53 protein-coding genes and 2 pseudogenes (2 of these 55 cut by a window edge) are annotated in these 56,601 nt (G+C 65.2%); 31 read left to right on the top strand and 24 right to left on the bottom strand.

Annotated features, from left to right (window positions below):
- Positions 1 to 1,179 carry the 5' portion of a hypothetical protein gene (locus HBNXHr_RS00495; protein WP_275882732.1) on the bottom strand. Its footprint begins 747 nt before the window's first position, so the window shows 1,179 of its 1,926 coding nt (coding positions 1-1,179); it begins with the start codon at positions 1,177 to 1,179; the stop codon falls past the left edge of the window.
- Between the two features lie 100 nt (positions 1,180 to 1,279).
- Here HBNXHr_RS00495 and HBNXHr_RS00500 point away from each other — a divergent pair, with 100 nt between their 5' ends.
- Together HBNXHr_RS00500 and HBNXHr_RS00505 are read left to right on the top strand one after the other, a co-directional pair.
- Entirely contained in the window at positions 1,280 to 1,627 is a 348-nt protein-coding gene (locus tag HBNXHr_RS00500; protein ID WP_275738495.1) for a hypothetical protein, read from the top strand.
- 94 nt (positions 1,628 to 1,721) lie between these two features.
- A complete protein-coding gene (locus HBNXHr_RS00505; RefSeq protein WP_275882733.1) occupies positions 1,722 to 2,396 on the top strand; it encodes a hypothetical protein in 675 nt (224 codons plus the stop codon).
- A 28-nt stretch (positions 2,397 to 2,424) separates the two neighbouring features.
- On the opposite strand, the gene ilvA is transcribed toward HBNXHr_RS00505, so the two are convergent.
- Positions 2,425 to 3,636 (bottom strand): threonine ammonia-lyase, encoded by a 1,212-nt coding sequence (gene ilvA / locus HBNXHr_RS00510; RefSeq protein WP_275882734.1) that lies wholly within the window; start codon positions 3,634 to 3,636, stop codon positions 2,425 to 2,427.
- 888 nt (positions 3,637 to 4,524) lie between these two features.
- Between ilvA and HBNXHr_RS00515 the strand changes: the two genes are divergently transcribed.
- Positions 4,525 to 5,385: an aldo/keto reductase gene (locus HBNXHr_RS00515; RefSeq protein ID WP_275882735.1), complete on the top strand. Its 861-nt coding sequence runs from the start codon at positions 4,525 to 4,527 to the stop codon at positions 5,383 to 5,385.
- Between the two features lie 6 nt (positions 5,386 to 5,391).
- Here the strand turns inward: HBNXHr_RS00515 and citZ are convergent, their stop codons facing one another.
- Complete coding sequence (gene citZ / locus HBNXHr_RS00520) at positions 5,392 to 6,531, bottom strand: citrate synthase (RefSeq protein WP_275882736.1); 1,140 nt, start codon at positions 6,529 to 6,531, stop codon at positions 5,392 to 5,394.
- A 243-nt stretch (positions 6,532 to 6,774) separates the two neighbouring features.
- Between citZ and HBNXHr_RS00525 the strand changes: the two genes are divergently transcribed.
- Positions 6,775 to 7,263 (top strand): hypothetical protein, encoded by a 489-nt coding sequence (locus HBNXHr_RS00525; RefSeq protein ID WP_275882737.1) that lies wholly within the window; start codon positions 6,775 to 6,777, stop codon positions 7,261 to 7,263.
- Positions 7,264 to 7,380: 117 nt separating this feature from the next.
- Positions 7,381 to 8,598, top strand: a complete 1,218-nt coding sequence (locus HBNXHr_RS00530) for a potassium channel family protein (RefSeq protein ID WP_275882738.1) — start codon at positions 7,381 to 7,383, stop codon at positions 8,596 to 8,598.
- 2 nt (positions 8,599 to 8,600) lie between these two features.
- On the opposite strand, the gene HBNXHr_RS00535 is transcribed toward HBNXHr_RS00530, so the two are convergent.
- Positions 8,601 to 8,882: a hypothetical protein gene (locus HBNXHr_RS00535; protein ID WP_275882739.1), complete on the bottom strand. Its 282-nt coding sequence runs from the start codon at positions 8,880 to 8,882 to the stop codon at positions 8,601 to 8,603.
- 201 nt (positions 8,883 to 9,083) lie between these two features.
- On the opposite strand from HBNXHr_RS00535, the gene HBNXHr_RS00540 reads away from it, so the two are divergent.
- A complete protein-coding gene (locus HBNXHr_RS00540) occupies positions 9,084 to 9,452 on the top strand; it encodes a hypothetical protein (protein WP_275882740.1) in 369 nt (122 codons plus the stop codon).
- Between the two features lie 26 nt (positions 9,453 to 9,478).
- Here HBNXHr_RS00540 and hisG read toward each other — a convergent pair whose 3' ends face one another.
- A complete protein-coding gene (gene hisG, locus HBNXHr_RS00545; protein WP_275882741.1) occupies positions 9,479 to 10,327 on the bottom strand; it encodes an ATP phosphoribosyltransferase in 849 nt (282 codons plus the stop codon).
- A gap of 133 nt (positions 10,328 to 10,460) precedes the next feature.
- Here hisG and HBNXHr_RS00550 point away from each other — a divergent pair, with 133 nt between their 5' ends.
- The 6 genes from HBNXHr_RS00550 (at position 10,461) to HBNXHr_RS00575 (ending at position 16,859) form a co-directional block, all read left to right on the top strand.
- Complete coding sequence (locus HBNXHr_RS00550; protein WP_275882742.1) at positions 10,461 to 12,086, top strand: ATP-binding protein; 1,626 nt, start codon at positions 10,461 to 10,463, stop codon at positions 12,084 to 12,086.
- An 84-nt stretch (positions 12,087 to 12,170) separates the two neighbouring features.
- Positions 12,171 to 12,329: a ribbon-helix-helix protein, CopG family gene (locus HBNXHr_RS00555; RefSeq protein WP_275738515.1), complete on the top strand. Its 159-nt coding sequence runs from the start codon at positions 12,171 to 12,173 to the stop codon at positions 12,327 to 12,329.
- A 69-nt stretch (positions 12,330 to 12,398) separates the two neighbouring features.
- Positions 12,399 to 13,688 (top strand): amidohydrolase, encoded by a 1,290-nt coding sequence (locus HBNXHr_RS00560; RefSeq protein ID WP_275882743.1) that lies wholly within the window; start codon positions 12,399 to 12,401, stop codon positions 13,686 to 13,688.
- A 184-nt stretch (positions 13,689 to 13,872) separates the two neighbouring features.
- The gene (locus HBNXHr_RS00565) at positions 13,873 to 14,829 is read left to right on the top strand and encodes a surface glycoprotein (RefSeq protein ID WP_275882744.1); all 957 of its coding nucleotides are present in this window, start codon (positions 13,873 to 13,875) and stop codon (positions 14,827 to 14,829) included.
- A gap of 157 nt (positions 14,830 to 14,986) precedes the next feature.
- Positions 14,987 to 16,264, top strand: coding sequence for an adenosylhomocysteinase (locus tag HBNXHr_RS00570; protein WP_275882745.1), 1,278 nt, complete (start codon positions 14,987 to 14,989; stop codon positions 16,262 to 16,264).
- Positions 16,265 to 16,451: 187 nt separating this feature from the next.
- Complete coding sequence (locus tag HBNXHr_RS00575; RefSeq protein WP_275882746.1) at positions 16,452 to 16,859, top strand: hypothetical protein; 408 nt, start codon at positions 16,452 to 16,454, stop codon at positions 16,857 to 16,859.
- A gap of 21 nt (positions 16,860 to 16,880) precedes the next feature.
- On the opposite strand, the gene rdgB is transcribed toward HBNXHr_RS00575, so the two are convergent.
- Together rdgB and HBNXHr_RS00585 are read right to left on the bottom strand one after the other, a co-directional pair.
- Entirely contained in the window at positions 16,881 to 17,450 is a 570-nt protein-coding gene (gene rdgB / locus HBNXHr_RS00580) for an RdgB/HAM1 family non-canonical purine NTP pyrophosphatase (protein WP_275882747.1), read from the bottom strand.
- Positions 17,451 to 17,528: 78 nt separating this feature from the next.
- Positions 17,529 to 17,813 carry a DUF5808 domain-containing protein gene (locus tag HBNXHr_RS00585; RefSeq protein ID WP_275738528.1) on the bottom strand — a complete coding sequence of 95 codons (285 nt, stop codon included), beginning with the start codon at positions 17,811 to 17,813 and terminating at the stop codon, positions 17,529 to 17,531.
- 103 nt (positions 17,814 to 17,916) lie between these two features.
- Here HBNXHr_RS00585 and HBNXHr_RS00590 point away from each other — a divergent pair, with 103 nt between their 5' ends.
- Positions 17,917 to 19,164 carry a CBS domain-containing protein gene (locus HBNXHr_RS00590; RefSeq protein WP_275882748.1) on the top strand — a complete coding sequence of 416 codons (1,248 nt, stop codon included), beginning with the start codon at positions 17,917 to 17,919 and terminating at the stop codon, positions 19,162 to 19,164.
- 28 nt (positions 19,165 to 19,192) lie between these two features.
- On the opposite strand, the gene HBNXHr_RS00595 is transcribed toward HBNXHr_RS00590, so the two are convergent.
- Positions 19,193 to 19,696, bottom strand: a complete 504-nt coding sequence (locus HBNXHr_RS00595) for a 2'-5' RNA ligase family protein (protein WP_275738532.1) — start codon at positions 19,694 to 19,696, stop codon at positions 19,193 to 19,195.
- Positions 19,697 to 19,738: 42 nt separating this feature from the next.
- On the bottom strand, positions 19,739 to 19,918 hold the full coding sequence (locus HBNXHr_RS00600; RefSeq protein WP_015789255.1) for a hypothetical protein: 180 nt from the start codon (positions 19,916 to 19,918) through the stop codon (positions 19,739 to 19,741).
- 335 nt (positions 19,919 to 20,253) lie between these two features.
- Between HBNXHr_RS00600 and HBNXHr_RS00605 the strand changes: the two genes are divergently transcribed.
- The 8 genes from HBNXHr_RS00605 to argF all read left to right on the top strand — a co-directional run bounded on the left by HBNXHr_RS00605 (position 20,254) and on the right by argF (position 28,924).
- The gene (locus HBNXHr_RS00605) at positions 20,254 to 21,468 is read left to right on the top strand and encodes an argininosuccinate synthase (RefSeq protein WP_275882749.1); all 1,215 of its coding nucleotides are present in this window, start codon (positions 20,254 to 20,256) and stop codon (positions 21,466 to 21,468) included.
- A gap of 3 nt (positions 21,469 to 21,471) precedes the next feature.
- The gene (argH, locus tag HBNXHr_RS00610; protein ID WP_275882750.1) at positions 21,472 to 22,968 is read left to right on the top strand and encodes an argininosuccinate lyase; all 1,497 of its coding nucleotides are present in this window, start codon (positions 21,472 to 21,474) and stop codon (positions 22,966 to 22,968) included.
- 99 nt (positions 22,969 to 23,067) lie between these two features.
- A complete protein-coding gene (lysX, locus tag HBNXHr_RS00615; protein ID WP_275882751.1) occupies positions 23,068 to 23,946 on the top strand; it encodes a lysine biosynthesis protein LysX in 879 nt (292 codons plus the stop codon).
- Positions 23,946 to 24,998, top strand: a complete 1,053-nt coding sequence (gene argC / locus HBNXHr_RS00620; RefSeq protein WP_275738540.1) for an N-acetyl-gamma-glutamyl-phosphate reductase — start codon at positions 23,946 to 23,948, stop codon at positions 24,996 to 24,998. The genes lysX and argC overlap by 1 nt, the downstream gene beginning before the upstream one ends.
- Positions 24,995 to 25,837 (top strand): acetylglutamate/acetylaminoadipate kinase, encoded by an 843-nt coding sequence (locus HBNXHr_RS00625; RefSeq protein ID WP_275882752.1) that lies wholly within the window; start codon positions 24,995 to 24,997, stop codon positions 25,835 to 25,837. Before argC ends, HBNXHr_RS00625 begins: the two co-directional genes overlap by 4 nt.
- On the top strand, positions 25,834 to 26,961 hold the full coding sequence (locus tag HBNXHr_RS00630) for an aspartate aminotransferase family protein (RefSeq protein WP_275882753.1): 1,128 nt from the start codon (positions 25,834 to 25,836) through the stop codon (positions 26,959 to 26,961). Before HBNXHr_RS00625 ends, HBNXHr_RS00630 begins: the two co-directional genes overlap by 4 nt.
- Entirely contained in the window at positions 26,961 to 28,037 is a 1,077-nt protein-coding gene (locus HBNXHr_RS00635) for a [LysW]-lysine hydrolase (protein ID WP_275882754.1), read from the top strand. The genes HBNXHr_RS00630 and HBNXHr_RS00635 overlap by 1 nt, the downstream gene beginning before the upstream one ends.
- Entirely contained in the window at positions 28,034 to 28,924 is an 891-nt protein-coding gene (gene argF / locus HBNXHr_RS00640) for an ornithine carbamoyltransferase (protein WP_275882755.1), read from the top strand. Before HBNXHr_RS00635 ends, argF begins: the two co-directional genes overlap by 4 nt.
- 241 nt (positions 28,925 to 29,165) lie before the next feature.
- Here argF and HBNXHr_RS00645 read toward each other — a convergent pair whose 3' ends face one another.
- Together HBNXHr_RS00645 and HBNXHr_RS00650 are read right to left on the bottom strand one after the other, a co-directional pair.
- Complete coding sequence (locus tag HBNXHr_RS00645; RefSeq protein ID WP_275882756.1) at positions 29,166 to 29,606, bottom strand: PIN domain-containing protein; 441 nt, start codon at positions 29,604 to 29,606, stop codon at positions 29,166 to 29,168.
- A complete protein-coding gene (locus HBNXHr_RS00650; protein ID WP_015789244.1) occupies positions 29,606 to 29,851 on the bottom strand; it encodes an AbrB/MazE/SpoVT family DNA-binding domain-containing protein in 246 nt (81 codons plus the stop codon). Before HBNXHr_RS00650 ends, HBNXHr_RS00645 begins: the two co-directional genes overlap by 1 nt.
- Positions 29,852 to 29,912: 61 nt before the next feature.
- Here HBNXHr_RS00650 and HBNXHr_RS00655 point away from each other — a divergent pair.
- Together HBNXHr_RS00655 and thrC are read left to right on the top strand one after the other, a co-directional pair.
- Positions 29,913 to 30,041 (top strand): annotated as a pseudogene (locus HBNXHr_RS00655) (ornithine carbamoyltransferase); the annotation flags it as partial.
- Positions 30,042 to 30,203: 162 nt separating this feature from the next.
- Positions 30,204 to 31,475: a threonine synthase gene (thrC, locus tag HBNXHr_RS00660; protein ID WP_275882757.1), complete on the top strand. Its 1,272-nt coding sequence runs from the start codon at positions 30,204 to 30,206 to the stop codon at positions 31,473 to 31,475.
- 434 nt (positions 31,476 to 31,909) lie between these two features.
- Here the strand turns inward: thrC and HBNXHr_RS00665 are convergent, their stop codons facing one another.
- The gene (locus HBNXHr_RS00665; RefSeq protein ID WP_275882758.1) at positions 31,910 to 33,496 is read right to left on the bottom strand and encodes an NAD(P)-dependent oxidoreductase; all 1,587 of its coding nucleotides are present in this window, start codon (positions 33,494 to 33,496) and stop codon (positions 31,910 to 31,912) included.
- A gap of 162 nt (positions 33,497 to 33,658) precedes the next feature.
- The gene (locus HBNXHr_RS00670; protein ID WP_275738558.1) at positions 33,659 to 33,829 is read right to left on the bottom strand and encodes a hypothetical protein; all 171 of its coding nucleotides are present in this window, start codon (positions 33,827 to 33,829) and stop codon (positions 33,659 to 33,661) included.
- A 162-nt stretch (positions 33,830 to 33,991) separates the two neighbouring features.
- Between HBNXHr_RS00670 and HBNXHr_RS00675 the strand changes: the two genes are divergently transcribed.
- The 4 genes from HBNXHr_RS00675 (at position 33,992) to HBNXHr_RS00690 (ending at position 39,847) form a co-directional block, all read left to right on the top strand.
- Positions 33,992 to 34,843 carry a CBS domain-containing protein gene (locus HBNXHr_RS00675; RefSeq protein ID WP_275738560.1) on the top strand — a complete coding sequence of 284 codons (852 nt, stop codon included), beginning with the start codon at positions 33,992 to 33,994 and terminating at the stop codon, positions 34,841 to 34,843.
- Entirely contained in the window at positions 34,840 to 36,600 is a 1,761-nt protein-coding gene (gene glyS, locus HBNXHr_RS00680) for a glycine--tRNA ligase (protein WP_275882759.1), read from the top strand. The genes HBNXHr_RS00675 and glyS overlap by 4 nt, the downstream gene beginning before the upstream one ends.
- Before the next feature lie 4 nt (positions 36,601 to 36,604).
- A complete protein-coding gene (locus HBNXHr_RS00685) occupies positions 36,605 to 37,252 on the top strand; it encodes a dolichol kinase (protein ID WP_275882760.1) in 648 nt (215 codons plus the stop codon).
- A gap of 87 nt (positions 37,253 to 37,339) precedes the next feature.
- Positions 37,340 to 39,847 (top strand): DEAD/DEAH box helicase, encoded by a 2,508-nt coding sequence (locus HBNXHr_RS00690; protein ID WP_275882761.1) that lies wholly within the window; start codon positions 37,340 to 37,342, stop codon positions 39,845 to 39,847.
- Between the two features lie 18 nt (positions 39,848 to 39,865).
- On the opposite strand, the gene HBNXHr_RS00695 is transcribed toward HBNXHr_RS00690, so the two are convergent.
- A complete protein-coding gene (locus HBNXHr_RS00695; protein ID WP_275738570.1) occupies positions 39,866 to 40,063 on the bottom strand; it encodes a DUF5800 family protein in 198 nt (65 codons plus the stop codon).
- Between the two features lie 121 nt (positions 40,064 to 40,184).
- On the opposite strand from HBNXHr_RS00695, the gene HBNXHr_RS00700 reads away from it, so the two are divergent.
- Positions 40,185 to 41,210, top strand: coding sequence for a polymer-forming cytoskeletal protein (locus HBNXHr_RS00700; RefSeq protein WP_275882762.1), 1,026 nt, complete (start codon positions 40,185 to 40,187; stop codon positions 41,208 to 41,210).
- 99 nt (positions 41,211 to 41,309) lie between these two features.
- Here HBNXHr_RS00700 and HBNXHr_RS00705 read toward each other — a convergent pair whose 3' ends face one another.
- The 8 genes and pseudogenes from HBNXHr_RS00705 to HBNXHr_RS00740 form a co-directional block, all read right to left on the bottom strand.
- Positions 41,310 to 42,794, bottom strand: a complete 1,485-nt coding sequence (locus HBNXHr_RS00705; RefSeq protein WP_275882763.1) for a methyl-accepting chemotaxis protein — start codon at positions 42,792 to 42,794, stop codon at positions 41,310 to 41,312.
- A 146-nt stretch (positions 42,795 to 42,940) separates the two neighbouring features.
- Positions 42,941 to 43,897 carry a thiamine pyrophosphate-dependent enzyme gene (locus tag HBNXHr_RS00710; protein WP_275738580.1) on the bottom strand — a complete coding sequence of 319 codons (957 nt, stop codon included), beginning with the start codon at positions 43,895 to 43,897 and terminating at the stop codon, positions 42,941 to 42,943.
- Positions 43,897 to 45,126 (bottom strand): pyruvate ferredoxin oxidoreductase, encoded by a 1,230-nt coding sequence (locus tag HBNXHr_RS00715; RefSeq protein ID WP_275882764.1) that lies wholly within the window; start codon positions 45,124 to 45,126, stop codon positions 43,897 to 43,899. The genes HBNXHr_RS00710 and HBNXHr_RS00715 overlap by 1 nt, the downstream gene beginning before the upstream one ends.
- Positions 45,127 to 45,128: 2 nt before the next feature.
- Positions 45,129 to 45,422 (bottom strand): 4Fe-4S binding protein, encoded by a 294-nt coding sequence (locus tag HBNXHr_RS00720; RefSeq protein WP_275738584.1) that lies wholly within the window; start codon positions 45,420 to 45,422, stop codon positions 45,129 to 45,131.
- Positions 45,419 to 45,958, bottom strand: coding sequence for a pyruvate ferredoxin oxidoreductase subunit gamma (locus tag HBNXHr_RS00725; protein ID WP_275738585.1), 540 nt, complete (start codon positions 45,956 to 45,958; stop codon positions 45,419 to 45,421). Before HBNXHr_RS00725 ends, HBNXHr_RS00720 begins: the two co-directional genes overlap by 4 nt.
- Before the next feature lie 286 nt (positions 45,959 to 46,244).
- The gene (locus tag HBNXHr_RS00730) at positions 46,245 to 46,919 is read right to left on the bottom strand and encodes an HAD family hydrolase (protein WP_275882765.1); all 675 of its coding nucleotides are present in this window, start codon (positions 46,917 to 46,919) and stop codon (positions 46,245 to 46,247) included.
- A 654-nt stretch (positions 46,920 to 47,573) separates the two neighbouring features.
- The gene (locus HBNXHr_RS00735) at positions 47,574 to 48,527 is read right to left on the bottom strand and encodes an endo-1,4-beta-xylanase (protein WP_275882766.1); all 954 of its coding nucleotides are present in this window, start codon (positions 48,525 to 48,527) and stop codon (positions 47,574 to 47,576) included.
- Positions 48,528 to 48,624: 97 nt separating this feature from the next.
- Positions 48,625 to 48,771, bottom strand: a pseudogene (locus HBNXHr_RS00740) (YbhB/YbcL family Raf kinase inhibitor-like protein); the annotation flags it as partial.
- A gap of 453 nt (positions 48,772 to 49,224) precedes the next feature.
- On the opposite strand from HBNXHr_RS00740, the gene pyk reads away from it, so the two are divergent.
- A complete protein-coding gene (gene pyk, locus HBNXHr_RS00745) occupies positions 49,225 to 50,973 on the top strand; it encodes a pyruvate kinase (RefSeq protein WP_275882767.1) in 1,749 nt (582 codons plus the stop codon).
- A gap of 181 nt (positions 50,974 to 51,154) precedes the next feature.
- On the top strand, positions 51,155 to 52,129 hold the full coding sequence (locus tag HBNXHr_RS00750) for an ROK family protein (RefSeq protein ID WP_275882768.1): 975 nt from the start codon (positions 51,155 to 51,157) through the stop codon (positions 52,127 to 52,129).
- Between the two features lie 16 nt (positions 52,130 to 52,145).
- On the opposite strand, the gene HBNXHr_RS00755 is transcribed toward HBNXHr_RS00750, so the two are convergent.
- Together HBNXHr_RS00755 and glpK are read right to left on the bottom strand one after the other, a co-directional pair.
- On the bottom strand, positions 52,146 to 53,210 hold the full coding sequence (locus tag HBNXHr_RS00755) for a hypothetical protein (protein WP_275882769.1): 1,065 nt from the start codon (positions 53,208 to 53,210) through the stop codon (positions 52,146 to 52,148).
- A gap of 3 nt (positions 53,211 to 53,213) precedes the next feature.
- Positions 53,214 to 54,746, bottom strand: coding sequence for a glycerol kinase GlpK (gene glpK, locus HBNXHr_RS00760; RefSeq protein ID WP_275882770.1), 1,533 nt, complete (start codon positions 54,744 to 54,746; stop codon positions 53,214 to 53,216).
- Between the two features lie 206 nt (positions 54,747 to 54,952).
- Between glpK and glpA the strand changes: the two genes are divergently transcribed.
- On the top strand, positions 54,953 to 56,601 hold the 5' portion of the coding sequence (glpA, locus tag HBNXHr_RS00765) for an anaerobic glycerol-3-phosphate dehydrogenase subunit GlpA (protein ID WP_275882771.1). 109 nt of this gene lie beyond the right edge of the window; 1,649 of the gene's 1,758 nt are visible here — the first part of the coding sequence; it begins with the start codon at positions 54,953 to 54,955; the stop codon falls past the right edge of the window.

Here is a 56,601-nt window from a genome sequence, read left to right on the forward strand (position 1 = left end):
CTCCGCGTATTCCCGTCGTTGCTGTTCGGCGATAGAGACTCCAAGCGCGCTCGCACTCTCGTTCGATCGATCGAGAACTGTCGATCTGTTTAACGGTTGGAGTCGGCTCACTGTCTCGGTGTGTATCCGCTGTCGCCACTCGTAACTCGTCCATTCCAGGTTCATGCTGGCGATCGATAGCAGTTCGTCCGTCTCGGAAACCCCCTCGATCGACTGCGTCACGTCCGGCGTCGGATGCACGTCAGTGACTCGAACGACCGCTCCGGCCCCGCTTACGACGAGCACCAGCAGGGCGACGACGGCCACCCGTCGACCCGTCACCACTTGAGCGAAGCGGCCGGTCGGTTCCCCCTCGGCTTGCAGTGCTGGTTCGGCCACCGCCGTATGAAAGCGCCGCGTCGCGTCAACTCGAAGCGTCTGAGCGACGGCCCCCAGACTGACCGCCAGAACCGCGAAGACGACTGTGCCCGGTTGGCCGAGTGCTGACAGCGCGCGTTCTCCGGCAGGCAGCACCGAGACGGCACCACCCCAGACCGCGATCGGGAGGAGTGCCACGACCGTCGCGAGCAACAACCACTGTGTCGCCCAGTGACGGATGGTTGCCCGCGGTCGGCGTCGAAATACTCCCAGAGACGCCACAAGCGCCCCGATCGGTCCTCGACCAGAATATATCGACAGCGACGGTACAGCCTGCAGCGGCGCGCTGGCGACGACCAGCGAAAGGAGCGCGACGCCACCGATCTGCCGGAGGAACTCCGCTGTAATCGGTGGTTGACTCACCGGCCCGCTCGCGTACGTCATCCAGCGGACGAGTGCGTGTCCCGTTCCGATAGTCCCGCCCACGGTGAGGAGCAGGCCAACCGCGATGGCGATCGTGGCGAGGGTAGCCAGTCCCGCAGTGAGATACGCCCGCACCAGCATCCGTCCACGCCACAGAGGCCAGTCACCCGCAGGCTCCCTTCTTTTCCCCTGATCTCGAGAGACACTCACTGCGATGTAATCCGTCAGCGGCAGCAGGCTCATCACGATCCCACCAACTACCGACAATAGAACGACATCACTGGTGAGAACGACCGACAGCATCAGCGTCCCAAGAACCACACCGGTCGGAAGGCCGGCGACGAGTTCCCGGGTGGACACTTCGGCAGCCGACGCATTGGTTTGGCCGTCCTTGGTCATCGATAGTGTGTGCCAACTGGAAACGGGTATGTCATAAATCCATGCTTGGAGGGGTATCGCACCGAACCTGTTTTGCCTCACCGCGACCTACCCTCGCGCAGTGACGGCAGTCGACGAGTGGCGAGCCGCGCTGAGTGAGGCGGGAGAACTCTCGCCCGACATCGTCGACCGCATCACCACCGTCCACGGTTCCCGTGGCGTTCGCGCCATCGAGGCCGTCGCCGAGGACCGCGTCAAGGAGTACGAGGACTTCACGGTGGTGGTCGGCCACAGCGACGAGTACGTCATCGAGGGTGAGGCCTGTACCTGCGAGGACGCCTCGTACAACCTCGATCCCGACGATCCAACTGCCCTGTGCTGGCACGTCCTCGCCGTCCTGATCGCCCGCGAGATCGACGCGGTCGACCACCACGACATGTTCTACAGCGAGGTCCGGGACTTCCTGTGATCGCCGGTCCAGGACGCGGTCCGGATCGTTGGTCGATCAAACCCGCGTTTGACGCTCGGGAAGACACTTTTCCGTCGCATTCGTTATGTCTGACATGGATCGACGTACCTTCCTCGCAACGACCGGCTCGCTCGCGACGCTCGCCGTGGCTGGCTGTCTCGACGGCGATGAGACCGATGGCGGATCGCCGACTGACCCGGGTACCGGATCGCCGACGGATACACCGACCGACACGCCGACGGACACCCCGACGGAGAGTCCGACCGACACACCGACTGACACCCCCCAAACTTTGCAAAACACCAGCTTCGAGTCCGGCCTGGAGGGGTGGACGGTCGGGAAAGACCTGCCGGAGGACCCAAACAACTCCGGGGGGCCAGTCGACTCGGACGCTCGGACGACGACGGAGGTGGCGGCCGACGGCGAACGGGCCCTCGCCATCGAGATCGACGGCAGTGCCGACGACGGGACGGTCTGGGTCCAACAGGAAGTAGACCTCACCGACGTCGAGACCCTCTCGGTCGCCGGCTACAGCGATCAGGAGTCGTTCAACGAGATTCTCCAGGTCGCCACCTATGCGGGGCCGATCCCCGAAGACGGACTCGGCGAGGCGGACTTTGACCGGTCCAACCAGCTGGCCGATCACGAGGGCTGGAAGACCTACGAGTATCCCGTCGAGCACGACGGCGAGGGATTGATCGCGGTCGGCCTCAATATCGTCTGGGAGACGACGGCTGTCGGCGTCCTCGACGACGTCCGCCTCGAGTGATTCGGGCACGTCGCGGTGGTCGCCACGATCAGACGAGCACCTCGACCTCGTAGCCACTGTCTTCGAGCGCATCGAGCAACGATTCGACGTGGTCCGGCCCCCGGGTCTCGATATCCAGGTCCACGACGGTGTCGTCCATCGCGATGTCCCGCGAGGCGCGATCGTGCTCGATTGCGTAGATATTACCCCGTTGTTGAGAGATCACTTCGACGAGCTCTTCAAGTGCACCCGGGCGATCCTCGAGGACGGTCCTGATCCGGAGATACCGGCCGGTCTCGATCAGCCCGCGCATGATGACGGTCGTCAGGACGTTGAGGTCGATGTTTCCACCCGAAAGCACCGGGACGATCGTCTCATCCTTATCGTACTCGAAGGCCCCTTCGAGCAACGCAGCGACCGGCACCGCGCCGCCCCCCTCGACGAGTGTCTTGGTCCGCTCGAGCAGCGTCGTCACCGCGACGGCGATCGCCGAATCCGGAACGGTGACGACCTCGTCGACCCGCTCGCGAATGACCTCGAACGGTAACTCGCCGACCTTCCGCGTGGCGATGCCGTCGGCGATCGTCTCGACGCCATCGCGCTCGACGATCTCGCCCGCTTGGAGTGATTGGGGCAGGCTCGCCGCGCCCTCGGCCTGGACGCCGATCACGCGGACGTCGTCGTTCCAGCCCTTGAGAGCCGTGGCGACGCCGGCGACGAGGCCACCGCCACCGACCGCGACGACCACCGTGTCCACGTCCGGACAGTCTGCGGCGATCTCCAGGCCGAGGGTGCCCTGGCCGGCCATCACCATCTCGTCGTCGAAGGCAGGGACGTAGGTCCGTCCCTCCGCCTCGGCGATCTCGTGGGCGCGTTCGGCCGCCGCGTCGTAGTCTCTCCCGTGGAGGACGACGCGACCGCCGTAGCTCCGGGTGGCCTTGACTTTCGCGACGGGGGCGCGTTCAGGCATGACGATGGTGGCGTCGACGCCCATGCGGTCGGCCGCGAGCGCGACCCCCTGGGCGTGGTTGCCCGCACTCGCCGCCACGACGCCGGCGTCCTGCTCGTCCGCCGACAGTGTCGCGATCCGGTTGGTCGCCCCGCGGATCTTGAACGACCCCGTCCGCTGGACAGTCTCGTACTTCGGCCGGACGTCCGCGCCCGTCATCGCCGAGAGGGAGTACGACCGCTCCAGGGGCGTGTGCCTGGCCGTCTCGGCGACGCGATCGCGAGCGGCCAGGACGTCCTCGCGCGTGAGCATGTCGGCACTTCCGGCCGGATAGTGGTAACTCTGGGGATGGCGCTCCGGTGGACGGCGGTGCTTAGTGTAGCAGGAATCGCTTGCAACAGCCAGAAAGCCCCGAGTGGCTCCGGTCGAGGGTAGCGAGGGACCGTAGTGAAACAGAGAACGATTGAATTGAATTGGGAAATTGAAAGCCCCGGCTGGCTCCAGTCGAGGGGCTCTCACGGCTCCCGTGGGTCGCCGCTCGAGTATACGTGCCCTCGCTCTGCTCGGCCACGCGCTCGCTGCGGTCCTCGGCTTCCCGCCTGCGGTCTCTGCTCACGGCGGCGAAGCCGCCGTATGCTCGCGGGCCGCAGGCCCGCTCGCACTGTCCGTGGGAGCTTGCTCCCACGCTATTCGCATGGTCCGAGGGACCCGCGATCCCTCGCTACTTGCGTCGCCCGTCTTCCCGGAGCCAGCCGCTCCTTTCAGTCCCACCCGAACCGCCTGACTAAGCGGCCGAAACGGGCGGGAATGGAAGGGGACGCCCGCTCGGGGACGGCGGACGAAGAAAGCACCGCAGCGAACGCAGTGAGTGAGGAGCACAGCGAGTCCCCCGAGCCGAGCGGGCGTGGGCTTCCCACTTTCAAGTATTCAGCTCTTGTAGGAAGTACTAAGCTCTCTCGTGATCTGCTCGCGGGCCGCAGGCCCGCTCGCAGGTTCGTTGGACGTAGTCCAACGCTCATCTCGGAAATCGGAGATTCCGGTGACAGCGAGGGAGCTCGCGACCGAGCGAAGCGCGCAGCCGGCGCACCGAGCCGACCGCCTCGGGGCTTTCTGGCTGTTGCAAGCGATCCCGGTTACACAAAACACCACGCGGCGGCCGGCGATCACCCTTTTGGGCGTGGCGCTCCACGTACGGGTGTGATGACTGACGAACTCCAAAACGAGAGCGACACGTTCGATATCGGCGACGAGACAGTCCATCGACTCGGGTTCGGCGCGATGCGACTCACCGGCGAGGACATCATCGGTTCGCCCGAGGACGAGGAGACGGCGAAGGACGTGATCCGCCGTGCAATCGATCTCGGCGTCGACTTCATCGACACCGCCGACTCCTACGGCCCGGGCGTCAGCGAGCGCCTGCTCGGTGAGGCCCTGACCGCCGAGGACGACGTCGTGGTTGCCTCGAAGGCCGGCCTGCTCCGGCATCGCGACGGCGAGTGGACGCCCCACGGCGACCCGGAGTACCTCCACAACCAGGTGCTCGCCAGCCGCGATCGGCTGCGAACCGACAGCATCGACCTCTATCAGTTCCACCGTCCGGACCCCGACGGCGACTTCGCCGAGTCGGTGCAGGCGTTCGCCGAAATGAAAGACGCCGGCCAGATCGACCACGTCGGCCTCTCGAACGTCTCCGTTGAGCAACTCGAAACGGCGATGGACATCGTCGACATCGCGACGGTGCAGAACCGCTACAACGTCGGCAACCGCGAAGACGAGGCCGTCCTCGAGGCGTGTGAATCCCACGATGTCGGTTTCATCCCCTGGGGACCGATGTACACAGTCGACGACGAGGGGGTCGCCGAGGTACTCGACGAGGTCGGAGCGCGACACGACGCGACCCGGCGACAGATCGCGCTCGCGTGGCTGCTGGATCATTCGGACGTGATGCTGCCGATTCCCGGGACCTCGAGTGTCGAGCACCTCGAAGCGAACGTCGCCGCGACCCACATCGACCTGACCGACGAGGACCGGGCCGCCCTGGACGGGATCGATCCGCAGTAAGCGAACTTACCGCTTGTCGATTCGAACGAACTCCCGATCGTCGGGACCGACGTAGCGGGCCCGTGGACGGATGAGACGGTTGTCCTCCTGGTATTCCAGCACGTGGGCGACCCACCCGCCGACGCGGGACATCGCGAAGATAGGCGTATAGAGGTCGATCGGGATGCCCATCTGGTAGTACATCGAGGCGGAGTAGAAGTCGACGTTGGGCGCGATACCGGTCTCCTTGGCCATGAACTCCTCGATGGCCCGGGAGTACGAATACCACTTGAACTCGTCGGCGGCCTTGCCCAGGGCCTTGGACTTCGCGCCGAGGATCTTCGCCCGGGGGTCCTTGACGTCGTAGACGCGGTGGCCGAACCCGGGGATGCGCTCGCCGTTCTCGATCGCTTCCCGGGCCCACTCGACGGCCGTGAGGTCGTGCTCGTCGATCTCCAGCAGCGTCCGCATCACGTTCTGGTTTGCGCCGCCGTGGAGATCCCCCTTCAGCGCGCCGATGGCGCTGGTGACCGAACTGTGCAGATCCGACAGCGTCGAGGCCGTCACCATCGCGGCGAACGTCGAGGCGTTGATGCCGTGGTCGGCGTGGACGACGAGTGCCATGTCGAAAACATCCGCGAGGGTGTCCTCGGGTTCCTCGCCGTTGAGCATGTACAGGAAGTTCGCGGCGTGGCTCAGGTCCGTCCGCGGCTCGATCGGTTCCTCGCCGTCCCGGACGCGCTTGTAGGCGGCGACGATCGTCGGCATCTTCGCGGTGATCCGCCGTCCTTTCCGCTGTGCGATCTCGCTCTCCCCGGCTTCGCCCGTCGAATCGTCCGGATCGTAGGCCGACAGCATCGAGACGGCGGTCCGGAGGGCGGCCATCGGGTCCTCCTCGGCGGCGGCGAGTTCCCGCACGGTCGTGAGCACTTCCTCTCGGACCGCACGCTCCTCGGCCATTTGCTCGCTGAAGGGGTCCAGTTCGGCCTTTGTCGGCAGGTGACCCTCCCAGAGCAGGTACAGTACCTCTTCGAAGGAGGTGTTCCGGGCGAGGTCCTCGATCGTGTACCCCCGGTAGACGAGTCGGCCTGCCGCCCCGTCGATGTCGCTCAGCGACGATTCGGCGACCAGCACTCCCTCCAGTCCCTTTCTGAGCTCCTCGGGCATACAATACAGTGCCCACCTTCAAGGAAAAGCATTACCGTTTTCAGGTTACGTTTTCCCGTACCTTCCGGACTGACACGAGCGACGTCGATATGTTTGGATTTCGCGGTGGCTTTTCGACGATTGCTCAGATTTGGCGGCCGACTGGCTGGTCGGAGCCGGATTGGCTCGCCGGGTAGCAGATATCCCTTCCGTTATGACAGATCAAACATCATTTAACCTTCGGCGTCAATACAGGCCTATTCCATGGACGAATCACCGCTCTCTCGGCGGCAGTGGCTCGCTGCTCTCGGTGCCGGCGGGGTATCGCTTCTTGGGTGGTTTGTATTTTCCGGAGATTCATCATCGACTACAGGCGCGCCTAGCCTTCGGTCGGTCTGGTTCAATAACGAGGATCGGGAGCCCCATCAGGTTGCTGTCATGGTGCGGGTGGGTGAGGAAATCATTCACTGGGAGACCCATACCATCGAAGATACGGCAACGACGTCAATTCCGAACCCACGCGTCGGGACGCCGGAACCGTTCGCGGTCGGTGTCCGTCTCGAAAACGGCGCGACAGACTGGGCAGACAGCAGTGACGTCGAATGGGTCGCCGTGGACGGGGTTACTCCTGACCACGAGTGCATCCAGGTCTTCGCTCGGATCAGCCGGGATGGCGAAGACATCGAATTGGTACGAATGGAAGAACCCCCTGAGCGGTGCTTCGATCGAACGGACGAGGACACCGACGGATAACGTCCAACCGAGTACACAAACTCGATTTACGGAGGGACTCACTGCCGGTCTTCCACAGTCATCGTTGCGGTCCCCGGGCGGCAATACTTTTGGCCTGCGGTGTCGAACCGACAACACATGGCATCGGGTGAGGACGTCACGTACGAACCGGTCAGCGTCAAGGATGTGCTGGCCGAGATGAAAGACACCGCCGAGTTGCTGATCGACCTCTCCTATTCGGCGGTGTTGCTCGGCAGCGACGAGATCGCCGAGGAAGTCCTCGCCCTCGAAGAGCGCATGGACGTCCTCCACCTCCAGGCGCGGATGAGCCTCCTCATGGCGGCCCGCAACCCCGAGGACGCCGAGGCGCTGGCCCCGGTGCTGGGCGTCGTCGGGGCGGCGGAGAAGATCAGCGACGCGGCTGGCGACATCGCGAAGGTCGTCCTGGAAGACATCGGCCTGCCGGCGGCGATGCGGGCGACCCTCCCCGAGGCCGTCGAGACCCTCGTCCGGGCGACGGTGGCGGCCGACTCGACGTACGCCGACCGGACGCTCGGGGATCTCAACCTCGAAACCGCGACGGGCGTCCGCATCATCGCGATCCGTCGGTCTGGGGAGTGGCTGATGAACCCGACCGCCGAGACGACGCTTCAATCGGGTGACGTGCTGCTGGCAAGGGGGCCCGAGGAGGGCATCGCCGAAGTCTACGCGGCGACCACCGGCGGGACCTACGAGCCCCCCGCGCCGCCCGAGAGCGACATCGAGGATCTGGAGCGGGCGGTCGACTCGATCGTGCTGATGAAGAACATGAGCGAACTCGCCGTCGACCTGGCCTACGGCGCGGTGCTGTTCGACAGCGAGGCCGTCGCCGAGGAGGTCCTCGAACTGGAGGCCGAGGTCGACGCCCTCCAGTCCCGTTTCGAGGCCTGGACGCTCCAGGCTGCCGGCCGGGTCGACGATCCCATCGCCCTCCGTGGGCTGGTCCACCTTGCGCGCTCGACGGAGGTCATCTCCGACGCCGCCTTAGAGATCAGCGAGGGGGTGCTCCGAGGACTCGGCACCCATCCCGTCGTCGAGGCGGCCATCGAGGCGAGCGACGAGGTGATCGTCCGGGAGACTGTCGCCGCCGGGAGCGACCTCGACGGCGCGACGCTGGGCGATCTTGAGGTCAAGACCCGGACGGGGATGCGCGTGATCGCCGTCCGCCGGCCGGCGACCCATCCGACCGGCAAGCACTCCACGGACTGGGAACTCTCGCCGGGACCGGCAACGACGATCGAAGCCGGCGACGTGCTGATCGCCAAGGGAACACGGAGCGGCGCGGAGCGGTTGGGCGAACTGGCTGGCGGCGAGTGAGGCTACTGTTCTGTCTCGCCCGGGGCCGGGTTATCGCTCTCGCGGGCAAGTCTGTAGGCTTCGATGCCGACCAGAACCGTCGTCACGACGGCCCCGGTCGTGAGCGCGAGCACGGCCAGCAGTGAGAGGTACAGCACCTGCCCGAGCGCCGATGCGCGACCGAAGACGAACACGGCGTAGGCGGCGATGGCGAAGACAACGCCCGTCGCGATCCCGCGTTTTGCGTGCGTACGGACGCGAAGGGCTGCCACGAGGCGTGCTTTCCCGTTCGATGCGTCTGACACGGCCGTCGGTAGTCGGCCCGGGGCCAAAGACTTCGGGTTTCCGGCGGCGTTCGATCCGGCCCCGAATCCTCTCCGGTCGGCTTGGACTGACCCCGGTATGGAACAGATCGTGGACGTTCGGACGCAACTCGATTCCGCAGAAGACATGTCTGCATTTCGTCCACTTTTATCTATGGCTGGGTTCCATGTGCGGACGATACAATGCCCGCATACCGATCTCGGATCGACGACTGGCAATTCTTTGGGCTCTATGGTGGGCTCATCGCTGTGACCGCTGGCGTTGCATACGTCGTTTTCGGCGCAGTTGATCGATCGGTGATGGAACTGCCGCCCGCCTCCCTCGTGCTGGGAGTGGCGACTGGTGGTGCGATCTTGGGGGTGGGGTACGTCGAGACACTCGAAAACTGGTACGAGTCATACGGGGTCGGTGTGGTGATCTTCCTGGCGTTTCTGACCGTCTGGGTCACCTCTCAGGCGTTCTTCGTCGGGTTTGCGATCGGGGTCGTTGTCGGACTGGTCGTCACGCTCGTGGTCGGTGAAGTGTCGAGGGCTGTTCGATCGGCCCGCTAAATCAATCTCCGGTCGCCCCGGAGTGCTCACTTCACCAGTCGCTCGATCTCGGTCACCAGGACGTCGCTCGCGCCGATCTCCTTCAGGCGGTTGATCGTCTCGAAGACCTCGCGTTCGTCGACGACTGCATGGACCGCAACATCCTCCGTCCCGGCGATGTCCATCACCGTCGGCCCGCCCATTCCCGGGAGGACATCCTTGACCTCCTCCAGTTCGGACTCGGGGGCGTTCATCATGAGGTAGCGTTTGTCTTCGGCCGACAGCACCGAGGACAGCGCCATCTCGATCTGCTGGACCTTGGGATCGTCGGCGACGTCCTCGCGGGCGAACAGCCGGACTGAACTTTCGAGCACGTCGTCGATGACCTCGAGGCGGTTCATTCGCAGGGTGGTGCCCGTCGAGGTGATGTCGACGATACCGTCGGCGATGTCGACGTGGGGCGTGAGTTCGGTCGCCCCGGAAACCTCCGTAATCTCGGCGTCGATGCCCGCCTCGGCCAGGTAGTTCCGGGTCACGTTCGGGAACTCCGTGGCGATGGTGCCGCCCTCGAGGTCGGTGGGTTCGTCGATGTCGCCGTCTTCGGGCGCGGCGAGGACGAGTTTGCACTGGCCATAGTCCAGATCGAGCAGGTCGACGAGGTTCTCGCGGTCGGCCTCCTGGGCCTGGTCGTAGCCGGTGATGCCGAGGTCGGCCGCGCCGTCGGAGACGTATTCGGGGATGTCCGCGGCGCGTGCGTACAGCACGGTCACGTCCTCGTCGACTGTCCGGGCGTAGAGCTGTCGGTCCGCGCCGTCGACGAGGTGGAGCCCGGCGCGTTCGAGCAGTTCGACGCTCGGGTCGTGGAGCCGGCCCTTGTTAGGCAAGGCAATGCGCATACTGGACGTGAGGGCGAGGGGCGCAACTGTCTTTCGGCACGGACCGTCGGCGGCACCTCCCGCCGGAAGATACATTCATTACGTTGGATGTGGACTATTTTCCCATGCGCAAGACAGGTGAGCCGGGCCACCGATGATTGACGGGCTGTCGATCGGCGGCCGGTTCTGGTATCTGGCTGTCTTTGGCCTCTCGGGCGTCGCGACGTTCGTCAGCGCCGTTCGGGTCAACCGGATCGCCGAGGGCGACACCCGGCGTGGGCTGGTTGCGCTCCTGCTCACCAGCGGCGGCTGGGCGCTCGCCCACGTCGCATACCTGGCGACAGCCGACCAGCAACTGGGCGTGTTTCTCTACCAGATCGGACTCGTCGTCGGGTTGAGCACGATCGGCGGGTGGCTGTACTTCTGTTCGGCCTATACCGGTCGATCGCTCCACCGTGATCCGCGGATCAGGTGGACGGCAGTCGTGGCCTTCCTCGCTATCGTCGCCGTGAAACTCACGAACAACCTTCACGGGCTGTACTTTTCGAGCGAGGTCGTTTCGACCCCGTTCCCCCACGTTGCAATCACGAGTACCACCCTCCACTGGACGGTCATGGCCGGCAGTTACGCGTTGGCGACGGTCGGGTATTTCATGCTCTACGAGCGATTCCGCCACGTCAGCCACGATTCACGCCCGCTGTTGCTCTTGCTCGGCCTGACGGCCCTGCCGGTCGGCTTTGACGTCCTGGGCATGCTCGTCCCCGGGCTGATGGAGATCACCTACGAACCGGTCGGCGTCGCGGCCTTCGCGGTCGGGCTTTCGTTCGTCTACTTCGAGCGCTTCCGGACGATCCGGTTAGCCGGGGACCGCGACAACCCGGTGATCGTCCTCGACGACGACGATCGGATTCAGGACTACAACCGTGCGGCGACGCGACTCGTCCCGGCGCTCGACGACCGCTCGGTCATCGGCGAACCCTTCGCCGACATCGCCTCGGAGTGTGCGGAGAAAATCGCGACGGATGACCCGCTCGTCACGGTCTACCGGGACGGCGAGACACGGCACTACCGCGTGACCGAACAGCAGTTCTCGGCCTCCCAGTCCTCGCTGGGGCGCGCACTCGTATTCACTGACGAGACCCACCGCGAACGCTACCGCAACGAACTCGAACGCCAGAACGACCGCCTGGATTCCTTCGCCAGCATGCTCTCTCATGACCTCCGCAACCCGCTGAACGTCGCCCAAGGTCGCCTCGAACTCGCCCGCGACCAACACGATAGCGAGCACCTCGAAGCGGCCGCGGGAGCCTTAGACCGCATCGAGGGCCTCATCGAGGACGTCCTCCAGCTTGCCCGACAGGGCCAGCCGATCGAGGAAGCCGACCGCGTCACCCTCAGCGCGATCGCCCGGGACGCCTGGGGAATGGTCGAGACGGCCGAGGCGAAGCTGGTCGTCGAGACTGATCGCGACATCGAGGCTGATCCGGATCGTCTCCAGCGACTCTTCGAGAACCTCTTTCGGAATGCCGTGGAGCACGGCGGCGAGAGCGTGACCGTCACGGTCGGTCCGCTTGACGACGGCGACGGCTTCTTCGTGGCTGATGACGGGGCCGGCATCCCAGCCGAGAAACGCGAGCAGGTCTTCGAGTCGGGGTACAGTACCGCCGAAGACGGTACCGGGTTCGGGCTCGCGATCGTCGAGCAGATCGTCGCGGCTCACGAATGGGGGGTCGAACTGGCCGACGTCGAAGACGGGACGCGCTTCGAGATCCGGACGTGACCGGACGGGTTTCGCGACCACCTGCCGGGCGTCGGACGGGTGGCTGACGAACCTATTAGTCGGTGCCGTCCCCCGGTTCGCACAATGAACGACATCCTTTCGGATCTGGAAGAAGTCACCGTCGAGTTCGACGAGGAGATCATCGACGCGCTGGACGAGAAGGCCTTCCAGGATCACCGGGACAACCGTGAGGCCGCGATTCGAGAACTCCTGGATCAGTGGTTGAAAGAGCGCGAGGAGTGAACCGGCCGTTCCATTCGGCTGCAACCGGAACCCGCCAGGATCTTAGGACTCGCCCGAGAACATCGCGCCATGAGCGAACTTCTCGTCACGGGTGGGCAGGTCCTCCGTCCCGACATGACGGTCGAACGCGCGGACGTGCTGGTCGATCAGGACGCGGGCACCATTGAGGCCGTCGGCGACCCCGGCAGTGGCGACGACGAACTCGATGCCGAAGGCGGGCTCGTCATTCCCGGACTGGTCAACGCCCACACTCACGTCGCGATGACCCTGCTGCGGGGCTTGGCCGACGACAAGCCGCTGGATGCCTGGCTTCGGGAGGACATCTGGCCGGTCGAAGCAGCGCTACGGGCCGAGGATGTCCGTGCCGGGACGGAACTCGGGCTGGTCGAGATGATCAAATCCGGGACGACGACCTTCGCGGACATGTACTTCTTCATGCCGGAGGTCGTCGGTGCTGTCGAGGCGGCCGGGCTGGGGGCCGTCCTCGGCTACGGGTCGATCACCGTCGGCAACGACGACGCCGACGCCCGACAGGAGATGGCGGACGGGCTTGCTTTCGCCCGCGAATACGACGGCGCGGCTGACGGCCGCATTCGGACGGCGTTCATGCCCCATTCGCTGACGACAGTCGGCGAGGAGTACTATCGGGAGTTCGTCCCGCAGGCACGCGATGCCGAACTGCCGATCCACCTCCACGCCAACGAGACGGACGACGAAGTCGAACCGATCCTCGACAAACATGGCGAGCGCCCCCTCGTATACGCCGACGATCTCGGCTTGCTGGCCCCCGAAGATTTCCTGGCCCACGGGGTGCATCTCGATGAACGCGAAATCGAGCTACTGGCCGAGCGTGGGACCGGCGTCGTCCACTGTCCGGCCTCGAACATGAAACTCGCCAGTGGGATGGCCCCCGTCCAGGACATGCTTGAGGCGGACGTCACCGTCGGCCTCGGGACCGACGGCGCGGCCTCGAACAACGATCTGGACATGTTCGACGAGATGCGGGACGCGGCGATGCTCGGCAAACTCGCCGCGAGCGATGCGAGTGCCGTCGACGCACACTCCGTGGTTCGGATGGCGACGACGCACGGCGCGGAACTGCTCGGGTTCGATTCCGGACGCATCGAACCCGGCGCGAACGCCGATCTCGCGGTCCTCGACCTCGAATCGCCGCATCTCACACCGGCCCACGACCTCGTTTCACACCTGGCCTACGCCGCGCGTGGCTCGGACGTTCGCCACACGGTTGCTGACGGCCAGGTCCTCATGCGCGACCGAGAGGTGACCGTTTTCGACGAGGAGCGAGTCCGCACCGTGGCGGCCGATCGCGCCGAGGCGCTGATCGACCGTGCGACCTGATCGTCGTCGCCCGGGTGACCACTCCATCATTGAATACTCGGAAGGCGAGCAAGAATAGAACGCTGTAAAACTATTTTAAACAGTATAAACGATTCAGAGGCCGCTATTTCGATCGGCAAACACTCCCGAACGGAGTGAACGGCTCTCGGGGTATATCTTCCCGAAGCCCGGAGTATCGAGTGTAATGAATCAGAAGCTAATCGCCGTCGCCCTGGCCGCGCTGATGGTCGTCTCGGTGGCTGCTCCCGCGGTGGCTGCCGATGGCGGCCTCGCGGTCTCGGCGACACAGGCCGGTAACGACGCGGACGTGACTATCTCGGTGACTGACAACGGGACAGCCGTTCCGAACGCGACCGTGGACGTGACCGTCGCCGCGAACGATGACGCCGACGACGATCTGAACGAGACGGCGAAAGCTGAGGACGAAGAGATGGAGGACGAGGAGACGGAGGACGAGGAAATGGAGGAAGAGGAGACGGAGGACGAGGAGACTGAGGAAGAAGAGACGGAGGAAGAGGAGACAGAAAAAACCGAGGAGACTGAGGAGGAAGAAGAGGACCAAGCGGACGGCACGTACGCGGGCAGTGGGACGTACACGACTGACGCAAACGGTACCGTGGTTCTCGCGGCCCCCGAAACGTCGGTGACTGTCGAGGTTACCGCGACAGTCGAGAACCGGACCGCGACGACGACCGCCGAACTCGAACCGGCAGACGCCGAGGATGGGGACGCCTTCGGCCTCCAAGTGAGTGCGTTCGTCCAGGAGATGCTCGCTGACGGCGGCGCTGGCCCCGGCTTCGGGCAGGCCGTCGCCGACTTCGTGACGGAGAACAACCCCGGTAACGACAACCGCCCCGACCACGCCGGGCCGCCCGGCGACGCTGGACCACCCGCTGACGCCGGTCCCGGAATGAACGACGACGGCAACGAGACCGAGGACGACCGACGGGGTCCGCCCGAACACGCCGGTCCGGACGGCAACCAGACTGACGACCGCGGCCCGTCCCAGGCTGGCGATCAGGACCAGGATCGTGACGCGACCGACGCAGACGACAGCGACGCTGAAGAAGAGAGCGAAGAGGATGATGCCGAGAACCAGGACCGTCGCGGCCCGCCCGCACACGCCGGTCCCGGACGATAACGCCACCTGAAACCGAACCCGCGTCGCTGGCTCGTGGGACGTTGATTCCGTTCCTTTTGATTTCGATCGAACGTGTAACCCCCGGTCTTTGACTTGCGGGGGCGGGTTCGGCCGCCGCTTCGGTAGCGTTTTCCCGCCGTGCGCCGATAGCTCGACCATGAGTCAACCGATCAGCGAGCGGGTCGACGATCCCGCCGCAATGGAGGAGTCGGGTCGCCGGAAGATCGACTGGGCGCGCGAGCACATGCCGATCATGGCCGCGCTGCGCGAGGAGTTCGAACGCGAACAACCCCTGTCGGGCGAGACGATCGGGATGGCAATGCACGTCGAGGCGACGACGGCCGTCCTGACGGAAGCGCTGGCCGCCGGCGGGGCCGAGGTCGCCATCACCGGCTGCAATCCCCTCTCGACGCACGACGACGTAAGCGTCGCTCTGGACGCCCACGACGCGATCACCTCCTACGCCGAGCGCGGCGTCGAGGACGACGCCTACTACGGCGCGATTGACGCCGTCCTCTCCCACGAGCCGACGATCACGATCGACGACGGCGCGGACCTGGTCTTTCGCGTCCACGAGGAGTATCCCGAACTCATCGACTCGATCGTCGGCGGCTGTGAGGAGACGACAACCGGCGTCCACCGCCTGCGGTCGATGGACGACGACGACGCCCTGGAGTACCCGATGTTCGCCGTCAACGACACCCCGATGAAGCGGCTGTTCGACAACGTCCACGGGACGGGCGAGGCCAGCCTGGTCTCGATCGAACTCACGACCAACCTCTCGATCGCGGGCAAGACGGTCGTCGTCGGCGGGTTCGGCCAGTGTGGTAAGGGCGTCGCGATGAAGGCCCGCGGGATGAACGCCGACGTCGTCGTCACCGAGGTCGAACCCCGGGCGGCGCTGGAAGCCCACATGGAAGGGTTTCGCGTCATGCCGATGGTCGAGGCCGCGAGCGAGGGCGACCTGTTCGTGACGACGACGGGCAACCGCGACGTGATCACGCGCGAGGACTTCGAGGAGATGAAAGACGGGGCAGTGCTGGCCAACGCCGGGCACTTCGACGTCGAGATCGACCTGGAGACCCTCGAAGACATGGCCGAAGAGGTCTTCGAGGCAAGAGACGGCGTCCGGGCGTACGAGCTTTCGGACGGTCGCCAGGTGAACGTCCTCGCCGAGGGACGGCTCGTCAACCTCGCCTCGCCGGTCGCGGAGGGTCACCCCGTCGAAGTCATGGACCAGAGCTTCGCGATCCAGGCCGTTTCGGCCCGCGAGATGGTCGAGAACGGCGAGGAGTACGGGGCCGGCGTCCACAACGTCCCCGACGAACTTGACAAGGAAGTCGCCGAGATCAAACTCGACGCCGAGGGCGTCGAGATCGACGAACTGACGCCCGAACAGCGCGAGTACATGGACTCCTGGCAACACGGGACGTGAGTGGACAGGTGTGTCGCCTGTACTGAGACGGTTTGACGGCCTCGTTTTCTGCTCCAAGTGCGGCGATGGCGTTCCGGTACGGTCGTCCACAGCGTCGTGAGCGCTTCCCGGGACTGTTCGCCAATATGACTCTCTCATGTCGGTTCTCGCCTCGCCTTTATATACTGGAACGGGCCCAGCCGAAGGCATGTCACGAAGGGCAGATGTTGCGGAGGGAACAGGGCAGAAACGATCGGGCAGACTCACGTTCGTCAGCGCCGTCACCGGATTCTACGCGATCCTGGCGTTGTTGAGTGGACTGGCAGTGATCACGCTCAACGACTTCGCCGGTGACTTCCTCCCGCCGGGGCTCGGCGGTATTATGGTCGTGCTCGCACTCGTCGCGGTTCTCTTTGGGGTCCTTTTTGTGGCTGTCGCCTACGGCGTGTGGCACTGCACAAGTTGGGGCCGTAGCTTAGGGTTTGCTGTGCACGTCCCGCCGGTAGTCGGATCGATCCCGCTCCTCGTTGGCGGTCTTCTTTGGGTGGTGCCGTCTCTCGTCCTGTCGGGGTCGGCGCTGTACTTTCTCTACGACGAGCGCGCTGCGTTTCAGTGACCGGGCCGGCAGCGAACGCCGCTATCGCGTTTCGCCCCAGTCTGCGAACGCTTCGAGTGCGCGCCCCCGGTGGGAGTACGCGTTCTTCTCGTCGGGTTCCATTTCGGCGAACGTCCGGCCGTCGTACTCGAAGATCGGGTCGTAGCCGAACCCGCCCTCGCCCCGCGGGGCGACGATCGTCCCCTCGACGCGCCCTTCGAAGATCGCGACGGGTGGATCGCCGTCCCGGACGGTCGGCGCATCTTCGAGAGCTGATCCGTCACAGTAGGCGATCAGCGACCGGAACGCGGCGGCGTGGTCCTCTTCGGGTTCGGTGAGGTGCCAGACGCGGTCGATCCCGAGCGTGTCCTCGACGTACGCGGAGTAGGGGCCGGGAAAGCCATCGAGTGCGTCGACGAACAGCCCCGAGTCCTCGACCATGACGGGCTCGCCGACTTCCTGGTAGGCTTCCCGTGCCCCGTGAGCGGCGATCGTCCCGAGGTCGTGGCTCTGGATTTCGGTGTAGTCATAGGAAAACTGGGTCACGTCGGCCGAAAGGGCCGCCCGAGCCTCCCGAACTTTCCCGTCGTTACCGGTCACGAACCGGAGCATAGCCGGGGTGACGCGTCCCGTTCAAAAAGGGTCGTCGGTCCTCCGGTGGCTCGGGCCGTCACGAATGTCGTCGGGACCTCACTCCACCATGACTTCGACCGGTTCGCTGTCCTCGTCCTCGCCGTCCGCGTCTGCGCTGCTCTCCTCGCCGGACTGTTGTTGGTACAGCAGCAGGCCGGCGATGCCCAGGACGACCCACGACCGCCAGTTCGCGAGGTTGAGCGTGTACCCGATCCCGAACGGTTTCTTCGTCAGCATACCCTCACCGGGTTGCCAGTACGACGAGAGGAGTCGCTTCATGCTCGGCCGCTCGAAGTTGTACGGGATGCCGAAGATCTCGCCCGTCTGTGGCTTCTCGGACATATATCTCCGTACGACTGGACCCGTTAAGACGTTTGTCCTGGCTCGTCGCGTAGAACGGCGGCTCGGCAGGGTTCTTAAGTCAGTGGGACAACAACCCGCATCTATGCGACGATTCCGGATCGGTAGTGCGTTCGGCATTCCGATACAGCTGGACCTCACCTTCCTACTGGTGCTTCCACTTTTCGCCTGGCTCATCGGTGCCCAGGTCGGCCAGTCGGCCGAACTCATGAACGACGTCTGGGGGGCGGGCATCGACGGCGCGGCGCTTTCTACCGGGCAGCTTCCCTGGATACTCGGCGTCACAGCGGCGCTCGGGCTGTTCGCCGGCGTCGTCCTCCACGAACTCGGCCATTCGGTGGTGGCGATGCGGTATGGCTTTCCGATCTCCTCGATCACCCTCTGGCTGTTCGGCGGGATCGCCCAACTCGAGGAGATGCCCGAAGACTGGAAACCGGAGCTGTTCATCGCGATCGCCGGGCCGGCCGTCAGCGTCGCGCTGGCGGGACTCTCCTACGCGGGATTTTTGCTCGTCCCGACAGGTGATGCCGTCGGCGTTGCGTCCGTGAAGTTCCTGCTCGGGTACCTCGCGTTGATGAACCTCGCGCTGGCGATCTTCAACATGCTCCCGGGGTTCCCGATGGATGGCGGTCGGGTCCTCCGGGCACTGTTGGCCCGCAACCGCCCCTTCGCGCAGGCGACCCAGATCGCCGCCGAGGTCGGGAAACTGTTCGCGCTCCTGCTCGGCCTGTTCGGCCTGTTCGGCCTGTTCGGTGGCGGCGGGCTGTTCCTGGTCGCGATAGCCTTTTTCATCTACATCGGCGCGTCCAGCGAGGCCCAGATGACGACCATGAAGGCCGCCTTCGAGGGCGTGACCGTCCGGGACGTGATGACGCCAGCCGATCGCGTCCAGACAGTCGACCCCGAGCTATCCGTCGCGGAGTTGATGGAGCTGATGTTCCGGGAACGCCACACCGGCTTCCCTGTCGTCGATGACACCCGGATCATCGGGCTGGTCACGCTGGAGGATGCTCGCGCGGTCCGGGAAGTCGAACGCGAGGCGTTCCGGACCGAGGAAGTGATGACGACGGATCTACAGACGATCCACCCCGATGAGAACGCAATGACGGCCATGACCCGGATGCAGGAGCACAACATCGGCCGGCTGATCGTCATGGAGGACGACGAGTTCGTCGGGTTGCTGACTCGATCCGATCTGATGACGGCGCTTTCGATCATCAAAGAGAGCGGGCGCGACACCGCACCGAGCGGGCGGGCGCTCAACGGTGGCGTCCCGACGACAATGTCGCATGACGAACGGACGGGTCAGGACGACCGCCGTTTCGAGGACTGAGGCGGCGTAAGCCCGGACCTGAGCTGGCTCACACGGGGAGTGAGATGCTACTGGCCGGCTCACCGCGTCGCGCATCGCGAACGGTAAGTCGCGTCACCGTCCAGGTGATCGGGTCGATCGACCGCTCGACGAGCCGGGTGATCCGCTCGTCGTCGCCACCCCGGGCGATCGTCACGTGTGGGCTGTATTCGTCACCTTCCAGCCCCTCGACCGGCGAGAACAGGTCGACGAGTCGCTCGTGCAGCCGGCGGAGTTCGGCGCTTTCGACAGTCAGGTAAATGACGGGTGCGGGCCCGTTCGTCGGGTCGGCGAAGTAATCGATCCCGGTCACCTGTGCTTCGAAAGGGGGCTGGCCGGTCAGATATTCGCGAACCTGGGCCTGGATGCGCGGGACCGACCGGTCCTGCCCGAGTCGCTTCAAAACCAGCGTGTGCTCGCCGCGCGTTCGCTCCTGGGCCCGTGGCACCTCGTGGGCCAACTCACTCGCCAGCCGCGCGACCGACGAGGGGACCGGGACGTTCAGGCTGTACACGTCTCTACTGCAGGTTCGATGGGAAATAAGCGACTCGATCGATCAGATCCGGTCGAGCAACCACAGCACGATCAGGACGACGATAATCAGCCCCAGCAGCGGTCGGAACGGACCGAGGAGCCATGCGATCCCATCGATGACCATTCCGACGATTTCGAGGACGATCAGGACGACTACCAGCAGGAGGACGATCTTCAGCAGGTCTTCGACATCGAGGCTCATGTCGATCACTTCACAGGCGAGCCAAATAGGCGTTGTGGCGGATCGCCGGATTGACGGACAGCGTCCCGGTGAATGCCCTCGTCAGCCACTCACATGCCGGCCTCAACCCGGAAGATATTAGTAGCGCTTGCCGGATATTCCGGGGTACATGACGCCGATCCGCCGCTCCGACACGCGCTCGTCCCGGACCGGCGGGTCCGTCTCCCTTCTCCGACGCCGACGACCGGGCCGTTAGGCCCGAATACATTCACTCCCAGACCGGTTTCGCATCGTTTTATCGCCGCCCACCGTCGGGTTCCGGGGCGGTTATCTCTCACCCGACAGTCACCACACCCATGACACAACAGGACGGAAACGGCACGGTCGCGCTCGCCTTCTCCGGCGGGCTCGACACCACAGTCTGCGTACCGCTGCTCAAGGAAGAATACGGCTATGACGACGTCATCGGCGTCACGGTCGACGTGGGCCAGCCCGACTACGAGTTCGACGAGGCCGAGGAGACGGCCGAGGCCCTCGGACTGGACCACTACGTCGTCGACGCCCGCGAGGCGTTCGCCGACCTCTGCCTGCAGGCCGTCGAGGCCAACGCCGACTACCAGGGCTACCCGCTCGGGACCGCTCTCGCACGGCCGGTCATCGCCGAGGGGATCGCCGATGTCGCCAGAGAACAGGGCTGTAGCGCGCTCGCTCACGGCTGTACCGGGAAGGGCAACGACCAGTTGCGCTTCGAGGCCGTCTGGCGTGACACCGACATGGACGTCATCGCGCCGATCCGCGAACTCGGCCTGACTCGGGAGTGGGAGAACGAGTACGCCGAGGAGAAGGGCCTGCCCGTCGAAGGCGGGGCTGGCGGCCGCTACTCCATCGACACGAACCTCTGGAGTCGCTCGATCGAGGGGTCGGAACTCGAAGACCCGGCGACGATCCCCGAGGACGACATTTACCTCTGGACCGAGAATCCCTCCGGCAAGGAGGCCGAACTCGTCGAGATCACCTTCGAGGACGGCACCGCTGTCGCTGTCGATGGCGAGGAACTGGGCTCGGTCGAGTTGATCGAAGCGCTCAACGAACGCGCCGGTGCCCACGGGATCGGCCGCACGGACATGATGGAAGACCGGATGCTCGGCCTGAAGGTTCGGGAGAACTACGAGCATCCCGCCGCGACGGTCCTGCTCACGGCCCACGAAGCCCTGGAAGGACTCGTCCTCACCGCCGAGGAGCGCCAGTTCAAGACCACGATCGATCAGCGCTGGTCCGAGAAGGCCTACGAGGGACTGATCGACGCGCCGCTGATGGATGCCCTCGAAGGGTTCATCGACGAAACGCAGACCCGCGTCACCGGGACGGTGACCGTCAAACTCGAAGGTGGCCACACCAGAGCCGTCTCGCGTGAATCCGACTACGCCGTCTACAGCGAGTCGGCGGCCTCCTTCAACGAGGAGGACGTGACCGGCGGGATCACGCAGGACGACGCCACGGGCGTCGCAAAGTATCACGGGTTCCAGTCGCGCCTGGCCAAGCGCGTGACCGAATCGCTTGACGAGGAGTGAGCCATGAGCGAGGAACCCACGGCGAACGGCGACGAAGACGGCGGTGAGGACGGCAGCGAGGGCGTCGTCCGCCGGGACCGTTTCAGCGGCGGCCCCGCTCGGGGGTTCCTCTCGTCGCTTTCGGCCGACGAGCGTATCTTCGCCGCCGATCTCGCGGTCGATCGCGCCCACGTCGTGATGCTCGCCGAGCAGGGGATCGTCGAGGCCGACACCGCCGGCGAAATCCTGGCTGCCCTCGAGGAGATCGAGGATGCCGGCCACGACGCCTTGCCGGATGGCGAAGACGTCCACGAGGCCATCGAGACGGCCGTCATCGAGCGCGTCGGTCCCGACGGCGGTCGGATGCACACCGCCCGCTCGCGCAACGACGAGGTGGCGACCTGCATTCGCTACCGCCTGCGCGAGGACCTCCTTGCGGCCATCGAGGCGACTCTGGAGGCTCGCGGCGCGCTGATCGAGACCGCCGAGGCCGAGCGCGAGACGACCATGCCGGGGTTCACGCACCTCCAGCCGGCCCAGCCGACGACCGTCGCCCACTGGGCGCTGTCCTACGAGCGCGCGCTGGCCCGCGAGACGGCTCGCCTGTTCGATGCCTACGAACGCACGAATCTCTCGCCGCTCGGCGCGGCCGCATTCGCGGGCACCCCCTTCGACATCGACCGCGAGCGGACGGCCGACCTGCTGGGCTTCGAGGGCACGATGGCCAACGCGATGGACGCCGTCTCCGCGCGGGATTTCCTCGTCGAATCGACGGCAGCGCTGGCGACCCTGGCGACGACGCTGTCGGGACTCGCGGAGGATGTCGTGATCTACGCGAAGTCGGGCTACGTCGAGGTGGACGACGCCTACGCCTCGACGTCCTCGATCATGCCACAGAAGAAAAACCCCGACACGCTCGAACTCGTCCGCGCTCGCGCAGGCGATGCTTCGGCGGGCCTCAACGGCCTGCTGACGACGCTGAAAGGACTGCCACGGGCGTACAATCGCGACCTGCAGCGCGCCGGCGGCCACGCCTGGCGGGCGATCGACGGCGTGAGCGAGGCGACCGAAGTCGCCGCTGGTGCGATCGCCACCGCCGACTGGAACGAGAATGCACTCGCCGACGCAGCAGGCGAGGGCTTCTCGACGGCGACGGGCGTCGCCGACGCGCTGGCGATGGCGGGCCTTCCGTTCCGGACGGCCCACGAGGTCGTCGCGAGCGCGGCCGAAACCGCCGGCGACGAGACGGACTTCGAGGCACTCGACGCCGCGGCGCGCGAGACGCTCGGCGAGTCACTGACTGCGTTCGTCGACCGCGAGACGATCGAGGCCGCACTCGATCCCGTCGAGAGCGTCGCCAGTCGCGACTCGGCAGGGGGGCCGGCCCCAGAAGCCGTCGCCGAGGGGATCGGCGTCGCCCGGGACGACCAGGCGGCCGACAGCGACGCACTGGCCGAGCGCCGGACGACACTCGAGGAAGCGGCGGCGGCGCTACAGGTGGAGGTGGAGACGTATGTCTGAGACGACCACGCAGAACACACATCACATGACCACAAGACCGGACACCGAATCGTTCCACCCGTCGATCGAAGACGGGCCGACAACGGAGCGTGATGCCCAATGAACGTCGGACTGCTGTACTCCCGGATCCGCCAGGACGAGAAGCTGCTCCTCTCGGAACTCCGCGAGCGCGACCACGAGGTGACGAAAATAGACGTGCGCAAGCAGCGCTTCGGGCTCGAGGAACCGCCCGAGGACTTCGAAGACGTCGACATCGTGCTCGATCGCTGCCTGGCGACCAGCCGCAGCCTCTACGCGACGGAGTTTCTGGACGCCTACGACATTCCCGTCGTCAACAGCCACGGGACGGCCGAGACCTGCGCCGACAAGGTGACCAACAGCCTCGCGCTGAAGGGGGCCGGCGTCCCGACCCCCAAAACGGAGGTCGCCTTCACGAAGGACACCGCCCTGGAAATCATCGAGGACTTCGGCTATCCCTGCGTGCTCAAGCCCGTCATCGGGTCGTGGGGTCGCCTGATGGCCAAGATCGACACCCGCGACGCCGCCGAGGCCATCCTCGAACACAAGGCGACGCTGGGGCACTACGAGCACAAGGTCTTCTACGTCCAGGAGTTCGTCGAGAAGCCGGGCCGTGACATTCGCGTCCTGGCGACCGACGGTGAGCCGATCGCGGCGATGGTCCGCTCCTCGGACCACTGGCTGACCAACGCCGCCCAGGGGGCCGAGACCGACGTCTTCGAACTGGATGACCGCGCCCGCGAACTCGTCGCCGAGGCCAGCGAGGCCGTCGGCGGCGGCCTCCTCGGGATCGACCTGATGGAAACGGGTGTAGATGACGAGACCGGAGAATCCACCGGCTACACCGTCCACGAGGTCAACCATACCGTCGAATTCAAGGCCCTGAACGACGCCGTCGAGACGGATGTCCCCGGCCAGGTCATCGATTGGCTGGAGACGAAAGCGGAGGTGAGTGAGTGATGGCCACGAGTGACGGCGACCTGACCGCTTCCGTCGTCGGCGCGAGCGGGTTCACCGGCGGCGAACTCCTGCGGTTGCTCGCCGGGCACCCCGACTTCGAGATCGCCCAGGCCACGAGTCGCTCGAAGGAAAACAAGACGATCGGCCACGTCCACCCGAACCTCCGCGAACTGGACCTCCGGTTCAGTTCGCCAGAGGACCTGGAGTCGGTGGACGTGCTGTTCGCGGCGACGCCCCACGGCGTCTCGATGGACCACATCGACGCGTTTCAGGACGCTGCCGACACGGTTGTCGACCTCTCGGCGGACTTCCGCCTGGATTCGGAAGCGCAGTACGACGAGTGGTACGACGGCCATAGCCGGCCGGAACTACTGGCCGACGCCGAGTATGCCCTTCCGGAACTCAACCGCGAAAACCTGGCCGGCGCGGATCTGATCGCCTCGGGCGGCTGTAACGCCACGGCGACGATTCTGGGGCTGCTCCCGCTGTTCGAGAACGACGTGCTCACCGGCGACGAGCAGATCGTCGTCGACGTGAAGGTCGGCTCGTCGGAAGGTGGCGCGGGCGGCGGCGAAGCCTCGAGCCATCCCGAGCGCTCGGGCGTCGTCCGGCCGTACGCCCCGACGGGTCATCGCCACGAGGCCGAGATCGAGCAGTTCCTCGGCGTCGACGTCTCGTTTACCGTCCACGCTGTCGAGATGATCCGCGGCGCGAGCGCCACGATCCACGCCTTCCCCGAGGAACCGGTTTCGAAGGGCGACCTCTGGGGGGCCTACCGCGGCTCGTACGAGGACGAGCCGTTCGTCCGGATGGTCGCCGGCGGCGGTGGCGTCTATCGCTACCCCGAACCGAAGGCCGTTGCGGGCTCGAACTACGCCGAGGTCGGCTTCGAGTTGGACCCCGGAAACAAGCGCCTGGTCGTCTTCTCGGCCATCGACAACATGATGAAGGGCTCGGCGGGCCAGGCCGTCCACGCGGCCAACATCGCGCTCGGCTTAGAGGAGACCGCCGGGCTGGAGTTCGCGGGGATGCACCCGGTGGGATCGCCATGACGGTCGTCGTCAAGGTCGGCGGCGCTCGTGCGGTCGATCCCGAAGGGGCGCTGGCGGACGTGGCCCAGCTGGTTGCGGACGGCGAGGACGTCGTGGTCGTCCACGGCGGCTCGACGAAAGTGGACGACACGCTCGAACGCATGGGGATCGAACCGGAGTACGTCGAGACGCCATCGGGCGTCGTCGGGCGGTTCACCGACGAGGAAACCATGGAGGTCTTCGAGATGGCCTTCGGGCACCTCAACACGCAACTCGTCGCGGGCTTACAGAGCCAGGGCGTCGACGCCGTCGGACTCAGCGGCGTCGACGGGAAACTCCTCGCGGGACCCCGCAAGTCGGCGGTGCGCGTCATGGAGGACGGCAAACGCAAGATCAAGCGCGGCGACCACTCGGGGTCCATCAAGAAGGTCAACGACGAGCTGCTGTATACGTTGTTAGACGATGGATACACACCGGTTGCCGGACCGCCGATGGCTGGAAAAGACGATGACGAGTGGATTCCAGTGAACACGGACGCCGACCGTTCGGCGGCCGCGATCGCGGGGGCACTCGATGCGACACTCGTCCTGCTGACGGACGTCGAGGGCGTCTACGCGGATCCCGACGACCCGGAAACGCTGATCGAGACTGTGGAGACGGGCGATGACTGGAACGACCTGCAGGACGCTGCCGAGGGCTTCATGGAGCGCAAGATCATGGCCGCTGAGGAAGCACTTGCGGACGGTGCACCCGAAGTCGTCGTCGCCGATGCCAACGTCGACGAACCGATCAGTGGTGCCCTCGAAGGTAGTGGGACGCACGTCCACCAGACAGCGATAGAAACGGAGGAACACACATGAGCGGATTCGTATTTTCCGAAAAACCGATACAGATAGAGAACGGCGATGGCGCGGTTGTCTACGACGACGCAGGGACGGAGTACCTGGACATGGGCGCGAGTTACGCCTGTGTCCCGCTGGGGCACAGCCACGCGGCCGTCGATACGGCCGTCAAAGACCAGGTTGACGACCTGACATACGTCCAGGCGTCCTATCCGGTCGAGACGCGGACGGAACTCTATGATACACTCGCGGTCGCCGCGCCGGGCGATATCGACAACGTCTGGCTGTGCAATTCGGGGACGGAGGCCAACGAGGCGGCGCTGAAGTTCGCTCGGAGCGCAACCGGCGATTCGAAGATCGTCGCCACGATGCAGGGCTTTCACGGCCGGACGATGGGCGCGCTGGCGACCACCTGGAAGGACAAGTACAAGAAGCCCTACGAGCCGCTAATCGGCGACGTGGAGTTCGTCCCTTATGACGACAGCGAGGCCCTCGCCGAGGCCGTCGACGACGAGACGGCGGCCGTCATCATGGAGCCCATCCAGGGTGAGGGTGGGATCAACCCGGCGTCTGACGAGTATCTGGCAGCCGCTCGTGAGATCACCGAGGAAGCCGGCGCGGCGCTGATCTTCGACGAGGTCCAGACCGGCATGGGCCGGACGGGAACGCTGTGGGCTTGCGAGAAGGCCGGCGTCGTGCCGGACATGCTCACGACGGCGAAGGGCCTCGCCAACGGCTTCCCGATGGGTGCGACGCTCTGTCGGGACTGGATCGCCGAGGACTACGGCAGCCACGCCTCGACGTTCTCCGGCGGGCCGGTCGTTTCGGCTGCAGCCGAGGCGACGGTCTCGACGCTCGTCGAGGAAGAGATCCCCCAGCACGCCGCCGACGTGGGCGAGTACCTTCGTGGGCAACTCGAAGACGAGTTGGGCGAGGCGGCTCGGGAGGTTCGCGGCGAGGGGCTGATGATCGGCGTCGAGATCAAGCGCGGGGCCAACCGGGTGCTCAAGGATCTCGCGTTGAACCACCAGGTGCTGGCGCTACCGGCCGGTCGGACCGTGGTGCGCCTGCTCCCGCCGCTGATCGTCGAGGAGGCACAGGCCGACGCGGTCGTCGACGCGCTCGCGGAGGCGATCGACTGATGAGCGCGACGCGTGTTCCGACGGCCGACGTCTCGACCGAGGATGCCCGCGAGTTGCTGATCGACCTCGTCGAGATCCCGTCGGTCTCGGGCGATGTCGAGGACGCCGCCGCGGAGCTGGCGGCCTTCTTCGATGCCCACGACCGCGAAGTCTGGATCGACGACGTGGGCAACGTCCGTGCCCCCGCAGATGACGGTGTGCTCCTCACGTCCCACATCGACACCGTCCCGGGCGATATTCCGGTCCGTCTGGAGGAGAACGACGACGGCGAGACGGTCCTCTGGGGTCGGGGGAGCGTCGACGCGAAGGGGTCGCTGGCGGCGATGGCGGCCGTGGCGGTCCGGACCGGTGCGAGCTTCGCCGGCGTCGTCGGCGAGGAAGTCGACTCGACCGGCGGCCGCTATCTGGTCGAGGATCGGGAGAGCGAACCCGACGCCGTCATCAACGGCGAGCCGTCGGGCTGGGACGGGATCACGCTAGGCTACCGTGGCCTGCTCGGCGGCACCTACGTCGCTACGAGCGAATCGGGCCACTCCTCGCGGCCCGATAACAACGCCATCGAGGACGCCATCGACTGGTGGAACCGCGTCGAGGCGGAGTTCGCTAAGGACGAGTGGCACCCGGTCTTCGAACGGGTGACGTGCAAGCCGGTCGACATCGACGGCGGGGTCAGTTCGGATGGGCTCTCGGTCGAGACGACGATGCGCGTCCAGCTTCGGGTGCCCCCGGAGTACACCACCGACGAGATCCGCGAGCTGGCCGACGGCCACCTCGATCGCGGGACCGTCAACTGGGACGACTGGGTCGAGCCGGTGATGACCAGCCCCCGGACGGGGGTCGCGCGCGCCTTTCGCGCGGCGATCCGCGAGGAGGGTGGCGATCCGCGCCTCCTGCGCAAGACCGGCACCGCGGACATGAACATCTACGCCGACGCCTGGGACGTCGAGATCGTCTCGTACGGTCCCGGCGACTCGGACCTGGACCACGCCCCGGACGAGCACCTGCCGCTGGCCGAATTCGACCGCTCGGTAGCGGTACTGGACGACGTGACCACGAGCCTCTTGGAGGAGCCATGACACGCAACGTACTCGACGTCGACGACCTGACGAGCGAGGAACTGACGACCGTCCTCGATCGCGCCGCCACGATCAAGGCCGGCGAGGAGGCGGGCAACCCCCTCGAAGACGAGACGCTCGCGATGATCTTCGAGAAGCCCTCGACCCGGACCCGGGTCTCCTTCGAGACCGGGATGACCCAGCTTGGCGGCCACGCCATCTTCCTCGGGCCGGACGACATCCACCTCGGGGACAGCGAGCCGGTCAAGGACACCGCGCGAGCCGTCTCGCGGTACGCCGACGCGATCATGGCGCGGCTGTTCGACCACGCTGACGCCGAGGAACTGGCCGAGTACGCCACCGTGCCGGTGATCAACGGCCTGACCGACGATGCCCATCCCTGCCAGACGCTGGCGGACCTGCTGACGATCCGCCAGGAATTCGGTGGATTCGACGAGGTCCGAGTCGCCTGGGTCGGCGACGGCAACAACGTCGCCCAGTCGTTCGTCCTTGGCGCGGCGATGGTCGGCCTCGAGCTGACCGTCGCCACTCCGGAGGGCTACGGGATCGACGAGGAGGTTCTCGATCGTGCGGCCGAGTTGGGGACCGCCCCCGAGACGACGACGGACCCCGAGGCTGCGGTCGAAAACGCCGACGTGGTGTATACCGATGTCTTCGTCAGCATGGGCCAGGAGGACGAACGCGAGGAGAAACTCGCTGCCTTCGAGGGCTTTCAGGTCACGACCGAGTTGCTCGGCGATCGCACGTTGATGCACTGTCTGCCGGCCCACCGCGGCGAGGAGGTTACTGACGAGGTCATCGAGAGCGACAACGCGATCGTGTGGGAGCAGGCGGAGAACCGACTGCACGCACAGAACGGGTTGTTGGTGTGGCTGGCCGAGCGGTAGTACCGCGGGCGAAGCGAGACGCGACCGACGAGAGCGTCTCGGAACCGTGAGCGGTGTAACCGCGAACGGAGCGAGCGGCTTTTTGGTCCAGCTTTTTCGACGAGTGGTACCCGCAGCGAGCGAAGCGAGCGAGGACACCCGACGAGAAAAAAGGTGGTTGCCGGAGCAAGCTGAACATCGGCTGCATGCACAGAACGGATTGCTGGTGTGGTTGCGCGAACGAGCCTAACGACCCGAGTGACTATTCGGTACCCGATTCGAACGGATTCACGGCAGTATCGAGTCGCGTCAGCTCCTCGACCGCGTCGAAATCGTCGTCGAAGGAATACAGGTACTCGCTTCCTTCGCGCTCGAGATACGCGACGATCGTCGCATCAACGAAGGAGAGTGCGTCGTACCGGCGGAACAGCGCCTGGGCAGCGTTGAAATCGGCTCTCGGAGCGTGGACGACCTCGAAGTGGCTCCCTTCGAGGAGGCGATCGAGCAGCGCGTTCGCGGCCTCGGGGCCGAGTTTCTCGCGCGTGAGGTTTAGCGTCTCCGCGAGGACGTAGTTCGAGACGACGGCCTCCGGGAGGTCGCCGTGGTCGATCCCGCGAACGATTTCCCGTGCGCGGTCGTGATAGCGGTCACGGGCGCTCGCAGCAGCGAACAGAACGTTCGTATCGAGGACGATGCGTGCCATCACTCGGCTCCGAACTCCGATTCGAGTGCCACAGCGTCGGTCTCGCCGGCGTCGACCGGCTCGAAATCGTCGAAGACACCCTCTCGCTGGTGGAGCACTTCGACGGAGAGGTCCCCGTCGTCGTCGACCGTCCACCGGAGCTTGTCCCCCGCCTCGATATCGAGGCGTCGCCGAAGCGCCGCCGGGATGGTGACCATCCCGCGGTCGCTGACTTTGGTTTCTTCGGGTCCTGACTCGGTTGCCATACGTGAGTATACTGTCTCCTGTCCTATACATGTTTCTTCACATGTGGTCCGTCGACGGTCGGCCCATCGGGGCGAGGGGGTCACCGACGCGGCCATCGAGAGCGACAACGCTATCGTGTGGGAGCAAGCGAAGAACCGCCTGCATGCCCAGAAGAGGGGGCTGGTGTGGCTGGCCGATCGGTCGTCGTAAGCATACGCTGTCGAAGACAGCGTTTCGCTGCTGGCGAAGCCGAAGGCTGAGCCAGCAGGTGTTTTTGGCCCAGCTTTTTGCGAGGAGGGTTCGCGAGCGAACCCTCCGAAGTAAAAAGGTGGATCCGCGGCTTTTTTCTGGTGGCCCACGTCGGGTGACACAATGAGCTATCTAGAGATCACCCAGGAGGAGCCAGCCGAGGCGACCGACGGCGTCTGGCTGACCTGCATCGAGTGTGGCGAGCACTTCCCGCCCTTTGCGGGGATTCGCTACACGTGCGACGAGTGTGAGGGGCTGCTCGAGGTCCGGTACGCTGACCTGCCGACGTTCGCGGACTTCGGCGACGACGAGTCGGCGTTTCACGGCGGCGTCTGGCGCTACAGCGACGCCCTTCCCTTCGACGAAGGCGTCTCCCTCCCGGAGGGCGACACGCCACTCCACAATGTCCCGCGACTCGAAGACGAGATCGGCGTCGAACGCCTGCGAGTCAAACACGAGGGGATGAACCCGACGGGCAGCTTCAAGGACCGCGGGATGACCGTGGGCGTCCGGGTGGCCCAGGCGGTCGGCGTCGACCGGCTCGCGTGTGCGTCGACGGGCAACACCTCCGCGGCGCTGTCGGCCTACGGCTCACGGGCGGGCCTGGAAGTGCTCGTACTCTTGCCGGCGGGGAAGGTCGCCGCCGGGAAGATTGCCCAGGCGAGCCTACATGGCGCGCGGATTCTGGAGGTCGACGGGAATTTCGATCGGTGTCTGGATATCGTCAAGGACCTGGCCGACCGTGGCGAGGCCTACCTGCTCAACTCGCTGAATCCCTTCCGGCTGGAGGGTCAGAAGACCATCGGCTTGGAGATCATGGAGCAGTTCATGGCCGAGGAGGGCGACTTCCCTGACCGGATCGTGCTGCCGGTCGGCAACGCCGGCAACACCGCCGCGCTGTACAAGGCCTTCCGGGAACTCGAAGCGACCGGGGCAATCGACGAGGACCAGATCCCGAAGATCACTGGTGTTCAGGCCGAGGGCTCAGCCCCGATGGTCGAGGCCATCGAGGAGGGCTGGGATCACATCGAGCGCTGGGACGACGTCGAGACGAAGGCGACGGCGATCCGGATCGGCAATCCGGTCAACGCACCCAAGGCACTACCCGGCGTTCGCGAGACCGGCGGGACGGCAGTCGCGGTCAGCGACGCGGAGATCACCGACGCCCAGCGATCGCTCGCCGAGGAAGGCGTCGGCGTCGAACCCGCCTCCGCCGCTTCGATCGCGGGACTACGGAAACTCCGTGAGGAGGGCGTCGTCGACACTGACGAGCAGGTGGTCTGTCTGACGACCGGGCATCTCCTGAAGGATCCCGACGCGGCCGCCGAAGCCGGGACCGACCCCGAACCGGTCCCCGCCGACACCGACGACGTGCTCGATCATCTGCGGTCCTGAGCCGGTCCGGGGACGCGATTGAATCGCGCGCACGTCATGCACGGAGCGGACGCGCGTCTGCCGGCGTTTTTTGACGGGTGACGTCCATTGTGTGTTGCTATGTCAGCTGATCACGATTCGTCGCCGACAGATTGCAATCAGCCGCAGTCGCCGGAACCACGTCTCGACGGGCAACTGCGGGTGGCGTGTGGGGTGAGCCGGGGAGACGGTGTACCCCAGCGCTCAGTTTCCGAAGCAGTCAGGATAGCGAGGACCGACCGCGGCGGGCCGCCGATCGAGGATCCATCCCCGGCCCACCGGGCTGTCGCCGCCAGAGATCGGCTCTGGAACTCTTACCGTGGTGAGGCCAAAGATGGGTGTTTCGTGTGGACCGCGCCAACTGGTGATCCGGGCTGTGGGAGGGACTGACGACGAAGAAGTGGCCGTTCGAGTCCTTACTCGCGGGCGTTTTGCCCGTTGAGCTCGACGACGGTGGTCTCGAGGATGCGGTCGTCGTCGTTGAGCGCAGCCAGGACGTCCCCGCCCGGTTCGTCGTCGAGATTGTACACCGACAGCGCCTCGCCGCCGATGGCTTCCCGGGCGTTGAACATCCCGGCGATGTTGACGTCGTACTCGCCGAGCACGCTCCCGATGAACCCGATAACGCCCGGTTCGTCGGCGTTGCGGACGATCAGCATGTGCCCGTGCGGGATCGCCTCGACCCAGTAGCGGTCGATGCTGACGATACGGGGTTCGCCGTCGGCGAACTGCGTTCCTTCGACACTGAGTTCGTCCCCGCCACCGCTGACGGTGACGGTTACCAGGTTCTGGAAGTCGGACGCCTCCCGAATCGTCGAGACATCGACGTCGATGTCGTGCTCCGCAGCGACGTGCCGCGCGTTGACCTGGTTTGCGTCCCAGCCCAGCGGGTCGAAGACGCCGGTGAGTCCGGCGGCCGTGATCGGCTCGATCGTCTCGGTGACGATGTCGCCCGCATACTCGATCGAGACGGCGTCGAGGTCGCCGTCGAACAACTGGATCGCGATCCGGGCGACTGTCTCCGTCAGGTCGGCGTAGGGCTTGACGACCGGGTAGGCGTCCGGTGGGATCGACGGCACGTTGACGGCGTTCGTGACCGGCTGCCCGTCGAACGCGGCGAGTACCTGGTTCACGACGCTCGTCGACGCCGAGTCACCGTTCGGTCCCGTGTGACGGGCGAGTTCGGGGGTGATGATGATGTCCTCGACGTCCCGAAGCGGGCTGTCCGCCGGCAGGGGGGCAACTGAGACAGCGTCGACGGCTGCTCCCTGGAGAGCACCGTCCCCGACGGCGTTCGCGAGTGCCGTCTCGTCGACGACATCGCCGTCCGTTCCGTTGACGAGGTAGCCATCGCCGAGCGTGTCGAGTTCGCTTTCGCCGAGCTGGAGTTGTGCACCCGCGGTGTGTATCGAGAGGAAGTCCGCGCGGTCGAGACAGGCCTCCAGTTCGACGCGTTCCGCACCGATCTGTGCGGCCCGCTCACCGTCCCCATCGGGGGCGTAGACGACGACGTCGAGTCCGAGGTTGTCCAGCCGCTTGGCCACCTCCTGGCCGACGCTGTCGAAGCCGACGAGTCCGGCGGTCTTGCCGTCGAGTTCCGAGCCGATGATATCGCCTTTGGCCCACTCGCCGTCTTTCAATCGAACGTGGCCCTGGGGAATCCCTCGGGCGGTGGCGAACAGCAGTCCGATGATGTACTCGGCGACGGCCTGGACGTCGGTCTCCGGCCCGTTGGCGACGATCACGCCGTGCTCGGTCGCCGTGGTCACGTCGATCCCGTCGACGTCGATGCCGGTTCGCCCGACGATCTGTAAGTCCGTTGCCCGCTCGAACACTGTGGCGGGGACCGGCGTGTCCTCGTCGACGATCAACGCCGCCGCGCCCTCGGCAGCGGCAGCCAACTCCTCGGCTCCGTCGACCGCGACGGTCCGGATGTCGTGGCCTGCGTCGCGAAGTGCCGCCAGTCCCGCGTCCTCGACGGAACTCGTTGCTACGATCTCCATATTGGGGGTGACACCGCCGGTCGGCATAACGCTTGTTTTCTCTTGGTGAACCGGGAAGTCACCACACGAGCAACTGGCGGTCCGGATCGGCTGTGGTTCCGGTGACTCGACCGCTGCCCGGACCCATGGCTACGATATCTCCGAGAATCCTCCCAGTGAGCCCTACCGCCACGCGGACAGCGACGCGCTCTCCTCGAGTGTCATCGAGAGATACGCGTCGTCGCGACTGATGTCGGCGATGACGAAGACGGCCTGCTCGTCACCCTCGACGGCTGCCATGACTTCACCGTCCACTGCGACGTCTGCCGCGAGCGCGTCGGGCTCTTGCGACATACTATGTTAGTTGGTAACACCCATACATAAACGTGCCGAAAACCCACAGCGGATCGGGGGATTCGTCCGACGTGCGTCTGACGAGGCGACCGACAGCTCGACCGTCGCGGACAGTTCGGATGTGTAAGGACTTAGTAGGAGGGACGAAGAGTATTCTCCAGTATGAACGTCGCTGACGTCATGACGCCGCGAGCGGACGTCGTCACGGCCGAGTTGCCCGGCACCCGGGACGACGTCCTGGAGTACCTCCAGGAACGGCAGTTCTCGTCCGTTCCGGTGATCAAACGAACCGACGCGGGCGAGGAGTGTCGCGGGCTCGTCACGCGAGAGGCGCTCATCGAGCATCCTGACGAAGACCAACTTGCGATGCTCGTCGATGACGTTCCGACGACGGCCGCCGACACGGACCTGGCGAGCGTCGCGCGGACGATGGTCGAGACCGGCGAGCGCCGGATCCCGGTCGTTGACGGCCAACTCGAAGGCATCGTCACGATCACCGATATCGTTCGCGCGATCGCCGAGGGCGGCGTCGACGACGGCGATCAGCCGGTCGGCGACCTCGCCCGGCGGGACGTCAACTGCGTCTACGCCGGCGCGCCGCTCGGCGTCGCCGAGCGCGAACTCTCCCACGCCGATGTCCCCTACGGGGTCGTTCTCGACGACGACGCCGAGGTGGCCGGCATCCTGACCGAGGTCGACGTCATCGCGGTCGCCGAGGTCGTCGAGGGCGAGGCCGAGACCGGCGAGTCCATCGCCAACCAGGACGACGAGTGGATGTGGGAGGGGATCAAGGCTGTCGGGAACAGCTACATGCCAACCCGGAACGTCGAGTTCCCCGACGAGCCGGTCAGCGAGTACATGACGGCGGATCTGGTGACCGTTGGAAGCCGCCGGACCGCAAAGGAGGCGGCCCAGCTGTTGATCCGTCACGACATCGAGCAGATCCCGCTGGTATCGGGTGACGACCTCGCGGGCATCGTCCGCGACATCGACGTAATCAAGGCGCTACGATGAGCGGAGTCACGGCGGACAGCCTGGTAGAACTCGCAAAGCGCCGTGGCTTTTTCCTCCAGTCCGCGGGGGCCTACGGCGGCGTCTCCGGCTTCTACACCTTCGGCCCGCAGGGGGCCGCGATGAAGCGCAACGTCGAGGAGACCTGGCGCGAGCGCTTCGCCATCCGGGAGGGCCACATGGAGGTCGACGCCCCGACGGTCCTACCCGAGCCGGTTTTCGAGGCGTCGGGCCACCTCGATGGCTTCGATGACATGCTGGTCGAATGCCCCGAATGTGGGCAGTCCCACCGCGCCGACCACATCGTCGAGGACGACCCGGACACCGGCATCGAGGAGGCCGAATCGCTGGCCCCCGATCGTGTCGAGGAGGTCATCGCCGAGTACGAACTCGTCTGTCCGACCTGCGGGGCGGGTCTGGCCGGCCAGACAATCGAGCAGTTCAACCTCATGTTCGAGACGAATATCGGGCCGGGTAGCTCCTCGCCCGGGTATCTCCGGCCGGAAACCGCCCAGGGCATCTTCATCGAGTTCCCCCAACTCGCCGAGTACGCCCGCAACCAGCTTCCCTTCGGCGTGACCCAGATCGGCCGGGCCTACCGCAACGAGATCAGTCCCCGGAAGTCCCTGCTGCGGGTCCGGGAGTTCACCCAGGCCGAACTGGAGCTGTTCATCGATCCCGCGGCAGATGAGCCGGATCTCTCCGCGGTGGCCGACGTGACTGCGCGGTTCTACTCCGCCGAGGCCCAGGACGGGGACGGCGAACCCGTCGAGATGCCGGTGGGCGAGGCGTTCGACGAGGGCGTCGTCGCCGACCCCTGGATCGCCTACTATCTGGGTGTGGCCGCCGAGTGGTATTCGGCCATCGGCGTCGACATGGACCGCTTTCGCTTCCGCCAGCATCGGCCGGGCGAGCTCGCTCACTATTCCGAGGACTGCTGGGACGCCGAAGGCGAAGTCAGCGATCCGGGCGCGGATCCCGACTGGATCGAACTCGGTGGGTTCGCCTATCGATCGGACTACGACCTCTCGAAACACGACACTCACTCCGAGGCGGACTTCACGGTCTTCAAGCAGTACGACGAGCCGGTGACCGTCGAGAAACCCACGGTCGATCCGGAGATGGGCTATCTCGGCCCCGAGTTCGGCGGGGCGGCGGGCGACGTTGCCGATGCGCTCGAAGCACTGGCCGAGGACGATCCCGACGCCTTCGCGGGCGAGGACGTCACGGTCGAGGTCGACGGCGAGACGTACACCGTTCCGGTCGAGCAGACCGGCTTTGCGATCGAGGAACTCACCGAGTCGGGCGAGCACATCATGCCCCACGTCGTCGAGCCCTCGCTGGGGATCGACCGGGCGCTGTATACGGCACTGGATCATTCCTACCGCGAGGACGAAGTCGACGGCGAGGAGCGGACGTATCTCGAATTGCCGCCCGCGGTCGCCCCGACCACCGTCGGCGTCTTTCCGCTGATGGACAAGGATGGCCTCGGCGAGCGTGCCCGCGAGATCGCCGACGAGTTGCGGGCGGCCGGCCTGTCGGTGGCCTACGACGACTCGGGGGCCATCGGCCGTCGCTATCGCCGCCAGGACGAGGTCGGGACACCCTATTGCGTGACCGTCGACTACGACACGCTCGAAGACGCCAGTGTGACGATCCGTGATCGGGACAGCACCGAACAGACCCGCGTCGCCGCCGACGATCTCGCTTCGACTGTTGCGGGACTCGTCTCCGGGGACGCTTCCTTCCGGAACCTCTAAACCCGTGTTTCCGTCCGTTCTCGATCGCATCGACGACGAAGTAACGCGCCGGCTTGTCCATGCGAGCACGAGCGTTGCCCCCCTGTCGTACGTCTTCATCGCGGAGATGACCTGGTGGCACGTCCAGGTGTTTCTATCGCTGGCGCTGGTCGGCGCGTTCGGCCTCGAAATCGTCCGGCTGTACGTCGGCCTGGAGTGGTGGATCTTCGACCGACTCACCCGTGAATACGAACAGGAGAACCTCGCGGCGTACTTCCTGGGCGGGGTCGGATTGACGCTGGTGGCGTTCTTGTTCCCACCGGCGGGGGCCGACCCGGTGATTGCCAGCCCGTTCGACCCATCGCCGGTGGCAGTCCCGGCGATGCTGATGTTGACGATCGGCGATCCCTTCAGCGGGTTGTTGGGCGCGGGCGAACTCCGGGCCGTCAAGCAGACGTGGGTTCTGCTCGCCACGTTCGGCCTCACGACGCTCATCGCGAGCGCGTTTGTCGGCCCGATTCCGGCGATCCTGGGCGGGGCGGCAGCGACCGCGGCGGACGGAGCCAAGCCCGTGATCCGGGGGTACGTCGTCGACGACAACCTCACGATCGCGCCGTCGGCCGCCGTCGCGATGTTCCTCACCATCGAGTACCTGCCGGCGCTGGGGCTGTGACCACCACTGCGGTGTCAGGAGGCGGCCGCTTTACTTTCACCGCGCTACGAGAACCCTTAACCGCGAACGACACGAATCAGCGGACAGATGGCGGCTACTGACGCGTCCGAGGAATCTATCGATCGCCCGCTCGTCGAGCCCGGCGTCTTGGAGAACCGGGGTTACCAGACCCAGCTGGCCGACGCTGCCGCGGCCGATCACACGCTGGTCTGTCTCCCGACCGGCCTCGGCAAGACCACCGTCAGCCTGCTGGTGACGGCCGAGCGGCTCCACGCGGTCGGCGGGAAATCGCTGTTGCTCGCGCCGACCAAACCGCTGGTCCAGCAACACGCCGATTTCTACCGCGAAGCCCTCACGATCGACGACGAGGAAATCGTCGTCTTCACGGGTGAAGTCCGGCCCGACGACCGCGCCGCGCTGTGGGATGACGCGACTGTCGTAATCGCCACCCCGCAGGTCGTCGAGAACGACCTCCTCGGTTCGCGGATCGATCTCTCGCCGGTGACCCACTGTACGTTCGACGAGTGCCACCGTGCGAGCGGGGAGTACCCCTACACCTACATCGCCGAGCGCTACCACGAGGACAGCGACGACCCCCTTGTGACGGGCATGAGCGCCTCGCCCGGCGACGACGAGGAGGCGATCCTCGGGGTGTGTGACAACCTCGGCATCCGCGAGGTCGAGGTGATGACGAGCGAGGACGCCGACGTCGAGGCCTACACCCACAACACGAGCGTCAACTGGGAACGCGTCGAGTTGCCCGAGCCGGTCATCGAGATCCGCGACGCCCTCCAGGACGTCATCCACGACCGGATGACCCAACTCAAGGAACTCGGGGTCACGTCCTCGACACAGCCCGATGTCTCCGAGCGGGAGATCCGCAAGATCCAGGCCAAGCTCCGGGAATTGATGGACAACGACCAATCGGAGGGGTATCAGGGGATGAGCCTGCTGGCCGAGGTTCGAAAGCTTCGGACGGCCGTGACCTACGCCGAAACCCAGAGCGTCGAGAGCCTGCGCCGGTATCTCGAACGTCTCCGGGAGGCTGCCCGGTCGTCGGGCGCTTCGAAGGCAGATCAGCGCCTCGTCAGCGCGCCGAAGGTCCGCGAGGCACGCCGGAAGGCCGAGGACTTCGAGGACCTCCATCCGAAGTTCCGCCGGACGCGGATGCAGATCGCCGAGACGCTGGGCATCCACGACGGCGAGCGCGTGATCGTCTTCACCGAGTCCCGGGACACCGCCGAGACGCTGACGGACTTCCTGGGTGAGCACTTCACCGTCGAGAAGTTCGTCGGCCAGAGCGACACAGAGGGTAGCGACGGCATGACCCAGACCGAACAGCAGGAGACCTTAGAAGCCTTCCGGGCCGGCGAGTTCGAGGTGCTGGTCTCGACGAGCGTCGCTGAAGAGGGCCTGGACGTCCCGGAAGTCGATCTGGTTCTTTTCTACGAACCCGTCCCGACAGCGATCCGGTCGATCCAGCGCAAGGGCCGGACTGGCCGCCAGACAGAGGGGGCGGTCGTGGTCCTGATCGCCGAGGACACCCGCGACGAGGCCTACTTCTGGAAGGCCCGCCAGGACGAAAAGCGCATGGAGGACGAACTCCGGACGCTGAAGGACATGGCCGGCGACATCGAGAGCCACCTCCGCGAACAGATGGGACTGGACGGCTACGACGAGGCGTCCGCGGATTCGGATGACCCGGCCGCCGGGAGTAATGCGGTCGAGAATGACGCCGACAGCGACGGTACAACGGCTGTCGGCGGAGACGACGGTGACGACCAGCCGAACCAGGACACGGCAGACGACAGCGAGGACGACGGTCAGACCGGCCTGGACGCGTTCGCGCCGGGAGGCGATGACGCCACCCAGTCAACGACGGAGCAAACCGACCCCGAACCGGACGAGGAGGGGACGGTCGCGACGGCCGGCGGCGAGGAGGCAGTCGAGGTCGTCATCGACCAGCGCGAACTCGATGCCTCGATCGGGCGTGATCTCTCGCGTCGCGACGGCTTCGAGACTCGCCTGGAGACGCTCGAAGTCGGCGACTACGTCCTCTCGGATCGCGTCGTCGTCGAGCGCAAGACGATCTCGGACTTCCTCGATACGCTGACGGGCGGGGATCGATCGATGTTCGAGCAGGTCAAAGACGACGCTCGCTACTACGATCGCCCGGTCGTGATTCTGGAGGGTGACGGGCTTTACGAGGAGCGCAACGTCCATCCGAACGCGATTCGGGGTGCACTTGCCTCGCTGGCGGTCGATTTCGGCGCGAGCGTCCTCCGGACCGACGACGAGAGCGGGACAGCCGACCTCCTGGCGACGATTGCCACCCGCGAGCAGGAGACCGACGACAGGGAGATCAGCGTTCACGGCGAGAAGGGCTCGAAGACCCTCGGCGAACAGCAAGAGTACGTCGTCGCCTCGATCGCCGACGTGGGGCCGGTCATCGCGCGGGCGCTGCTCGAGCACTTCGGCAGCGTCGAGGCGGTGATGACCGCCGGCGAGGAGGACCTTCTCGACGTCGAGGGCGTCGGCGAGGTCACCGCCGAGCGGATTCGAGAAGTCGTCAGCAGTGAGTACGAGGCGACGTAGACGCTACGCTGGCGTCCGCTACGGGATGATCTCGGCGATGCGTTGTGGCTCACCCGACAGCGTCGGCTCGGGGTCGACCAGCTGGAGCACCTCGTGGTCGGTCACGTCGGGGTAGGATTTGCCGACCGCGTCCTCGATCATCTCCTTGTCGAGACGGAAGTCCGTCCCCTCGTAGACGACGTCGACGCCGGTTTCGTCGAAGGATAGGGCAGTCATACCCGGGAATTGCGCGCTGGCGGATATAAGTCTCTTGGAGCCGACCGCACGCTGCCATGCCGTCAGACGCCCGTCAGACGCGTGCTGGGGGTTTAAGACGGTAGATTCCACACGTACGAACGTGCTGCGATCGACGCCGCTCGAGGAGTTGGTGATCCCCGACGGGACGACCGTCGAGGAGCACGATCTGGTCACCGACGGCGACGTGATCGTCGGCGGCCAGAGTACGGTCGAGTTCGGCGTCCGGGGGAACAACGTCATCGCGGGCGAGCGGACGCGCTTCGGCGGCCACATCGAGGCCGAGGGCGACTGCCGGCTCGACATGTGGTGTGACGTGAGCGAGGACGTCCTCGTCGGCGAGGACGCCTATCTCGGCGAGCGCGTCCACATCGGCGGGGAACTGAAAGTTGCGGGCGATCTCGACATCGGCGACGACGTCGACATTGACGACGGCTTCGAGGCCAACGGCTGGATCGTCATCCGGAACCCGATGCCGACGATCGTCTTTCTGTTTGTGTACCTCTCGCACCTGCTGCGGATCGGCGAGGAAGACGCTGCCGAGGACGTCCTGGCGGCCGCTCTGGACGCTGATCAGGATGCCCAACCGCTACTCGTCCCCCGCGGGACCCACGTCAGCGACGACGCCTGGCGGGTCTCCGCGCCGGGGCGAATCGGCGATGACTGTCGACTCCACGGGAACCTTCGGGCCGAGTCACTCACCGTCGGCCGGGACACGATCGTCTTCGGGTCACTCCGGGCGAAAGACGACCTCACGGTCGGCCGAGCGACCGAGATCAAGGGCGACGTGACCACGCGGGGAGGCACTGTCTCGATCGGCCCCGGCGTCCACGTCTGGGGCGATATTGCCGCCGAGAACGTCAAACTCCACGAGAACGCGACCGTCGAGGGAACGATCCGGGTCGCCGACGAGATGGAGATGCACACCGACAGCGTCCTCGACGCCGCCGACGAGGCGGCCGAGGCGATGGCTGCGGTCGCTGCCGATCTCGACGAGACGGATTTCGTCGAGGACGGCGCTCCCGAACGGTCAGCTGACGACCCTGCCACAGATGACGCGGGAGCGACTTCGCCACCGGCGGACACGGATTCGGCGGCTGTCTCTCCCGAGTCACAGTCCGGCGAATAGCGGGCTGGCGGTGGCGTACTCAACGTTTGGCCCGTCGGTCTCGCTCCGTGGCACGTCCCACGAAAAGAACCGCCCCCTGGTCACCCCAGTCGCCCCGCTTTATTCCGTTTCGTACCGATCGAACAGGTTCGAGAGTTGCTTTGCGCGCATGCTGAGTGTCTTGGCGTTGACGTACATCTCGCCGAGTGCGAGGGTCTGCTCCTCGGCGACGGCGGCGACGCTTTCGGCCTCGTCCATGTTCTCGCGGCTGATCTCCGCAGCACTGTCAGCGATACTTGCGACCTCCTCGCTGGAGGCGGCCTGGTCGTCGGTCGCGTCGCTGATCTCTTTGATGCCGCTGGTCGTGTCCTGGACGTGATCCAGGACGGATTCTAAGGCTTCGAGTCCGTCGTCCATCGTCTCCTGGCCGTCGCTGACGGTTTCACGCATCGTCTCCATCTCCTCGACAGTCTGGGTCGTCTGCTCCTGGATGTCGGTGATCAGACTCTCGATCTCGCCGGTGGCGTCTTTGGTCTCCTCGGCGAGACTCTTGACCTCGTCGGCGACGACGGTAAAGCCGTTGTTGTTGCCGTTGCTCGCGTGGGCGGCCTCGATGGAGGCGTTCAGCGCGAGGATGTTGGTCTGCTCGGCGATGTCGTCGATGAGGTCGACGATCTGGCCGACTTCGTCCATCCGGCTGTCGAGGGTTTCGACGGTCTCGACGACGTGTTCGGTCTGGTCGTCGACCTCGTTCATGGCGTCGCTGACGTCGCGGGCAGCCTCGATCCCCTCGACTGTCCGGCGCTCGGTCCGGTCGGCCTTCTCGGCGACCTCGTCCGAGGAGGCGGCGACTTCCTCGATCGTCGCCGACATCTGGCCCATCTCCTCGGAGATCTGGGTCACCTGCTCGTGTTGCTCGTGGAAAGCGTCGGCGATGTCCTGGATGCTCTCGGCCATGTTCTCGCTGGCCTCGCGGACGGCTTCGGTTGCGGTCGAGACCTGTCCGCTCGACTCGGCGACGTCGTCGCTGAACTCGTCGGCCGCCCGGATCGTCCGTTCGAACGCGATTACCGTCTCGTTGAAGCGGTCTGCGAGTTCCAGGAGTGATTCGGACTCCGTATCGGCGGACAGCCGGACGGTCAGGTCGCCGTCACCGGCCGCCCCTGCTGTCTGTGCGTACTGGGTTACCGTGCTGTCGAACTCGCTGGCATCGTCGGCGATCCGCGTCCCGCCATCCGGTGTCAGCACTGTCCTGGACGGCGACAGCTGGTGATCGTTCCCGGCTCTGCGGGACTCGATCGTCTCGCGTGCGTCCGCGAGGTCCCGCTGGAGCGCCGACCGGTCGTCTTCCAGTGCCGACTGCGTAGCTTCCAGGTCCGCGATCCGATCTTCGAGGGCCGTCCGTGTCGCGTGAAGCGATTCCAGACGGTTCCGGATGGTGGCCATGGTGGCTGCGAGCGTTGCGACTGCGAGAACGAAACCGCCACCTGCCAGGAACGGATACGCTGCCGGCGGTGCCACGAACGGCAACGCGGCCTGTATCACGGCATGTATCAGTTGGAATGCAAGAGCGGCGCGCGTCTCTCGCGTGAGGGGGCGTGCCATGACCTAACGTAGATAGATGATCCTTATATATCCTTCTACCACGCACGGATCAGTGTGGAAAACTGAGGGACGAAACGGGGAAAGCTGCAAACAACAGTGGATATGCTGCAGGAACTATCGGTGATCTATATCGTGGCGTGGGCGTCTCAGGCGTCGAGTCCGAGATCCTCGGCGCGGTCGTCGATCCACGCCTGGAGCTCCTCGATGGCCTCTTCGCCGTCCTCGTCGTCGAAGAGGTGCTTGAACCGCCCCTGAGTCTCGAGCCACTCGCGGACCGGCTTGCGGTCGCGGATCTTGTTCACGTCCGTGATCTCGCCGTCTTCCATCTCGAAGACCGGGAACAGTCCGGTCTCGACGGCGAGTTCGGCGAGTTCGACCGTCTTCGAGGATTCGTAACTCCAGCCGACCGGACACGGCGAGTAGACGTGCAGGAACTTCGGCCCGTCACGCGAGATCGCCTCTTCGACCTTCTGTTTGAAGTCCCGCGGGTTCGAGATCGAGGCCGTCGCGACGTAGCCGACGCCGTGGTCGGCCGCGATCGAGGCCATGTCCTTCTTGTTGGTGTCGTTGCCGATGCTGACGTCGCCGGCCGGCGACGTCGTCGTCGAGGCCCCGAGCGGGGTCTGACTCGAGCGCTGGACGCCCGTGTTCATGTACGCCTCGTTGTCGTACATGATGTAGGTCACGTCGTGACCGCGTTCCATCATGCCCGAGAGGGCGCGGATGCCGATGTCGGCGGTCGCGCCGTCGCCACCGACCGCGATGATGTTGAGGTCATCGGAGTCCTCGACGTCGAGGTGATCGGGGTCCCGGCGGTCGAAGGACTTGTAGGCGGCCTCGATACCCGAGGCGACGCTCGCTGCGTTCTCGAAGATGTTGTGGATGTAGCTGGTGCCCCAGGAACTCTCGGGATAGGGCGTCGAGACGACCTCCATACAGCCAGTGGGCTGGCTGATGATGGTGTTCTCGCCGGCGGCCTCGGTGATGTACTTCATGGCCAGCGCGGGGCCACACCCGGCACACGCGCGGTGGCCGGGGTTCCAGAGTTCCTCGCCGTGTTCGACCTCGTCAGTGAAGTCCTGATCCTGTAAGTCTGAACTCATCAGTTGTCACCTCCGGTCTGGAGGAGTTCCTCACGCAGCTGTGGCCACGATTCCTGCTCGTCGAAGGTCATCGGATGGGAGGCCTCCATGGTCTCCTCGATCATCGCGCCGATCTCGGCGGCGGTGATGTCCCGGCCGGCCATCCCGATGACGAAGCTCTTGATCGGTGGCTGGTTCTCGGCGTGATACAGCGTGCCCTTGATCTCGCCGGCCAGCGCGGACTCGTAGCCGGGGGACATCTCCTTGGTCAGGACGCCGACGGCCTCGGCGTCTCCGAGCGCGGCCCGGATCTCCTCGGTCGGGAACGGCCGGTGGACGCGCGGACGGACGAGCCCGACGTCGACGCCTTGCTCGCGGTACTGATCGATGACGCCGCGGATCGTCCCGCACATCGACCCCAGGGCGACCAGACGGTAGTCGGCGTCGCCGTGGTAGGTGTCGATCATGCCGTTGTACTCGGTGTAGTCCCGGCCGAAGACCTCCTTGAACTCCTCGACAGTCTTGGCCCAGACGTCCTTGGACTCCATCATCGCGGCCTGGATCTCGTAGCGGGCCTCCGTCCAGTGTTCCGGTCGGGCGTAGGCACCCATCGTCTTCGGATCCGAGGGGTCGAGTGTGAATTCCGGATCCCGCGGGGGGAGGAACTCGTTGACCTCCTCCTCGCTCGGGATGTCGGCGGGTTCCTGGACGTGGGTCAGAATAAAGCCGTCAAAGTTCGAGAGGACAGGGAGATTGACCTGTTCGGCGACACGGAAGCCCATCAGGACGTGGTCGATGGCTTCCTGGACGTCCTCGGCGTGGAACTGCAACATGCCGCCGTCGCGCTCGGCGAAGGCGTCGGTGTGGTCGGCCCAGATCGAGAGGGGGGCCGACAGCGACCGGTTGGCGACCGCCATCACGATCGGCAGGCGCATGCCAGCCGCCGTGAACAGCGGTTCACTCATCAGCTTCAGGCCCTGACTCGACGTCGCGGAGAACGCACGAGCGCCGGCGGCCGACGCGCCGATACACGTCGAGGCGGCGTTGAACTCGCTGTCGACCTTGATGAACTCGCTGTCGAGTTCCCCGTCGGCGACGAGTTCCGAGAGCTTCTCGACGACGCCCGTCTGGGGCGTGATCGGGTACGCCGAGATGACGTCAGGGTCGGCCGCCATGACGCCCTTCGCCACGGCCGACGTCCCCTTCATTACCTGCTGTTCGTCCGAGGGGTTCAGTTCAGCTTTTGCCATTGTTATTTCTCCTCCCGAATCATTTCGATCGCGTCGGTCGGACAGACCTCGTCACAGATCCCACAGCCCTTGCAGTAGTCCAGATCAAACCCGTAGAGATCCTTTCCCTCGACCGGCTTGGCTGCCTGGTCGGGACAGTACGTATCACACTGTCCACAGGCGATACAGGCGTCGGGATCGACAACGGGCTTGAACTGCCGCCAGGATCCCGTCTTGTTCACGCGGGACGTGTTCGGTTCCACGACGGCACCGGTCGTAATCGTCAGGTCTTCGTATGGGTCTTCCGATTGGCTCATGCTGATACCTCCGAGAAGGCTTCGTTGGTCGCGGCGACGTTCTGCTCGCCGACCTCACCGCCGAACTTGCGGGTGATGACGGCTTCCATGCTCTCCTGGTCCAGCAGGCCGGTCGCGCCGGCAAAGGCACCCAGGAGGGCCGTGTTCATGATCGGGCGACCGAGGTGCTGGAGGGCGATCTCGGTCGCGTCGACCGTGACGACCTCGGCATCGGTCTCGATATCGAGGTCTTCGGGGTCTGCGTCAGTGTTGACCAGCACGAGGCCATCCTCGTTGAGCCCGTCGGTGACGTCGACGTACTCGAGCAGGCTCGTGTCCTGGACGATGACGAAGTCGGGCTCGTCGACCTGGCTGCGATCCGTGATCTTTGCCTCGTCGAAGCGCGCGAACGCCTCGACGGGCGCGCCCCGTCGCTCGACGCCGAACGCCGGGAACGCCTGTGCCCAGGTCCCTTCTTCGTGTGCTGCCTGTGCCAATAACTGTGCCAGTGTAACCGAACCCTGGCCGCCACGACCGTGAATGCGTATTTCTTCCATTGTGATCACCGTGATAGAGTGACATCGAACGTGCGATGGTGGGCTCTTGGTTGACCCCCTACGCCGTGTCGTCGCACGTCGTCGGTCATCGGAGAGTCCACCTACTTCAACGTATGTAATACATTATAACTAAAGTATACCCCCAAAATTCGGGGTGTTTAAGGGCAGTACGTCCGGTTTTTCACGATTTACCCCGAACGTATGTAAGGTAACCGATCATTCTAAATTATCTTTTGTTATAGTTTGGCGACAGCTACAGGGCACAGCTACCGCTCCGCCCCGTCAGTCAGGGCTCCTCGCCCGCAAGCGGTTTCAGGTCGTGGAGGGATTCGATAACCCGGGTTGGCTCCGCTTGACCGACCGGTCGATCGCCGTCCCGGACCAGCAGTGCCGAGTCAGTACCGGCCCGATGGGCCGTCTCGACGTCCGAGCGTCGATCGCCGACGAAGAGCGTATTGACCGGGTCCACGCCGAGGTCATCGAGGGTCTGCCCCAAGTAGTGGGGGTCAGGCTTCATTCGATCGTAGCCGGCCAGCGTGGGTGCCCGGCCGCGGACGGCCCCAAAGACATCCCCCCAGTCGAAGTAGTCACGGACGAACCGGACGGTGCCGTGGCGGTTGTTGCTCACGATCCCCAGCGTCGCCGCCTCGGCCAACTCCATGAGCACGCCGACGTCGTCGAACGGTTCGCGCTCGCCGGCCGTGATTCGCTCGTTTTCCAGAACTGTCGAGGCGTGTTCGCGATAGCCCCAGAAGGCGTCCGGAGCACAGTCGTGCCGGTCACAGAACCGCCGGACTTCGTCAGTATCGTCCGGGTTAACCAACTCCTCGGGGACCGCTTCAACGGTCACGTCGAAGTCAGCGAGCGTCTCCCGGGTCGCTTCTCGGTAGACGGCGGGGGCCGTGTGATAGCCCGTTAGCAGGACGCCGTCCAGGTCGAAGACGATGGCGTCGTAGGACACGGATATCGTTCCTTCGGGCAACTCGCAGGTAGATGTTGTGATTGGGGTTGTCTGGCTCGCGATCACATCGGGTGTCCGGATAGGACGGGCCGGGATCGAAAACGGCTTAGTCCCCTCTCGTCGATGACTGGCCCTCCTGAGAGAGCAGCCAGATCCGTTCCCGTCGGCCACGAAGTCATCGTTGCTCCTACGCTACGAGCGTGCTCACCGGACAGTCATCGTCGGCCCCGTGGGACGCCGGCAAACATACAGTCCCCCGAACGGCCGGGCCGCTCTCCCAGGCTGGGGGGCACTGCGACGACCGGGAACGCCTCCCCCGAGACCCCCGGCGATTCGACACGGCGGGAACCAGGCGTGCGAACGATGCCCCGACGAATCTTCGCTGATGGCGACTCAACCGCCTCGGTCAGTTCGACGACGGTCCGGACTCGTCATCGTCGAGCCCGAGCACCGATTTGACCGTGTCGATGATCCCCTCGTCGTCCGACATAGACATTCGTTACATATCTGCCACCGGTTACTTAATATTTTCCTCCAGGATGGATTTCCGATACGCTATTCGAGAAATACTGCGACGTGTCTCGGGGTGGACCGTACACCGTGGTCGTCTGACACTGGCCCGGGTCGTTGTTCGCCCAGCCGCGTTACCGCTGCTTACGACAGCAGGTCGACGACCGCGTCGTAGGCGGGTTTCCGGTCGTAGCTGTCGTCGAGCAGGAGGGGGTCCTCGGTCAGCGTGTCGTCGAAGTGGGGGATCCATGAGTGGTGGTCGGCGACGCCCCAGGCGACGATAGTGTCACAGCCCGCCTCGGTGGCTTTCTCGACGATCTCACGATAGTACTCGGCCTGGACCGTCCGGTGGTCCTCGGGCGGATCTTCGGCCGTGTAGGCGACATCCATCTCGGTGATCTCGACCTCCAGGCCGAGGTCTTTGAAGCGCTCGATGTTCTCGGCGACCGAGTCGGGATCGACGGGGTCGTGCAGCGCGTGCATCTGGAGGCCAACGCCGTCGATGGGGACGCCACGGTCGAGCATGCCCGAGACCAGCTCGTAGATCTCGTCGGACTTGTCGTTGATCCCGTCCGCGCCGTAGTCGTTGTAGAAGAGGTCAGCGTCGGGGGCGGACTGGTGGGCCCACTCGAAGGCCCTGTCCAGATACTCCTCGCCGAAGGCCCGCAGCCAGGGCGTCTCGCGCAGCCCGCCGTCGTCGGCGACGGCCTCGTTGACGACATCCCAGGTGTCGACGTCGCCGGCGTACCGCGCGGCGACCGTGCGGACGTGGTCTTCGAGCAAGCGACGGAGTTCCCGGTCGGTGTACTGGAAGGGGACCAGCCATTCGGGCAGCTGGTTGTGCCAGACCAACACGTGCCCGCGGAAGTACATGTCGTGTTCGCGGGCGAACTCGGCGATCAGGTCGCCGTCCGTGAAGTCGTACGTGTGCTCGTCGGGTCGCAGCGGCCCCATCTTCATGGCATTCTCGGCCGTGACGGCGTTGTACTCCCGCAACGCGTCCCGATACTGGAAGTCTCCCCGGATCGGGTCGGCTGCGGCCGCTGCCCCGATTTTGACATCGTTGTCGTCTGCCACGTCTCGCAGGGTCGGTGCCATATCGGAACTGTCGGTCGTTCGCAGTATAAATATGTGGATGTATTTCTTCCAATATGCCGGTTCGCGGACACGGGCTTGCGGGTCCGCTGACACGGTCCGGTGCGTCCGTTCCTTCGAGCGTTGCCTCGGCGAGGACGTGACCCTCGATGGCGGCTTCGAGGTCGTCCGTCGTCGCCCCTGGCCCCAGCGACAGCGTCGTGTCCAGCGCGTACGCGACACATCGATACGCGTGCCGGCCGTCCGGCACGCCCGCGATCGAAAGCGGGAGTTGACGGTGGCTTCGGTGTCGTCACTCCCCCTCGGGATCGCCGTCCCCGAAGGCCGGGCTGGTGAGTGATGTTGCTGCCATCGTTGTTCTCACGGGTCGGCTTCCGGCCACGTTCGCTCGCACCGTTGTCCCCCCGTTGCAAAAATATCTTCCTATTAAACATACACTCAATAAATGTATATAAAATAATCTTATTCGGTGCTGTATCCATTTTCGAATTACTTCCCACGTGGGAACTATATATCTATGTTTTCTTATATTTTTGACCACGTACCTGCGGTGCGTAGTCACATACCACGCTTCTTTGTGGTAATTCTTGCCGTATCGGATCGCTCTGATAAGTTTCATATCCCTGGGGGACAGAGTCCTCTAGACATGGCGATCACCGCCACCCGACGGTGGCCGTCACCCCCGGAGGGACACTAACAAATGCGCAACGCCAAAATCGTCTGTACGCTCGGACCTGCATCGGAGACTAAAGAGGACATCAGGAATCTCGCCGAGGCCGGCATGTCGGTCGCCCGACTCAACGCCAGCCACGGTTCGCCGGAACACCGGCGCACGATGATCGACCGCATTCGCGAGGTCGACGCGGAGATGGACAAATCCCTCGCGGTCATGCACGACATCCCCGGCCCGGAAGTTCGGACTGCCCCGATCCGCGACCCGATCGAACTCGAGGGTGGGACCACGATCCGGTTTTATAAGGGAGATGATGCGACACCCGAAGAGGTCGGCCTCTCCGTGGACATTTCGGTCGTCGAACCGGGCGACAGTGTCCTGCTCGACGACGGCCGCATCGAAACGACGGTCGAAAAAGTCGAGGACGGCGACGTCTACGCCCACGTCGAGAACGGCGGCGAACTCGGCGCGCGCAAGGGCGTCAACGTCCCCGGCGTCGAACTCGGCCTCCCGTTCCCGACCGAACAGGACCGGACGGAACTCGAAGTCGCCGCGGAAAAGGAGGTCGACCTCGTGGCGGCGAGTTTCGTCCGCGACGGCGACGACGTCCGCAAGATCGGCGATTTCCTTGAGAACGAAGGGACCGAAGTGCCGGTCGTCTCGAAGGTCGAACGCAAGGGTGCCGTCGAGAATCTCGACAGTATCATCGAGGCGTCCTACGGCGTGATGGTCGCTCGCGGTGACCTCGGCGTCGAGTTACCCCTCGAAGAGGTGCCGCTGTATCAGAAACGGATCATCCGGCAGTGTAACGAGGCCGGCGTGCCCGTCATCACCGCCACGGAGATGCTCGACTCCATGGAGGAGTCCCGACGCCCGACCCGCGCGGAAGCCTCAGACGTGGCCAACGCCATCTTCGACGGGACCGACGCCGTCATGCTGTCTGGCGAGACGGCCATCGGCGAGCATCCGCCCCGCGTCGTTTCGACGATGGCCGACATCGTCAACGAGGTCGAACAAAGCGCGGAGTACGCCGAACTCCGCGACCAGCGGATTCCCCATTCCGATAAGACTCGGACCGATGCCCTCGCGCACGCGGCCCGAACGCTGGCGGACGATATCGACGCGACCGCGATCGTCGCCGCCAGCGAGTCGGGCTACACCGCCCTGCGGACGGCCAAGTTCCGCCCCGAGGTCCCGATCATCGCCTCGACCCCAAGCGAGCGGGTTCGCAGACAACTCGCGCTCGCGCGTGGCATCTTCCCGACGACGGCCCCCTTCACGACGGAGGGCGCCGACGCAATCGTCCAGAACGCCGTCCAGTCGGCGCTGAAGACCGGCATCGCCGAGAGCGGCGACACCGTCGTGGTCATCTCCGGCATGATGACCGAACTCGAGGGCACCAGTACCTCGAATATGCTCAAGGTTCACCTGGCGGCCGAGACCGTGGCAACTGGACAGTCCGTCGTCGACGGACTCGTCACGGGTCCGTTGGTGCGAACCGCCGACGGTGATCTCGAAGACGTCCCTGACGATGCGATCGTCGCCGTCCCCGAGGACTTCGACGACGAGTTCCTGGGCGATCCCGAAACGCTCGGCGGGATCATCGATGGCCACACGAACCGACGCGGGCACGCTGTCACCGTCGGTCGTCGCCTCGACATTCCCACGGCGAGTCACATGACGGTTCCCGACGACCTCGAAGACGGGGCGACCGTGACGCTCGACGCCGAGCGCGGCGTCCTCTATAAGGGCCAGCTCGGAACGCTCGACGACTGAGGACACGACTTTCGGTTCCGTTGTTGCTTCGTCACTGTTTGGGTCCGAGATAGCTCGACTTGCGTTCGTCTTTTCACGCAGCCTTCGTGGCAGTGCCCACCCACTTTCAGTGGCAGCGAGGCGATACCATTCACATCGAAACGCGTGCAGTTAAGTGGACCAACGCCATTCCTGAACGTATATGGCCGCATACGCAGGTGTCGACCTCGGTGCGACGTACGTCCGTGCCGTCGTCGGTGACGAGACTGGCGAGGAGATCGGACGGGACAAAGGAGAGACGCCGCCTGGACCGACTGGCACCGCCGTAACTGAGGCAATCCTCGAGACGCTGCGTGCCGCGTGTGCGGACGCGGACGTCGACCCATCCGACCTCGAGGCCGTCGGGATCGGGTCGGTCGGGCCGCTGGACCTCGACGAGGGTGTCGTCGAGAACCCGGCGAACCTCCCGGATACGATCGAGACGATCCCCCTGGTGGGGCCGATCGAGAACCTCACCGAGGCGGACGAGGTGCATCTCCACAACGACGCCAACGCCGGGGTGATCGGTGAGCGGTTCTACAGCGACCAGAACCCCGACGACATGGTCTATCTCACTATCTCGACGGGGATCGGGGCCGGTGTCTGCGTCGACGGCCACGTTCTCAGCGGGTGGGACGGCAACGCCGGCGAGATCGGCCACATGACCCTCGATCCGGAGGGAACGATGACGTGTGGCTGTGGTCAGGAGGGTCACTGGGAAGCTTACGCCTCGGGGAACAACATTCCCCGGTACGCCCGGGAGTTCTACCAGGCCGGCGACTGGGAGACAGATATGCCCGTCATGGACGCCGATTTCGAGGCCCCGGACCTCTTTGAGTACGCCGGTGAGGACGCGTTTGCCGACGCGGTTATCGATCGCCTCGCGACGTTCAACGCGATGGGCGTCGCTAACATCGTCCAGGCGTACGCACCGCTGGTGATCTACATCGGCGGAGCCGTTGCCGAGAACAATCCGGAACTGGTCGTCGAGAAGATCCGTGATCGCCTCCCCGAGATGGTCTTTGGCAACATTCCCGAGATCAACATCACGACGCTGGGCGACGACGTGGTGGTCAAGGGCGCACTCGCGAGCGCCCTCACCCAGGGGACCGGTGACCGCGGAAAGCTGCGCGAGTGATCGAATTTTCAGACGTTCAGAGGCCGAGATAGCCGGCGTTCGGGAGGAGCCCGGCCAGATAGAGGATGCCGACGAGTGTCATCACGATCGTGATCGCCATCGCCGGCGGGTCGACGTGGGTCCCCGAGTGGGCGTAGAGGACACGCTGGGTGGCCTCGGCGAGCAGGGCAGCCAGGATGCCGAAGCCACCGGCCACGAGCAGCACTACCGGTTCGCTGTCGAGTGTCGCCATCGCGAGCACCGCCCCCACTGAACCGATGAGCGTGATGTGGTGGGTGACGGGGATCTTCTCGACGCCGAGGTTGAGAAAGAGGAGGCTCATCGCCGAGATGGCATACCCCATGAACACGCTGCCCGTTTCGAGCCAGATGTATCCACCCACGATCCCGCCGACGAGACCGATCGCGGTGACGCCGGCCCACTCGTACTGGTGAGGCAGCCAGGGTTCGGTCGCCGGGCGGGCCGAGTCCCCTTCGGCGGCCGGCCGGTCCTCGCCGCGCTCGAACGGCGACATGTCCAAGACGCTGGTTCCGGCGACGCGACCGATCAGTGGATAGCCGAAGGCCACCCGCGCCAGGACGGCCGTCGCCACGACCGACAGCGCGATGTTGTCCGTCGGGATACCGAGACCGCCGCCGACCTGCGTGATGACCATCCCGAGCGCGCCGAAGATCGCTCCGACAGCGAGGATGTCGGGTTTGGTCCCGAAGGCATAGAGGATGTCCTTCCCGAAGTGATAGCCCCAGTCGTCGGGTTCCATGTCGGGATACTTCTTGCCGGCGTAGGCCGTCGCGGCGACGCCGCCGGCGAAGGCGACGTGGGGGCCGGTCACCATGCCGAAGCCGATGGTGCCGGTCACGCCGGTCGCGATGTCGCCTTCGATGGCCGAGAGGTCGCCGAGGTTCCCCTCGAGGATCGCCAGCCCTTCGCCGAGAAAGACGACGAAGCCGGTGAAGACGAACGCGGGCAGCGCCCCGAGGGCCGCGCCGAAAGCCCCGCCGGCCAGCGCGGCGATCAGCAGGACGAGAAACTCCTCGACGCCGAGACCCACGATCGGTAGCGCCAGGACTGTTCCCACCACGATTTACTCCTCCTGGGCCCAGTCCTTCGCCCGTTCGACGGCGTCGTCCCAGCGACTGTACATCCGATCGGCGTCCTCGACCGGGATCTCCGGGGTGAACTCCCGGTCGACCCGCCAGTTCTCGCGGAGTTCGTCGAGATCAGCCCAGTAGCCGACGGCGAGGCCAGCCGCATACGCCGAACCGAGGGCCGTCGTCTCGTCGACTTCGGGGCGAGCGATGTCCGTCCGGATGACGTCGGCCTGGAGTTGACACAGGAAGTCGTTCTTGACGGCCCCGCCGTCGACCCGGAGTGTGGTCGTCTCGATCCCCGAGTCGGCCTCCATCGCCTCGGCGACGTCCCGGGTCTGGTAGGCGATGGCCTCCAGCGTCGCCCGGACGATATGTTCCTTCCGGGTGCCGCGGGTCATCCCGACGATCGTCCCGCGTGCGCGACCATCCCAGTGGGGTGCGCCGAGGCCGGTGAAGGCCGGCACCAGATAGACGCCGTCGGTCGAATCGACCGCACTGGCGAGGTCCGCGGTCTGGGCGGCGTTGTTGATGAGATCGACGTCCTCGAGCCACTCGATCGCCGCCCCGGTCGCGAAGATCGACCCCTCCAGGGCGTACCTGACAGGCTCGCCCGACCGCTGGAACGCGATCGTCGTCAGCAGGCCGTGGTCGGATTCAACGGCCTCGGTCCCCGTGTTCATCAGGTAAAAGGAGCCGGTGCCGTAGGTGTTCTTCGCGTCTCCCTCCTCGAAACAGGTCTGGCCGAACAGGGCTGCCTGCTGGTCGCCCAGTGCGCCGGCGACGGGGATCTCCGCGCCGAGGAACCCGTCGGGATCGGTGTGGCCGTAGAGGTTTTCGTCCGAGGAGGGCCGCACTTCCGGCAGCATCGCCTCGGGGACCCCGAACTCGGCGAGGAGTTCCTCGTCCCACGCCATCTCGTGGACGTTGTACAGCATCGTCCGGGAGGCGTTGGTCACGTCCGTGACGTGGTTCCCCGTGAGATTGTAGATCAACCACGCGTCGATGGTGCCCATCAGCAGTTCGCCGTTTTCGGCACGGTCGCGGAGGTCCGCAGCCCGGTGACTCTGGAGTTTCAGTGGCTCGGCGTTGTCCAGAATCCATTCCGTCTTCGTCGCCGAGAAGTACGCGTCGGGTTCGAGACCGGTCTTTCCACGGATCCACTCGACCTTGTCTTCGTCCTGTAATTGCTCGACCCGGTCGGTCGTCCGGCGGTCCTGCCAGACGAGGGCGTTGTGTACGGGCTTGCCCGTGTCTTTGTCCCAGACGAGCGTCGTCTCGCGCTGGTTGGTGATCCCAAGCGCCTCGAGTTGTTCAGCTTCGATTCCGGCGTCGGCCAGTCCCGCAGTGACGACCGCTTTCGTTGTCTCCCAGATCTCTAGGGGGTCGTGCTCGACCCATCCTGGCTCCGGATAGAACTGTTCGTGTTTCTCGTAGGCGTTGCCCGCGACCTGGCCGTCGCGGTCGAACACCATGAAGCGCGTGCCGGTCGTTCCCTGATCGATCGCGCCGACGTAGGTGTCTGTCATGCATTGGATTCCCGGTCGAGCACCCGTTGTGCTACCGGCTATTATATTGGTTATAAATAGTTATAAAATTTACCTAACCCGCTTTCTCTTCCTATATCGTCCGCTATCCGGGTTTAAACGCCGGATACCACGCAGCTGGTTCGGGATTCGATATGTCCGACAGAGCGAACAATAAAGTAGCCGTGGGCCGTGGACAACGATACCAAATGACAACTTCCCCATCGGTGCTCGTGATCGGCGGCGGCTCGACGGGGGTCGGGATCGCCCGGGATGCTGCGATGCGTGGGTTCGACGTGACCTTAGTCGAGAAGGGCAACCTCACCCACGGCACGACCGGCCGGATGCACGGGCTGCTCCACAGCGGCGGTCGCTACGCCGTCTCCGATCAGGCGAGTGCGCGTGAGTGCATCGAGGAGAACATGATCCTCCGGGACATCGCCACCCACTGCGTCGAGGACACGGGCGGACTCTTCGTCAAGCGACCGGAGGACACCGAGGAGTACTACCAGGAAAAATTGGACGGGCTCAGGGAGTGTTCGATCCCCGCGACGGAACTCGCCGCCGAAGAAGCACGCCGGAAAGAGCCGTTTCTCGCCCGGGACATCGACAAGGCGATCGAAGTGCCCGACGCGGCGATCGACCCCTTCCGGCTGTGCGTGGCCAACGCCATCAGTGCTGCAAACCACGGCGCTCGCATCGAGACCTTCTCGGAAGTGACCGACCTGCTGGTCGAGGACGGCGAGATCGTCGGCGCGGAGGTCACCCACGAGAGCGGCGAGGGCAACCGCGTCCATGGGGTCGAGGGGTCCGTCGAGGAGATCCGCGTCGACCATATCGTCAACGCCGCGGGGGCCTGGACCGGCGAGATTGCGGCGATGGCCGACATCGACGTGGAGGTCCGCCCCTCGAAGGGGGTGATGACTATCATGAACGTCCGGCAGGTCGACACCGTGATCAACCGCTGCCAGCCCAAGGGCGACGCCGACATCGTCGTGCCCCACGAGACGACCGCGATCCTCGGGACGACCGACGAGGAGGTCGGCGACCCGGAGGACTACCCGGAGGAAGAGTGGGAAGTCGATCTCATGATCGAGGAACTCGCAAGGCTCGTCCCGATCCTCGAAGACGCGCGCACGATCCGGTCCTTTTGGGGCGTCCGTCCACTCTATGAACCACCCGACACCGGGACCGACGATCCGACGGACATCACGCGGGAGTTCTTCCTGCTCGATCACGACGAGCGCGACGCTCTCCCCGGCATGACGACGATCGTCGGCGGCAAGCTGACGACCTACCGACTCATGGCCGAGCAACTCGTCGATCACCTCGCCGAGAAATTTGACGTAGACACCACCTGCCGCACCGCCGAGGAACCGCTTCCCGGCAGTGAAGACGAAGGCGTCATCGACGATGCGATGGATGATTTCGGCCTGCGCTCGCCGATCGCCAAACGAAGCGCCGAGCGCCTGGGGTCACGAACGCAGGAGGTTCTCGACACCAACGAGCCCAACCCGGTCGTCTGTGGGTGTGAGGCCGTGACGCGCGCGGAAGTCAACGACGCCATCGAGCAGTCCGGCACTGACCTCAACGCCGTCCGGATCCGCACGCGGGCCGGGATGGGCAACTGCCAGGGTGGGTTCTGTAGCCATCGGCTGGCGAACGAACTCCACCCCGATTTCGACGAGGGGCGCGCACGGGCGGCGCTCGACGAACTGTACCAGGAGCGCTGGAAGGGCCAACGTCACGCGCTCTGGGGGAGACAGCTCTCCCAGGCGATGATCACCTACACGATGCACGCGCTGACGATGAACCGCGATCGCGATCCCGCCGGCGGCGGAGCGCTTGACTTCGGCGC

This window comes from Halorhabdus sp. BNX81 (assembly GCF_029229925.1).
In the GTDB taxonomy this organism is placed as follows: Archaea; Halobacteriota; Halobacteria; order Halobacteriales; family Haloarculaceae; genus Halorhabdus.

Bases quoted from the DNA above. Each gene is read 5' to 3' on its own strand.
- HBNXHr_RS00505 (WP_275882733.1), top strand. From the start codon at position 1,722: ATGGATCGACGTACCTTCCTCGCAACGACCGGCTCGCTCGCGACGCTC.
- ilvA (WP_275882734.1), bottom strand. From the start codon at position 3,636: ATGCTCACGCGCGAGGACGTCCTGGCCGCTCGCGATCGCGTCGCCGAG.
- HBNXHr_RS00515 (WP_275882735.1), top strand. From the start codon at position 4,525: ATGACTGACGAACTCCAAAACGAGAGCGACACGTTCGATATCGGCGAC.
- citZ (WP_275882736.1), bottom strand. From the start codon at position 6,531: ATGCCCGAGGAGCTCAGAAAGGGACTGGAGGGAGTGCTGGTCGCCGAA.
- HBNXHr_RS00525 (WP_275882737.1), top strand. From the start codon at position 6,775: ATGGACGAATCACCGCTCTCTCGGCGGCAGTGGCTCGCTGCTCTCGGT.
- HBNXHr_RS00530 (WP_275882738.1), top strand. From the start codon at position 7,381: ATGGCATCGGGTGAGGACGTCACGTACGAACCGGTCAGCGTCAAGGAT.
- HBNXHr_RS00540 (WP_275882740.1), top strand. From the start codon at position 9,084: ATGCCCGCATACCGATCTCGGATCGACGACTGGCAATTCTTTGGGCTC.
- hisG (WP_275882741.1), bottom strand. From the start codon at position 10,327: ATGCGCATTGCCTTGCCTAACAAGGGCCGGCTCCACGACCCGAGCGTC.
- HBNXHr_RS00550 (WP_275882742.1), top strand. From the start codon at position 10,461: ATGATTGACGGGCTGTCGATCGGCGGCCGGTTCTGGTATCTGGCTGTC.
- HBNXHr_RS00555 (WP_275738515.1), top strand. From the start codon at position 12,171: ATGAACGACATCCTTTCGGATCTGGAAGAAGTCACCGTCGAGTTCGAC.
- HBNXHr_RS00560 (WP_275882743.1), top strand. From the start codon at position 12,399: ATGAGCGAACTTCTCGTCACGGGTGGGCAGGTCCTCCGTCCCGACATG.
- HBNXHr_RS00565 (WP_275882744.1), top strand. From the start codon at position 13,873: ATGAATCAGAAGCTAATCGCCGTCGCCCTGGCCGCGCTGATGGTCGTC.
- HBNXHr_RS00570 (WP_275882745.1), top strand. From the start codon at position 14,987: ATGAGTCAACCGATCAGCGAGCGGGTCGACGATCCCGCCGCAATGGAG.
- HBNXHr_RS00575 (WP_275882746.1), top strand. From the start codon at position 16,452: ATGTCACGAAGGGCAGATGTTGCGGAGGGAACAGGGCAGAAACGATCG.
- rdgB (WP_275882747.1), bottom strand. From the start codon at position 17,450: ATGCTCCGGTTCGTGACCGGTAACGACGGGAAAGTTCGGGAGGCTCGG.
- HBNXHr_RS00585 (WP_275738528.1), bottom strand. From the start codon at position 17,813: ATGTCCGAGAAGCCACAGACGGGCGAGATCTTCGGCATCCCGTACAAC.
- HBNXHr_RS00590 (WP_275882748.1), top strand. From the start codon at position 17,917: ATGCGACGATTCCGGATCGGTAGTGCGTTCGGCATTCCGATACAGCTG.
- HBNXHr_RS00600 (WP_015789255.1), bottom strand. From the start codon at position 19,918: ATGAGCCTCGATGTCGAAGACCTGCTGAAGATCGTCCTCCTGCTGGTA.
- HBNXHr_RS00605 (WP_275882749.1), top strand. From the start codon at position 20,254: ATGACACAACAGGACGGAAACGGCACGGTCGCGCTCGCCTTCTCCGGC.
- argH (WP_275882750.1), top strand. From the start codon at position 21,472: ATGAGCGAGGAACCCACGGCGAACGGCGACGAAGACGGCGGTGAGGAC.
- lysX (WP_275882751.1), top strand. From the start codon at position 23,068: ATGAACGTCGGACTGCTGTACTCCCGGATCCGCCAGGACGAGAAGCTG.
- argC (WP_275738540.1), top strand. From the start codon at position 23,946: ATGGCCACGAGTGACGGCGACCTGACCGCTTCCGTCGTCGGCGCGAGC.
- HBNXHr_RS00625 (WP_275882752.1), top strand. From the start codon at position 24,995: ATGACGGTCGTCGTCAAGGTCGGCGGCGCTCGTGCGGTCGATCCCGAA.
- HBNXHr_RS00630 (WP_275882753.1), top strand. From the start codon at position 25,834: ATGAGCGGATTCGTATTTTCCGAAAAACCGATACAGATAGAGAACGGC.
- HBNXHr_RS00635 (WP_275882754.1), top strand. From the start codon at position 26,961: ATGAGCGCGACGCGTGTTCCGACGGCCGACGTCTCGACCGAGGATGCC.
- argF (WP_275882755.1), top strand. From the start codon at position 28,034: ATGACACGCAACGTACTCGACGTCGACGACCTGACGAGCGAGGAACTG.
- HBNXHr_RS00645 (WP_275882756.1), bottom strand. From the start codon at position 29,606: ATGGCACGCATCGTCCTCGATACGAACGTTCTGTTCGCTGCTGCGAGC.
- HBNXHr_RS00650 (WP_015789244.1), bottom strand. From the start codon at position 29,851: ATGGCAACCGAGTCAGGACCCGAAGAAACCAAAGTCAGCGACCGCGGG.
- thrC (WP_275882757.1), top strand. From the start codon at position 30,204: ATGAGCTATCTAGAGATCACCCAGGAGGAGCCAGCCGAGGCGACCGAC.
- HBNXHr_RS00665 (WP_275882758.1), bottom strand. From the start codon at position 33,496: ATGGAGATCGTAGCAACGAGTTCCGTCGAGGACGCGGGACTGGCGGCA.
- HBNXHr_RS00670 (WP_275738558.1), bottom strand. From the start codon at position 33,829: ATGTCGCAAGAGCCCGACGCGCTCGCGGCAGACGTCGCAGTGGACGGT.
- HBNXHr_RS00675 (WP_275738560.1), top strand. From the start codon at position 33,992: ATGAACGTCGCTGACGTCATGACGCCGCGAGCGGACGTCGTCACGGCC.
- glyS (WP_275882759.1), top strand. From the start codon at position 34,840: ATGAGCGGAGTCACGGCGGACAGCCTGGTAGAACTCGCAAAGCGCCGT.
- HBNXHr_RS00690 (WP_275882761.1), top strand. From the start codon at position 37,340: ATGGCGGCTACTGACGCGTCCGAGGAATCTATCGATCGCCCGCTCGTC.
- HBNXHr_RS00695 (WP_275738570.1), bottom strand. From the start codon at position 40,063: ATGACTGCCCTATCCTTCGACGAAACCGGCGTCGACGTCGTCTACGAG.
- HBNXHr_RS00705 (WP_275882763.1), bottom strand. From the start codon at position 42,794: ATGGCACGCCCCCTCACGCGAGAGACGCGCGCCGCTCTTGCATTCCAA.
- HBNXHr_RS00710 (WP_275738580.1), bottom strand. From the start codon at position 43,897: ATGAGTTCAGACTTACAGGATCAGGACTTCACTGACGAGGTCGAACAC.
- HBNXHr_RS00715 (WP_275882764.1), bottom strand. From the start codon at position 45,126: ATGGCAAAAGCTGAACTGAACCCCTCGGACGAACAGCAGGTAATGAAG.
- HBNXHr_RS00720 (WP_275738584.1), bottom strand. From the start codon at position 45,422: ATGAGCCAATCGGAAGACCCATACGAAGACCTGACGATTACGACCGGT.
- HBNXHr_RS00725 (WP_275738585.1), bottom strand. From the start codon at position 45,958: ATGGAAGAAATACGCATTCACGGTCGTGGCGGCCAGGGTTCGGTTACA.
- HBNXHr_RS00735 (WP_275882766.1), bottom strand. From the start codon at position 48,527: ATGGCACCGACCCTGCGAGACGTGGCAGACGACAACGATGTCAAAATC.
- pyk (WP_275882767.1), top strand. From the start codon at position 49,225: ATGCGCAACGCCAAAATCGTCTGTACGCTCGGACCTGCATCGGAGACT.
- HBNXHr_RS00750 (WP_275882768.1), top strand. From the start codon at position 51,155: ATGGCCGCATACGCAGGTGTCGACCTCGGTGCGACGTACGTCCGTGCC.
- glpK (WP_275882770.1), bottom strand. From the start codon at position 54,746: ATGACAGACACCTACGTCGGCGCGATCGATCAGGGAACGACCGGCACG.